Consider the following 57671-nt stretch of genomic DNA (forward strand, 5'->3'; position numbering starts at 1 on the left):
GATTATGCGGTAGTTTATGGTGAATTCATGTACAAGGCGATCGAAGAGGCGTAAGCCGATTGTGATGTGTGAAAAAGTATAGGAGGAAGACCTTTTGTGGAGAGATTCGTGAAGGGTCTTCCTTTTTAATATCCGGATTTTTACTGCGAATTTATGGCACGTATGTTATAATTTTATAATTGAAAGATCGTGGAAAGGGGATTCTTATGGCAAAGAAATTAGAAGAGGAATGCGGAACAAAAGTTTTGATGAATGTACCGGAAGTGGATCAGGTGGATCTTTCGGCGTTTTCTGAGGGAAAGGCGAAGGAGACGAGGAGATTTCATGAGAGTATTCCGGCGTATAACCGGACACCGCTGGTGCAACTGCGGGGGCTTGGCGGCAAGCTTGGTGTAAAAGGAATCTTTGTGAAGAACGAGGCGGAGCGGTTCGGGATGAAGGCGTTTAAGGGACTGGGCGGAACGTATGCGATGTTTCGGATCCTGTGCCGGGAGCTGGGGCTTGATCCAGGAAAGGTGGATTTTTCGGAATTTCAGAAAGCGGATGTGCGGGAAAAGACTGCGAAGTACACGTTTGTGACGGCGACGGATGGAAACCACGGAAAGGGCGTTTCCTGGGCTTCCGGGCTCTTTGGGGCACATGCTTACGTCTATATGCCGAAAGGCACCGTAAAGGCTCGTGAGGAGGCTGTACGGCAGGCTGGTCCGGCGGAGGTGACAGTCACAGACTGGAATTACGATGATACGGTAAAATACGCGAAGAAGATGAGTGAGGAGCACGGATGGTTTCTGATCCAGGATACTTCCTGGGACGGATATGAGGAGATCCCAGGCTGGATTATGGACGGGTATCTTACCATGGCATCGGAGGCGGCGGAGCAGACCGAGGCAGCGGGAGAGATTCCGACCCATGTGTTTTTGCAGGCAGGCGTCGGCTCCATGGCGGGGGCTGTCGCAGGATATCTTGTAAACCATTACGGGGAGAAGGCGCCGAAGATCATGATCGTGGAGCCGGACGTGGCGGATTGTATTTTCAGATCCGGGGAAGCGGGGGAACTTTGCTCGGTGGACGGAGCGCCGGAGACCATCATGGCGGGATTAAACTGCGGAACACCGTGTAAATCTATCTGGCCGGTGTTAAAATTGGTTCCTGCGGCTTACATCACCTGTAAAGACTATGCGGCTGCCCATGCCATGCGGGCATACGCAAAGCCGGCGGGGGATGACCCGGTGATCGTATCCGGCGAATCCGGGGCATCGACTATGGGAGCTGTACTGATGCTGTTGGAACGCCCGGAACTTGAGTCTGCGAGAAAGGCGCTGGGACTTGGAGCGGATTCCGTGATCCTGCTGATCAACACGGAAGGTGATACGGATCCGGTGTCCTATCGGAATATTGTGGAGTGCGGGGCGTATCCGTTGCCGTAAGTCTAACAACAGAGTGATCGAGGGTACGGTACACGTGCAATGTCAGTAACTGATCGAGTGGTGAAATCGCGAAATAATGAAGCACTCTCTTTACACATATCAAACTAGTGGGTATAATGGTATCTGGTCAATTGAAGTACAGACAGGATTGGAGTTAGATATGTTAAATCAGTTCTCGAGAACACAGCTCCTTTTAGGAGCGGAAAATATGGACCGTCTCGCGAAGGCAAAGGTGGCGATCTTTGGCATCGGCGGAGTCGGCGGATATGTGGCTGAAGCGCTGGCGAGAAGCGGAGTCGGCTCTTTTGTGCTGGTGGATGACGATAAGGTCTGCCTCACGAACATCAACCGACAGATCATCGCGACGAGAAAGACCATCGGACAGTACAAGGCGGAGGTCATGCGTGACCGGATCCTGGAAATCAACCCGGACGCCCAGGTGGAGGTCAGAAAGTGCTTTTACCTTCCGGAAAACGCCGACGAATTTGATTTCACGGAGTATTCCTATGTGGTGGATGCTGTGGACACCGTGACAGCAAAGCTTGAGATCATCATGAGAGCCATCAGCTGTGAGATTCCGGTCATCAGCAGCATGGGGGCAGGAAACAAGCTGGACCCGACACAGTTCCATGTGGCAGATATCTATAAGACCAGCATGTGTCCGCTTGCGAAGGTCATGCGCCGCGAGTTAAAGAAGCGCGGAGTGAAGAAATTAAAGGTGGTTTATTCCACAGAGCCTCCGGTAGAGCAGCAGGAAGACATGAGCATCAGCTGCCGGAAAAACTGTATCTGCCCGCCGGGCGCAAAGCATAAATGCACCGAGCGCCGCGCAATTCCTGGAAGTATCGCGTTTGTTCCGTCCGTTGCGGGACTGATCCTGGCGGGGGAGGTCGTGAAGGATCTCTGTGTGATGCCGCCGAAGAAAGCGGAGCAGCAGGAGAACGCGTAGTTTTCTTTGGGGCAGCATGAATTTAAACTGCATTTAGAAAGATGAAAAAGGATACCAAAGAGGTGTCCTTTTTTATTTACGCGAGCAACGAGCCAAAGTCCATGATTGAATGAGACCTTGGAGACTGCCGCAATAACTTGAGAAGCTCGCTAATATAACTGATAATTCATTCCCACATACGAGCTATTCATAAGGATTATTTGACAGCACACATTATAAACGTGTATAATAAAAACTTGTACATGCCAATTTAACAGACTGGCGCGTTTTAGTATTGAAGCTTGAAATGTACGCTTTGGGGGAGCGGGTGCCTGTCTGTCATGTTATATCGAAAAGGAGAAAATTTACTTATGGTAACAGCAGTTGTCGAAGCGGTGTACCGCTTCTTATGGGGAGACCTGTTTACGATTCCGCTGGGGAATGGAAATGGGATCGGGATCCCGCTTCTTGTTTTGCTTTTGATCCCGACGGGAGTCTATTTTACGATTCGGACAAGATTTCTTCCGATCCGCCTGTTTCCGGACATGATCCGGGCTTTGAACGGAAAGAAACAGGAGGAAGGCGGCCTGTCGCCGATCCAGACTTTGTTTGTATCCACAGCGACCCGCGTGGGAATGGGAAACCTCGTGGGAGTCGTTGCGGCGATCTCGGCAGGCGGCGCCGGTGCTGTGTTCTGGATGTGGCTGTCGGCGGCGCTTGGGGCCTCCACAGCGTTTGTGGAGGCGGCTTTAGCGCAGCTTTATAAGGAAAAGGACCCGCTCTACGGCGGTTACCACGGTGGTCCGGCTTACTATATCCACAGCTATGCGGAGAGGGTGAGAAAGAAGAAACTGAAATGTTCCGTGATCGCGGTCCTGTTTGCGCTGTCTGGTCTGATCTGCTGGGGCGGAATCAGCCAGGTCATCAGCAACTCTGTGGCGTCGGCGTTTGAGAATGCCTTCGGAATTTCGCCGCTCGTGACGACGGTAGTCCTCGTCGTGATCTCTGCGGTGATCGTTATGAGAAAGAACGCTACGGTCCGCGCCCTTGATGTGATCGTCCCGATTATGGCGGGCTGCTATTTTGTGATCACCCTGTTTATCATCGCGACACATTTGAGCAGCGTTCCTGGCGTGTTTGCGAGGATCTTTGCGGAAGCCTTCGGACTCCGCCAGATCGCGGCGGGCGGCTTTGGCGCGGTGCTCATGAACGGCGTGAAGCGCGGCCTGTTCTCCAATGAGGCTGGTTCCGGTTCCGCACCATGCGCGGCGGCTGCGGCGGATGAGAGCGATCCGGTAAAGGTCGGCCTCGTGCAGGCGCTTGGCGTATTTATCGACACCATCGTGATCTGCAGCTGCACGGCGATGATCATGCTGCTCGTCCCGGAAGAACTGACGACGGGGCTTGCGGGAATGGATCTTTTACAGAAAGTCATGAGCTACTATATGGGTGAGTTCGGTGTGGTATTTATCGCGGTGACGCTGGCGTTATTCAGCTTCTCAACGTTTCTCGGTATCCTGTTCTACGCTAGATCCAACGTTGCGTATCTGTTCGGAAATCGTTGGATTTATCAGACACTCTACAAGATCTTTGCTTTGATCATGCTGTTCGTCGGCGGACTGCAGGCGTACACGGTGGTGTGGGATCTCGGAGACGTGGGCGTTGGTCTTATGACGGTGTTTAACCTGATAGTGCTGTTTCCGCTGTCAGGGGAGGCACTGCGGGCGCTGAAGGAGTATGAGGAGAAAAAGACAAATAAGTAAGAAATAAAGTAACTGTTCTGCAGGTCTGCGCACTTGCCGCGTTGACTGTATGAGATACAGGGAGAAGGCGCTGAACAGTTACAAAATAAAGAAAAAAGATCTGTCAGGATACCGAAGATAGTTTCGTACGGTATGCTGGCGGATCTTTTTTATGGACTTTTCCTGGGAAAAACTAACCGCGGATTCTTGCATGGACTCCGGAAGTGAGATCCGGATGGCGCAGACCGCAGATCCGCTTTTCGGTTCCGCCGCCGATAAATACACGCTTCCAGACGTCCTGGTTTAATTCATCATCGTGGACATACACTTCGATATCGCTCATCGTCGGAAGAGGATCGCCGCCGAGCGTGAAGTTTCCGGCCGCATCCTGGAGCAGAATTCCTTCCTTCACGATATCCTTCTGCATGTAGGAAGAGACGAACTGCGCGGAGGAGAGGTGGGTGACAAGTTCTAACATCAGGTCTATTTTCAAGCTGTCCTCAGCGGACATTTTCGTCTTATTCAGTGCGTCCGTGAGCTGTGATTCATATTTTCCGAGAAAACTGCTGCACGCAGATTCCAGCTCGGAGAGATCCTGTTTTAATTCTTTTGTGATTTCCATAAATAAATCCTCCTTTGAAAAGTTGTATATTTAAGAGATCTGCTCCTGTGGTGCGGCAGCAGGATCATATTATTTTGGTTTGATAATGCATACCAATAAAATCTTCTTGTGACATCCAGTGAATGTCATGACTGTTTCAATAATAACATATATTGTTTGGAGTGACAATTAGTGAATGCCAAACAAGGAGTGTTATTATATGTACAAAAACAAGTCAATATCCGGCAGGAACAATATCTGCGGGATCAAGATCCGTGAACTTCGCAGCAGGATGAACGATGTTTCACAGAAACGACTGGCGGATATGCTTCAGCTTCTCGGTCTGGACCTTGATAAGAACGCGATCCAGAGGATTGAGAGCGGAAAGAGGTTTGTGACCGATATTGAACTGAGATACTTCGCAAAAGTCTTAAATGTCAGTTATGAGGAGCTTTTGAGTGAGGACACTCCTGAGGCAGATTAAAGATTCCTGAGTAACAGGTTCCCGCGAAGGTATCTGCCCGTGCCACATGCCGCCTTTTTGCGGAAAAGTCATCTTTGTCCTGGACCAGATAGGCAATCTCGTAAGGAAGGCTGTCATCGAAGATACGGTGGTAAGCGACACTTCCGTCCTCATGGACCAGAAGCCTTTCCAACGGAACCTTGAACAGCTCACCGAGGACCAGCATATTCGGAAGAGAGGGGAGCGATTCCCCGCGAAGCCACTTATAGATCGACTGGGGACTGTCCAGTTCCAGTGCATCCTGGAGATCGCGGACTGTCATCTTTCTTTTTAACATTTCATCCCGGATCTTTTTTCCGGTCAGCGTTTTCGATAATTCTTTCATACATCATCCTCCAAATTTCCAATCAGGGCAGACTGATGTCAGCTGTCGGCCATTAAAAAATGTTTCTGACAGCGGGTAATGTTAAGTATTCTTGTAACTGTTCAGTAGGTCTGCGCACTTGCTGCACTGACCGTAAGAAAACATAGGCTGGAAGGCAAAAATCCCCTCAGCGAAGCTGATCTGGAATGGATTTTTGCACGTAGCTATGAAGGTACTGAATAGTTACGTATTCATTAATTTTCATAGGGAAACGGACGACGGATCCTTGTCGCCGGTATATGAGACTTAGAACCTCTGTTTTGTAAGTAGCTATATCATACTATAAAATTCGCGGTTTGTCTTGAACTAAAAGGTTAAAATCACATATTTTTTGAAAAAATTTTATAAGAAAATGCTGACGGACAGAAATGCAGATCATCGGAGAATGCGAAAAGACGAGGAATGATTTTGAACTTCGGAAAAGAGGTAATAACAAAAAGGCATGTAAACTTAAGTCTGGCAAAGCCGTTTCATACACGGAAATAACCGGGAAAAACGACCTGTCAGGACGTAAGCCTACATGTCTGAAAAATTCGATTCTTTAATTAAAAAACTATTTTCCCTGCTGTGCTTTCAACGGAATGATCTCCTTACGGTACACATGGACAAGGCACACACCGCTGAAGATGATCGCGAAAGCTTCGGCGATCGGGAAGGCAAACCACACGGTGTGAAGACCACCGATCCTTGCGAAGATAAATGCCACCGGCAGAAGAACGACAAGCTGACGGAACACGGAGATCCATAAACTCAGCATTCCATGTCCAAGTGCCTGGAACAGGGAAGTACAGACGATGGAGCAGCCCGCAAACAGGAAACTGATGGAGATGATCCGGAGTGCCGGAATGCCGATGGAGAGCATCGTATCGGAGGCGCTGAAGATCATTAAAAGCTTATCCGGCATGAGCTGGAAGACAGCGAAGCCGCACAGCATGATCGTTGTAGCGTACACAGCGGCCAGCTTTATGGTTCCCATAATTCGGTCCGGTTTTCCGGCACCGTAGTTGTAGGCGATGATCGGAACGGTTCCGTTGTTTAAACCGAAGACCGGCATGAACACGAAGCTCTGGAGCTTGAAGTAGACACCGAATACAGCTGTCGCCGTGGAAGAAAAAGCGATAAGGATCTTGTTGATTCCAAAGGTCATGATACTTCCGATGGATGCCATGATGATGGACGGAACGCCCACCGCGTAAATGTGGCGGATGATCTCACCGTTGGGCTTAAAGCTCCTGAGGGAGATCGTGATCTCGTGGTTTTTCGTCTTATTTAAGTAAAAACCGAGGCCGAAGGCGATGATCTGTCCGAAAACAGTGGCGCCTGCGGCACCGGCGATCCCGAGAGCCGGTGCTCCGAAGTAACCGAAGATCAGGATCGGGTCCAGGACGATGTTGATGATGGCGCCGAGTCCCTGGGTGTACATGGAGTAAATCGTTTTTCCGGTAGACTGTAAGAGACGCTCACATGCGATCTCCATAAAGAGTCCGAAGGAAGCGATCGTGCAGACTCTCAAATAAGTAGTTCCGAGATCCACAATCTCCTCGATATCGGTCTGGAGACGGAAGAACTGTCTCGCAAAGAAGAGACCGAAGAGCGCGAATACGATGTAGCTCATAGCCGCCAGGAACAGCGCGTGGTCCGCGATCCTGTTGGCGCGATCAAAGTTCTTTTCGCCGAGATTTCTTGAGAGAGCAGCATTGACACCGACGCCGGTTCCGGTCGCCACGGCGATCATCAGGTTCTGCGCCGGGAACGCCAGGGATACGGCGGTCAGGGCATTCTCGCTTAACTGCGCGACGAACATACTGTCCACAATGTTATAGAGTGCCTGGACGAGCATCGAGATCATCATTGGTACGGACATGGAGATCAGAAGCCGGTTTAGCGGCATGACGCCCATTTTGTTTTCTGTTGCCATTTGGGTAACTCCTTTCGTAAAACATAGATAACCGTGAAGAAATTTCACGGTTACAAATAAACATACATTCTCCCTTTGTGAAGGGACACTGAATGGCATTATAAGGCAAATGAACATGTTCGTCAACCGAAACAGGGAAACATATGGCGGAGTTTCTTTGAGGGACTGTGCAGAGCGGAAGGTTTTGATGGATTGACAAAAATGAATGCCCGTCGTATCATGGAAATGATGTGAAAATTTTAAGATTTTACCGGTCCGGCAGCAGAAACTGAGAGGTGCTGCGGGGAGGCAGAAACTTATGTCAACGAATAAGGAGTATAGGAATGATCCAGAATATCAACCCGCATAAATTTGACCTGACCTACGGACAGCCGAAGGCGCAGGATGAGGACTTTGTCCTTTATATAAAGAAGAGTAAGACACTATTAAGAAAAGTGGACGAGGAAAATCACGAGATTCCGAAGTTTTCTGATTTCCCGGAGGACAAAGAGCTGCTGAAAGAAAGCGCGTATTATCTGTTCGCCATCGATGGAAATCATTATTACTATGTGACGAAGATGCCGAGATATGATGCCGATGTCTATGAACTCTGTTCGACAGCGGCGTACAGAAAGATGCATCCGATGTATCAGGCTTTCGCGGGAATCACGGCGACACAGATTCATCGCTTTAAAGAGAGCAGAAAGTACTGCGGATGCTGTGGTCATCTGATGGAGAACAGCAAGACTGAGCGTGCGTTAGTGTGCCCGGAGTGCGGACAGACGGAGTATCCGAAGATCTCTCCGGCTGTCATCGTTGCGATCTCCGACGGGGACAGACTTTTAATGTCCAGATACCGCGTGAACAACAACCCGTACCGCGGATACGCGCTGATCGCCGGTTTCGTGGAGATCGGGGAGAGCTTTGAGGAGACGATCCACCGTGAGGTCATGGAGGAGGTCGGACTGAAGGTCAAGAACATCCGCTATTATAAGAGCCAGCCATGGGCATTCTCTGACACGGAGATGATCGGATTTTTTGCGGAGTTAGACGGACCGGATAAGATCAAGCTTCAGGAGGATGAACTCTCTGAGGCGGGATGGTACCACCGCGACGAGATCCCGGATGAGACGATGATGAACAGCATCGGAAGTGAGCTTAAGATGGTGTTTAAGTATGGAAGTCTTGAGAAGTTTTATGAGGTGACTGGGTATAAGGACCAGAATTAGGGATTTGGTTTGTAAAAACGCGTGCGGAGACTGCGCCTGGAGGAGTGGTTGAGCGTACATAAGAAAAATGAGAGTAACTGTTCAGTAGGTCTGCGCACTTGCTGCGCTGACCGTAAGAAAACCTAGGCAAAAAGGCAAAAATCCATCGGCGTAGCCGATTTGGAATGGATTTTTGCATGTAACTGTGAAGGTACTGAACAGTTACAAATGAGAAACTAAAAAGAGCCGGGAGCTGGATTTTGTAATTGATCGGAATTCAGTTCCTGGCTCTTTTTTTGCGGGCGATTCGTACTTATATTGTTTGTTTGCCAATTCTGGGAAGATCGGTATTAAAAATGCCCGCGATTGTCAGATCATGCTTTGTGGAATGTCCGGGAGAATTCCATGAATTCTCTCAGGGTATCCGGCATATCCTGAGGATGGCAGCAGAAGCCGATGACGCGTTTCGGGATCGGGATATCTAACGGGATCTCAATGAGTGTACCGTTTTTCAAGTCATCCTCGACGAAATCTTTGATGACGCAGCCGATTCCGAGTCCGATCCGGGAGAATTCGATGAGGAGTTCCATGTCGGTGGTCTCCAGGATCTGGTTGATCTCGATCTGGTTGTCAGCCAGGTAGGCGTCCACATGTTTCCGGCTCATATTGGAGCGGTTTAAGAGCATGATATTTCCGGTTTTAAAAATATCGGTGTCATTGCCTTCTCTCAGATGGAGGTTTTCCAGATAGGCCGGAGTACAGACGAATGCATCGCTGATTTCCATTACCGGCTGGAAGTGGAGGCCTTTTTTGCTTTTTGGTTCCGCCACGAGTCCGATATCGATCTTTCTGGCATCCAGCATGTCGAGGGTCTGGTAGGTGGACTGGCTCTCGATGGCGATGTTTACGTGCGGGTATTTTCCGATGAATCCTTTTAAGTAGGGGAGAAGGACGTATTTGCACAGGGTGTTGCTGACACCGATCTTCAAGTTCCCGATATGGAAATCATGGATCCGCTTCAGTTCGCGTTCGCCGCGGCCGATGGAGTCGAAGGCGGTGTTCACATGCTGGAAGAGGATCGCGCCTTCTCTTGTTAGTTGGACGCCGCGGGAGTTTCGGCTGAAGAGTTTGATGCCGAGGCTTTCTTCAAGTTTGCTGATGGCTTTGCTGATGGCAGGCTGACTGATGTAGAGTTCTTTGGCGGCGCGGGAGATGTTGCCGCAGCGGGCTACTTCGTAGAAGATTTTGTATTGTGACAGGTGCTGTTCCATAAAAATACTGCCGTCCGGGTGGGACCGCAGGAGTATAACCCCCTTTCATATGTGGTATTCGTATTATTTATGTCTATTATATAGAATGGGGGTGGGGAATGTCAATATGAAATGTGCGGGGGATTGGCTAAAGGGTACGTGCTGGCCTGGGATGTGGCTGCGGGTACCCAGGCCAGCGCTGGGATTGGCTGCGCGAGGGTGGCCAGCCGAGTGTATTGGCGGGATCGCAGGCGCTGCGCTGTGCGATATGGAGATTACTTTATGCAATTGCACATATGTCCAGTTCTTTCTTTAAGATGTCGTTAACAGAATCCAGGATTCCGAGATGCGTCTCGAGATCCAGGCGGTCGACGGTCATTTCGTTCTTTTTGGTGCAACCGTCTACGCTGCCGGCGGCTACGGCGAGGCGGAGAGACTCGGTCTCTTCCTCGCGGGTCGGGAGGAGATTTTTTTCAGCGAAGAGGGAGCAGAGGGCGGCGATACCAATTCCCCACCAGTTGGAGACGCCGCTGGCGAGGGTGATGTCGGCGGATTCAGCGGTGCAGATTGTTCCACCGAAGGGAACGAAGTGTTCGATCACGTCGCGGTAGGTGCCCATGCCCATCTCGTTGCCGCCGTCGCCGATGGAGATGGTGGTGGCTCCGGATTTTTTTGCTTCGGAGAGAAAGAGGGCGGAGTCAGTGATCATGTCATCGAGGACTTCGCCGCGCATGCTGTGGTAGTGGCCGTTGGCGGCTTTACCGGGGCGTTCTAAGGAGATGAGGTGAGTTGGGGCGAAGGTTTTGATGCAATTTCGGATGAAGTCGTCGGTGTCTGTTTTAGGGAGCATCATGAGTTTGGCTTTTGGAGCGCGGTAGCAGACAACGTCGCTTACAATGGAAAAGGCGGGCTCATCGGTGATCACGAGGACGGAGGCGCCGAGAGCGGTCAGGACTGCTGCAATATCAGCGGTGCCTAAGGGGCCGTCGGTTTCACCAACAAAAGAGCCGTCGCTGAGTCGGACCGGAAAGCCGGTTAAGAGAATGACACGGCGGGCGTCCGCGAGCGTGTTTAAGGTTTCCTGGATCGGATTGTCCGGGAGTGCTTTTAAGAGCCCACGGTTTCCGAAATCCTGTTTCATAATGGTATCCAGATCTTTAAAAAATGTCATGGTATTTATCCTCCAAATATGTTTGATGAGGGGGAAAACTTTTTTCGCTGCCGTGTGTATGAAAAAGCCGATATGGATCGTTTTTCGGATTTCAGGCAACAAAAAAAGCCACTGATCCCCTGTTGGAAGATTCATGGCTCTTATTTACGGAGGGAACATCCGGGCAGGAGTCCCGATAAATAAAAGAATCTGTTTTCGTTGTCTCTAGTCTAGTGGAAATGCATAGAAAAGTCAATGGAAAACGAATATATTTTGTGATATACTATGTAACGGGCGCAAAAGTAAAACAAGCGGCACCGCAGATGACATTTGTTTTTCTTGCGCTGTCAGCAAAGGTTTCGTCTGCGTGAGCGGGCAGGTCGGTTACTATGAGCAATTTCTTATATCGGGGAACAAAAAGGGGTATATTATATGGAAAACAAAAACACGATCCTTGTGGTCGGCCAGGCAAAGCCGAGCAAAGAGGACGCGATCTACAATCTCCACGGGGAGTTCTATATCAGCCTGATCGTGGAGCGTGATACGGGAAAGATCCTGGAGCTGGACTGCAACACGATCCTTGAGGTGACGAAGCAGTTCGTGGCATCCATGTTTGTGGGGAAGAGCCTGAGGACAGACGTTCCGCTGATCGAGAAGGAGATCAGGGAGCGCTATTTTGCTTTGACGCAGAAGCCATTGATCGCGTGCATGAAGGATGCGTGCAACCGGTACCTCACGGCGATCGGGGAAAACCGCGGAAAATAATTGTACAGATGCGGAAACAAGAGAATAGAATTTTTAACATTATTAAGCCGGAGTTCTCCTCCGGTTGTTTTTTTCTCGTTTTTCAAGAGACCGATTGACAATCAAAAAAATCATGATAAAGTTAGGAAGGTCGTTTTTCTAATACCCCATACAAAACGGCAAAGAATCTGAAAACAATGGACCGATTCGGGAAAATACACCATTTGATTTATCAAATACAACAATACCGGATCGCAGCACCAAGAGTATGAAAAAGGAGTACCCCACTTATGAGTTCCTGGAATGATGTTACCAAAAAGGTACGTGAAATACGGAAAAATTTTGTTGTCCGCTGTGCGATTTCCTTCGTGGCAGTTCTGGCATCTGCCCTTCTGCAGTCTTATGTAATTCTGGCCTTTATTCGTCCGGCAGGCCTTCTGTCCAGCGGATTTACGGGACTTGCGATTTTGATCGACCGAATCGCTGAACTGTATGGATTTACCGTCTCGACATCTTTGGCGCTCGTTGTTTTAAACCTGCCTGTTGCCCTGATGTGCTGCCGCAGCATCAACGTGAAATTCACGGTGTTTTCGTTGCTGCAGGTATTTTTTGCAAGCTTTTTCTTAAAAGTCTGCCACTATACTCCGCTATTTGAGGATCTGACCCTGAATGTGATTTTCGGCGGTGTGCTTTACGGACTGTCCGTTGTCCTTTCCTTAAAAGGAAACGCATCCACAGGTGGTACCGACTTTATTGCCCTCTATGTTTCCAATAAGACCGGAAAGTCCATTTGGAACTATGTGTTCATGGGAAATGTGTGTATCCTTGTAATTTTTGGACACATGTTCGGTTGGGAGTATGCAGGATATTCCATCCTGTTCCAGTTCATCTCCACAAAGATGATCTCCACCTTCCATCACCGCTATGACCGCGTGACCTTACAGATCACCACTGAGAAAGCGGAAGAGGTCATGAAGGCGTATGTCAGCAAGTATCACCACGGTATTTCCTGCGTGGACGCCATCGGCGGCTACAGCCACAAAAAAATGTACCTGCTCCACACCGTAATTTCTTCCTATGAGATCAACGATATCGTCCAGCTGATCCAGGAAGTAGATGAAAACGTGATCATAAACGTATTCAAAACAGAAGACTTCTACGGCGGATTCTACAGAGAGTCCTTGGACTAGCTTAAAATCAAAAAATATTCCCCAGAAGACATGCCCCATTATATGGGCGGTGTTTTCTGGGGATTTTTGTTTGTGAGACTATTTCTTCCAGTCACTGATGAGAGTGGTGCATGATGTTGGTAAAAAAATTTGTTTAGAAAGATTTTATGGATTAACGGATTGTCATACATCCGAAAAACCTACCGATACCAGAAACTGTGGATGGGATTCTACTGCCTACACCTCCGTTCCAGCACTGCCACCGCCTGATACAGGATTGCGGACAGAATACAGAGGATCACGATGGACATGATCACGAGATCCAGCTTGAAGACCTGGCTGCCGTAGATGATGAGGAAGCCAAGGCCTGCCTGGGCGGAGAGAAACTCGCCGATGATGACGCCGACGAGGCAGAGACCGATGTTGACCTTCATGTTGCTGATGATAAGTGGAACAGAGCCGGGCAGCAGGACCTTTGTGAGGACATCCTTCTGTTTTCCTCCCAGCGTGTAGATCAGACGGATCTGGTCAGGATCCATGGAGAGAAAGCCGTTGTAGAGCGTTAAGATCGAGCCAAATACCGCCACAGAGACCGCCGCCGTGATGATCGTCTTCATGTTGTTGCCCAGCCATACGATGAGCAGCGGCGCGAGAGCGGACTTCGGCAGACTGTTCAATATGACAAGGTACGGTTCCAGAATCTTTGCCAGCCGCCTGCTGGACCAGAGCGCCACCGCGCCGAAGATCCCGATCCATGTCACAAGAAAAAAGCTCAAAAGCGTCTCCAAAACCGTGACTCCCGTGTGGTAAAAGATCGTCCGGTCTGCCGCCATGGAAAGAAAACAGGAGAGCACCCGGGACGGGGAACTGAAAATAAAATCGTTCAGGATCCCGATCCGGGCGCTGATCTCCCAGGAAAAAAGAAACAGGACCAGAAATAAGATCCTGCAGATGAAGATCTGCCTCCGGATCCGCCGCTCCTGCTCCAGATACCGGCACTGGGCCGGGGAGACCGCAAGATCCGCTGCCGGGATCACAGCCCGGTGCCTGCGCAGGATAAAAGAAGCGATACTATGAAATCTCATCCGGCTCACCTCCCACATTGACGGCGGTCATGTGTCCGTTTCTGGCTGCCGGTGCATTCTCATCACCGGATTCAGTTCCATTGATAATATCTGTATCTCCAGATCCGGCCCCATCGACAATTGACGTATCATCACCATTCCCGTTCCCAAGAATCTTCCACAATTCATTAAAATAAGAAGAAAACTCCGGATAATTCCGCCGCTTCAAAGGACTCATTTCATGGTTCGGAAACCGAATCACAAGCTCCCCCTTGATCGTCCCCGGTCTGTTCGTCAGCACCAGGATCCGGTCCGCTGTGCTCACCGCCTCCGAAAGATCATGGGTGATCAGGATAGCCGTTTTCTTTCTGCTGCGGATGATCGAACTGATATCATCACAGACCGAAAGCCTCGTCTGATAATCCAGAGCAGAAAACGGCTCATCAAGAAGCAGAAGATCCGGCTCCAAAGCAAGAGTCCGGATCAAAGCAGCCCGCTGCCGCATCCCCCCGGAAAGCTCCGACGGATGCGCATCGTAAAAATACTGAAGTCCATAAGAATCCAGAAGCTCCTTCACCCGGCTCAAATGCTTTGAATCACACTTCCTCCGCACCTCAAGCCCCAGTGAAACATTCGAAAGGATCGTCCGCCACTCAAACAAATGATCCCTCTGCAGCATGTACCCGATCCCCGAAGCCCCCTTCCCGACAGAAACCCCGTCCAAAAGAATCTCCCCCCGCTCAGGGGCCAAAAGCCCGGCAAGCAGAGAAAGCAACGTAGACTTCCCACACCCGGACGGCCCGACAATACAAAGAAACTCGCCGGAATTCACATGAAACGATATATCAGAAAGGGCCTTCGTCTCTCCCTCCATGGTATGGTAGGAATAATCCACCCCTCTAACTTCCAATTTCGGAGTCATGGATACCTCACTCAAACGTACTTACTATAAAATATGTAAAAACCTCTCATCCGTGAGCCAACCGTCAAAACAACAGCACAGTACACAACTATTATGCAGCACTGCTTATTCCTTTCTCGTCCCTCAGCACAGCCACATCCTCAACGCACAGCGCAGCGCCTGCGCTCCCGCCAGTACACAGCACAGACCAGCTTTCAGATCCGGGCGATTGATTTTCGGGGCATGGCTTCCTCTTGGCTCGCAGAAGAATGCGTTGGAGGAGCGTGGACACTTGTTTGAGCGCAAGCGAGTTGTGTCCACGCTTCTCCGCCCTTAGCATTCTCCTGCAAGCCTAGAGGAACCGCCCCGAAAATCCTCTGAGCCCGGATCTGAAAGCTGGTCTGTGCGTACCCCCCGCCAATTCACCTCTCCCCCAAAAAACGTAAGAAAATCGCAAGAAAACCGCCAGATAAAAGACCCAAGAAAGAAACATTTCCCTGCTATACTAAATTCCAGTGTTAAAATAATCACATTTAACATAGAAAACCTCGGAAGGAACACATGAGTATGAGCAGTGAAGAAAAAATCTCACCAGAAGAATTCGACAAAGAACTGGACTCCCTACTGGCCGGAACCACAGAAAAGAAACCCAAAAACCCAAAGAGAAAAAAGATCATAATCGCCGCCGCCATTGCCATCCTCGGAATCATCGGCATCAAACTCCTGTCCGGCGGAAAAGACATGGTCCCCGTTGTGGACACTGTGACCCCAACCCGCAAAACCATCCAAAACCGCCTCACCGTCACCGGCCCCATCTCCGGAACCGACAGCGTAGACGTCGTCTCAAACCTCCACGCTGAGATCCTCGAAATTCCCGTAAAAGAAGGCGACAAAGTCACAAAAGGCCAGCCCCTGGCAGTCCTCGACGATTCCGACGTAAAAAAAGAAGCCGACATCGCCAAAAACGACTACGACCTCGCCGTGACCACCTGCGCCGAAAAAGATAAAGAAGCAAGAAACGGCTACGCCAAAGCCATCCAGGACCTGAACACCGCCCAGGCCAACTACGACCGCACAAAAGCCCTCTTTGATGGCGGCAGCGTCCCAAAAGTTGATCTTGAGACAGCGGAAAACGGTCTCCACGACGCAGAACGGGAATGCGACTCCTACACAATAAAAAACGGATCCGCCGTCGCCGATGACTCCTACCGCCTCCAGATCGAAAAAGCAAAATTCGACTACGAAAAAGCCGTAGAGCAGTTAGATAATACGATCTTAAAAGCCCCTATCGACGGCACCGTCGTCCGCGTCAACACAAAAGTAGGCCGCTTTGCCGACAAAATGGAAAACGACGCCCCGCTCTTCGTGATCGAAAACCTCGATAACCTGGAACTCGAGATCAAAGTCAGCGAGTACACCATCGGAAAAGTCGCCGTCGGCCAGGAAGCCGAGATCTCCGCGGACATCTTAAACGGTGAGACCGTCCACGGCGAAGTCATCTCGATCTCCCCGACCGGCGAAGAAAAAGGCGGCGGTTCCAGCGAGCGCGTCATCCCCACAAAGATCCGCGTCACAGATCAGGACACAAAACTGATCGCTGGAATCACCGCCCGCGCGTCCATTGTCCTGGAAGAATCAGAGAACGCCCTGACAGTCCCAGTCTCCGCCGTGATGGAAAAAGACGGAACGAACTACGTCCAGGAGATCAGTGACGGAACCGTATCCTGGGTTCCGGTGGACATCGGTGTGGAAGGCGATGTGGAGATGGAGATCATCCCGGTGGAAGGGAGCTCCCTGGATGAAAACTCCGTCCTGATTGCGGAGCCGGGAGAGCAGTACACAGATGGAATGGCAGTCACATCATCCGGAAAACAGGGGGAATAAACAATGTTTGAAAAACTGACAAGATCCCGCTACATGACGGAAAACGTGACAGACGAGCTGATCCGCCTGGAAAACCTCGTAAAGATCTACGACACAGGCGCGATCCGGGTCATGGGACTAAAGAAAATCAACCTGACGATCCACCGGGGCGAGTTCGTTGCGATCATGGGACACTCCGGATCGGGAAAATCTACCCTGATGAACATTTTAGGCTGCCTGGACCGCCCGACACTGGGTCACTATTACCTCGACGGGATCGACACGGCGGCCCTGTCCCCGGACGAACTCTCCGCGGTGCGGAATAAAAAGATCGGCTTCGTGTTCCAATCCTTCAACCTGATCTCCAGGACATCGGCGTTAAAAAATGTGGAGCTCCCGATGACCTACGCGAGGATCCCGAAAAGAAAAAGGACGGAGCGGGCCATGGAACTGTTGGAGTGCGTGGGGCTGGAAAAACGCGCCGGACACATGCCCAATGAGATGTCCGGCGGACAGAGACAGCGCGTTGCCATTGCGAGAGCGCTGGCGAACGAGCCGCCGCTGATCCTGGCGGATGAACCGACGGGAAATCTCGATACAGCCGCGTCCATCGAGATCATGGAGATCTTCTCGGAACTCCACAAAGCGGGAGCCACAGTGATCGTTGTCACCCACGAGGAAAATATCGCCGCCTTTACGGACCGGATCATCCACTTCTCGGATGGTCAGATCATCAAAGATGAGATCAACGAAAACCCGACAAAAGGAAGTGGTAAAGTCCACATGAAAGGTCTCTACAGACACTTCCAGAAAACAGCCGGAACAGAGAGTGGGGTGGTCGGATGCTAGGCGAAAATATGATCATGGCCTTCCATGCAATCATGGCGAACAAGATGCGCTCATTCCTGACCATGCTGGGCATTATCATCGGAATCGGTTCTGTCATATCCATCGTTTCCATCGGCGATACGATGCGCGGACTGTTCGCGGACCTCTATAAGGACGCGGGGGCCACCCAGGCGGTGGTATCCATCGGATACAATGTGGAGGATGTGCGGGACAGCGATTACTTTACCCTGGATGAACTTGATAAGATCAAGGAGATCTTTGGGGATGAGATATCCTATATCGACAGTTACGCCAGCGTAAATTCAGAAGTCCTTGCAGGACGGACAAACATGAAATTTGACTTCCAGGGGATCGACTGGAATTTTAGCGATGTCCAGCCGGTGACCATGATTTCCGGACGTTATTTAAACGAAGGAGATATCCTTGGACGAAAGAAAAATGTGGTGATAGAGGAGGAGAGTGCCAGAAAACTTTTCGGAACGGAAAACGCGGTGGGAAAGACCTTCCGGACCACCGTCTACGGGGATACAGATATGTATACGGTAGTCGGTGTCTACAAAAAAGAGATGAGCGCCTTCCAGAAGCTTTTGTCCGGAGGTTCCGGCGATACGGGATCCGCGTATATCCCGTATACACTGCTCACGTGGCCGAATGACCAGTTCTATTACTGCCGCCTGTACGCGAAAGAGGGAACGGACATGGTAAATTTCATGTCAAGGCTGACGGTGTATCTCGGGAAAATCAAGAATAGAAACGCGGAAGATTTCTATACGAATACGGTGGCGGATGAGATGGGATCCATCGACAGCCTCATGGGCGGACTTTCCATGGCCGTGGGCGGGATCGCAGCGATCTCTCTCCTGGTGGGCGGCATCGGGATCATGAACATCATGCTGGTGTCCGTCACGGAAAGGACCCGCGAGATCGGTATCAGAAAGGCGCTTGGAGCAAGGACCCGGGATGTCCTGATTCAGTTCCTGACAGAGTCCGCGATCCTGTCAGCTCTGGGCGGAATCATCGGTGTTCTTCTCGCTGTGAGTCTCGTGACGGCAGGCGGGGCGGCGCTTGGACTCCCTGTTGTGATCAAACCTGGGATCATCCTTCTTGCGGTATCCTTTTCGGCCGTAGTCGGCATCTTCTTTGGGATTTACCCGGCGTCGAAAGCCGCAAAGGCGGATCCGATCGATGCTCTGAGATATGAATAAAGAGGAACTGCCGATCAATGGGACATATGCAAGAAACGTATTATTGGAACGGATGCTATATGGACCGGCAAAAAATCCCCGCAGGATGCGGAAAAACGATCCTGCGGGGATTTTTAAAATTTATGCCAGTGACTATTCTACAAGCGCACCATTCACGTCAACGGTGTATCCGTCCGGAGTCTCACAGTTTACCATGAGAGTGCCCTTGAAGCCATCGCCTTCCTCGTGGAAGTAGTACCACTTGCCGCTTATCTCGTGCCAGCCGGTGAAGAGAGCGCCGGTCTTAAGGTCCATGTAGTACCAGTTGCCGTCATCCTTTACCCATCCGGTCTGCATGATATTGTCATGACCGAAATAGTACCAGGTTCCATCGATCTCCAGCCAGTAATCGGTAGCTTCGAGACCTTCCGCAAAGTGATATTTGTAGGTACCGTCAGAGAGCTTCTCCCAGGCACCGCCTGCCGGGGACTTTAAACCGCGGCGGCGTCCGCCGTTTGTGCTGCGTTTGTATGTGCCGGATACAACAGTTCCATCTATTGTATCAGCAGCCTGAGCTGTGATCATGGTTCCGAGAGCCAGTGTTGCAGCGAGAGCTGCGATGCAAAATTTTTTCATAAACGTACCTCCTGGGATTTCGTCTTTTGGTACAAAAATGCACATAAAATATATGTAGATTTGTCCTTTTCATATAGATATATCCTAATATGGAAACTGGAAAGAGTCAATGGGATTTAAAGGAAATTTTCGGAGCCCTATATATGCGCAGAAAGGTATTGTCATTTTTTTTTTAGTGTGATAAAATGAGTGGCACAGTTTTTGATTCGTTTTTGCTTTATATGGAGGCAGATATGAAATATAAGTGTCTGATCTTTGATCTGGATGGAACGCTGGTAAACTCGATCCATGCGCTGACATACTGTACGAACCTTTCACTGGAGAAGTTTGGGCTCGGTCCTTTGACAGAGGAACAGATGATGACCATCGTCGGCGATGGATATAAAATGCAGATGAAACGTTCCCTCGCGGCCTGCGGGGATACGGATGAGGCGCACTACGAGGCGATCCTCCCTGTATATATGGAGATATTCGGAAAATACTGTAACTATGAGATGCATCCTTACGATGGAATCGTGGAGCTCACATCGAAGGCGAAAGAGCTGGGTTTAAAGATTGCTGTTGTATCCAACAAGCCTGATGCCCAGGCGAAGAAGACCGTAGAATATGTATTCGGCGCGGGATATTTTGACACGGTGATCGGGGAGCAGGAGGGCGTTCCGAAGAAGCCGGATCCGTCGGGAGCATTGAAGGCGGCGAAGATCTGTGGCGCGGATCCGTCAGAGTGCCTGTATTTTGGAGATACGAATACGGACATGAAGACTGGAAAGAACGCGAAGATGACGACGGTGGGAGTTCTCTGGGGATTCAGGGGCCGTGAGGAGCTTGCGGCATTCCAGCCGGAATTTCTGCTTGAGAAACCGCTTGATATCTTAATGGAGATTGAAAAGTAGCTGTTTGGCAGACCTGTGCAGATGCGGCATGACTTATCAATGTGCCATAAAAAGGTGACATCAGCCCGCGCGTTAGATACCGGAGGAAATGGATTGAAGTATTTTAGAAAAACAAGACGAAAACGGATAGAAGCATGGCTCACCGCAGCGATGTTTCTTTTTGGTACCCTGACAGGCTGTGGTTCTGTTAGTGACACACACGGAGATGTGGGAACTCCGAATGATGGAAAGCTGAAAGTTGTAACGACCCTGTTCCCGTACTACGATTTCACGAGACAGATCGCGGGGGATGCCGTAGATCTTTCCATGGTGATCCCGGCGGGACAGGACAGCCATTCCTTTGAGCCGACACCGGCAGATATCCGCCTGATCCAGAACGCGGACCTTCTGATCTGCAACGGTGGTGCCATGGAGCAGTGGGTGAGCCAGGTTGTGGCATCCCTGGATTCGGAGAGCTTAAAGGTCATCACGATGATGGACTATGTGGATACCGTGGAGGAAGAGATCGTGGAAGGCATGGAGGACGCAGGTGAGGAACATCACCACAGCCATGCGTCGGCAGACGATACCCATGATGACCACGACCATGATGAGGCGGTCCATGCTGATGACGATGATCATGATCACGATCACGATGCGGAAGATCATGACCACACGGATGATGAACACGATCACGATGCGGAAGATCATGACCACACGGATGATGAACACGATCATGATGCGGAAGATCACACACACACGCACGATGATGACGACGCGGATTACGAGATCGAATATGACGAGCACATCTGGACTTCCCCGGTGAATGCCATGAAGATCACCCAGGTGATCACGGACACGCTTCAGGAGATGGACCCGGCAGACGCGGACATCTTTGCGGCAAATGCAGAGGATTATCTCGGGAAACTTGAGAATCTCGACCAGGAATTCCGCGATGTGGTAAACGGCGCGGACTTAGACCTCATTGTCATGGCGGACAAGTTTCCGCTCCGCTATTTTGCGGACACTTACGGACTCCGGTACAGGGCTGCGTTTTCCGGCTGCGCCTCCGACACTGAGCCAAGCGCAAAGACCATCGCATACCTGATCGACAAGGTGCGGGAGGAACAGATCCCGGCGGTCTATTACCTGGAACTCTCCAGCCACCGGGTGGCGGAGATCATCAGCGAGGAGACCGGTGCGAAGCCGCTGTTATTTCACTCCTGTCATAACGTGACGAGAAGAGAGTTTGATAACGGCGTCACCTATCTGGAACTGATGGAACAGAATGTTGTCAATTTACGGGAAGGACTTTATCGATGAACCAGCCATTATTAAAATGTGAACATGTGGACTTTGGATATGAAAATTATGACGTGGTGAAGGACGTGTCCATGGAGATCAATCCTGGGGACTACCTCTGCATCGTCGGCGAGAACGGATCCGGAAAGAGCACCCTGATGAAAGGACTCCTGGGACTTATAAAGCCCACCGGCGGTGTCCTGACGCTGGCGGACGAGTTGAGACGGTCCGGAATCGGATATCTCCCGCAGCAGACCCCGGCCCAGAAGGATTTCCCTGCGACGGTACAGGAGGTCGTGATCTCCGGCTGCCTTGGAAAGCGTGGAAACCGACCGTTTTACTCGATGGAAGAGCGGAAGCTTGCGGCAGTCAATATGGAAAAGCTCGGAATCACGGATCTCAAAAAGAGCTGCTACCGGGATCTCTCCGGCGGACAGAAACAGCGTACCCTGATCGCGAGGGCCCTCTGCGCTACGGATAAGCTCCTGATCCTGGACGAGCCGATCACGGGACTTGACCCGGCATCCACCCAGGATTTCTATGCGGTGATCCGCCATCTAAACAGGGACGAGAAGGTGGCTGTCCTCATGGTCTCCCACGATATCGGAAATATCGTGACCCAGGCCAACAAGATCTTACAGTTGAAACAGACGGTCCAGTTTTACGGGACCGTGGATGAGTATAAGAAATCGGAATTCGGAAGAGAATTCCTCGGAGGTGAGAACTAAATGGGACTTTTACAGGAAATGTTTTCCTATCCGTTTCTCGTGCGGGCGATGATCGGCGGTATCTGTATCTCGCTCTGCGCATCGCTCCTGGGAGTCAGCCTTGTGCTGAAACGGTATTCAATGATCGGTGACGGACTGTCCCATGTTTCCTTTGGGGCACTCTCTATCGCGGTGGCCTTTAACTGGGCGCCTCTCGCGGTATCGATCCCGGTGGTGGCAGCGGCGGCGGTCCTGCTTCTTCGGATCACGGGAAACGGAAAGATCAAGAGTGACGCGGCGATCGCGATGATTTCCGCAGGATCTCTCGCCATCGGTATCATCGTCACATCCCTGACGACGGGAATGACGACGGATGTCAGCAGCTATATGTTCGGAAGTATTTTAGCAATGAGCCGCGAGGACATGTGCTTAAGCGTAGTCCTGTCCCTGGTGGTCCTCGGCATGTTTGTGATCTGCTACAACAAGGTCTTTGCCGTGACCTTCGATGAGAGCTTCGCGAAGGCGACGGGTGTGCGGGTCTCCGCCTATAACCTTCTGATCGCGGTCCTGACTGCCATTACGATCGTTCTCGGTATGAGAATGATGGGTGCCATGCTGATCTCGAGCCTTGTGATCTTCCCGGCACTGACATCCATGCGGGTATTTAAGAGTTTCCTCGGCGTTGTGGTATCCTCGGGCGTTGTGTCTGTGGTGTGCTTCTTTATCGGGCTCATTCTTTCCTATGTATATTCAATTCCGGCGGGAGCCAGCGTTGTTGTGGTGAACCTGGCGATGTTCGGGGTGTTCAGTGTCGTTCAGATGGTGAAGCAGTCGAGATAGGGGAGAAACAGCAGGATGCCAGCAGATACGTAATCGCAAGCGCTCAATGAGGCTGGATTTTGCCAGATCCTGAAGACTGTACAAGAAAACAATATTATATGAGAAAATTTCTCGTATTTCTGCCGCTTTCCAGACATCCGCTGGAAGCGGCAGTACTTGACTTTGTTAGAAAATGTGTTAAAGTTAGTAATTGGTAATGAAAAATGAAAGTGCGGCAGTGGATCTGGTCTGTATACAGTATAAAATTAAGGCGGACAGATAAAAATACAGGAATGCCGCGCGGATGGCAAGAAAGAGGTGTCATTATGACAAAAATTGATATTATCTCCGGTTTCCTCGGAGCCGGAAAAACAACATTTATAAAGAAGCTTCTGAAAGAAGCAATTGCGGGCGAGAAAGTAGTCCTGATCGAGAATGAATTTGGTGAGATCGGTATCGACGGCGGCTTCTTAAAGGATTCCGGCATCGAGATCCGTGAGATGAACTCCGGATGCATCTGCTGTTCCTTAGTCGGTGATTTCGGACGTTCCTTAAATGAAGTCCTTACAAAGTATACACCGGACCGTGTAATTATCGAGCCGTCAGGTGTCGGCAAGCTTTCCGACGTCATGAAGGCAGTCTGCGACGTTGCGGGCGAGATCGACGTTGTATTAAATGGTTCCGTGACAGTCGTTGATGCTCAGAAGTGCAAGATGTATATGAAGAACTTTGGTGAGTTCTTCAATAACCAGATCGAGAGCGCAGGAACGATCGTGTTAAGCCGTACCGATGTCGCTGACGCAGACAAGGTCGCTCAGTGTGTAGAGATGATCCGCGAGAAGAACCCGAAGGCAGCTATCGTTACAACTCCGATCGACAAGCTCACAGGCGAGCAGCTTCTTGAGATCATTGAGCAGCCGACAGATGATATGGCTGAGAAGCTCCTTGAGGAGGTAAAAGAGGGCCATCACCATCATCATGACGATGACGACGAGGAGTGCTGCTGTGGCCACCACCATCACCACCACGATGACGATGATGACGACGAAGATGAGCATGAGCACCATCATCACCACCATGACGATGACGAAGAGTGCGGATGCGGCCATCACCATCACCACGATGATGACGATGATGAGCACGAGCATCACCATCATCATGACGGCGAGTGTGGATGCGGCCACCACCATCACCACCACGATCATGACGCCGACGAGGTATTCACAAGCTGGGGTCTTGAGACAAACCGTACCATCACAAAGGAGAAACTCGAGTCCCTGTTACAGGAACTCGCACATTCCGAGAAGTACGGCCAGGTTCTCCGCGCAAAGGGAATGCTGCCGGATGCGGACGGAACATGGTACTACTTCGATCTTGTACCGGAAGAGACCGAGATCCGCACAGGCGCTCCGATCTACACAGGAAAAGTGTGCGTGATCGGTTCCAACCTGAAGGAAGACGAGTTAAAGGCTGCGTTTGAGGCTTAATGAACGTATTCTGCCAGGGTCAGGCTGCCAGATCTGCAGAACCTGTTCAGTGGCAGTTCCTGTCTGCGCAAGACGTGGGCAGGAACCATTTTATATAATTAGGAGAATAAGACAGTGAAACAGCAGGAAAAAATGCCGGTATTTGTCATCAACGGCTTTCTGGAAGCGGGAAAGACCCAGTTCATCACAAATACTTTACAGCAGGACTATTTCCAGGCCGACGGTACGACCGTTCTGATCCTCTGCGAGGAAGGCGATACGGAGTACGATAAGGAAATCTTAAAGAAAACAAGAACAAAGATCGTTACCGTGGAAGATATCTCCGAGATGGACGAGGATTTCTACGGACGGATCGAGGCATTATATGACCCGGCCCGGGTGCTCATCGAGTGGAACGGAATGTGGCCGCAGGATCAGCTGCAGCTCCCGGATACCTGGGAACTCTTCCAGCAGATCACGATCATCGACGGCTCCACCTTCGAGCTCTATTTAAGCAACATGAAGCCGCTCTTAGCGCTCCTTGTAAAGCGCTCCGAGCTTGTGATCATGAACCGCTGCGATGAAGTCAGCGATGAGAACATCACCCGCTACCGCCGCGGCTTAAAGGCTTTAAACCCGCAGGCAGAGCTGATCTTCGAGGACGCGGAAGGCGAGATCGAGCAGGAGGTTCTGGAAGAGGATCTTCCGTACGACATGAAGGCAGATGTGATCAAGATCGATCCGAAGGATTACGGCATCTGGTACATCGACGCCATGGATAAGCAGGACCGCTACGAGGGAAAAGTTGTGGAGTTCACCGGTATGGTATTAAAATCCCCGGAATTCCCGAAGAACTATTTCGTTCCGGGCCGAATGGCGATGACATGCTGCGAGGCAGATATGACATTTTTAGGATTTATCTGCAAGGCGCGTGAGGCGAGAAACCTTGAGACAAAGCAGTGGGTCAAGGTCCGTGCGAAGATCGCATACGAGTTCTGGCCGGACTACGACGGTGTCGGTCCGGTTCTCTACGCCGAGAGCGTGGAACCGGCGCAGGAGATCAAGGATATTGTGCAGTTCTAAATGAAGATTTCAGCTGAAAAACAGAAAATGCAGAATAATACCGGGTACGCTGGATGGAAAAACTGTCCAGCGTATTTTGATTTTCTCGAATTCCGAAGAAGCTGCCGTTGGCAGGCTCTGCGGGTTCCCATGTATTCAGAAGGGACTGCCAGTGAAAGCTTTAGCGGATATAAACAAAAGAAACGGACTTCATGAGCCATATGAGATATGACTTTTGAAGTCCGTTTTTAATTCCAGGTCTAATTCATCGGTGCCACCGGAACCGGCCGTTCGCGGTCGAAGACCTGGGTCACATCGAAGAGGTCGCTTAAGTGGTCTTTTTCCGGATTCGTCTCCGGCAGGTCGTAGTACATGCGGTAGCCGTCCAGGTTCCGGCGTCCCTGGCGGAGATAGTCAGATCCAAACTGTACCCAGTACTGGCTGGAGTCTACATTGCAGAAGTAGCGGAAGCCCAGCTCATGGAGATATGTGTATTTTTCATTTTCCATTGTGTACGGATGCCAGTCGCCAACATCTGATCCGAATGGGTAGAGCAGGATATCCGTCTTTCCGATCAGGGATTCCACCCTGGAGGCCCACTTATCGGAGTCTGTCTTCACATCCTCAAAGGAGCGTTTCCCGAAATTGATATGTCCCCAGCTGTGGGAGGCGAGCTCCCAGCCGTTGTCCCTGAGACACTGTGCCACCTGGCGGACCGTCTCTTTATCGGCTTCATAATTTGGGTTAGAACTCTCATAGGACGGATCCGTCCGGTATCCCAGAACGCCCTGATATCCGGTAAACGCCAGGACCGCCCGGGCACCCCGGTAGGAAAAATCAGGGTGTTCCGTGATAAAGTCCTCAAGGAGCGGCACGAGATCATAAGAGCCCACCGACACGGAGCCGTCATCCATCACCATCTCGCAGGTCGGCTTTCCGTTCTCGCCCACGATCATCCGGCTTGCGAAACCGTCACCGTCCATATACTCGTAATAGCAGAGGTCATCCTGGGACATGACAAAAGGAATCTTTCCAGGCGGCAGCATAATATCCCCCGCCACCATCTTCGTATTGCCGTTTTCGTCCGTTACCTCGTGGGCAATATCGTGGAGCTTTACGAGAACATATCCTTTCTCGTACATGGAATCCAGGATCTTTAAAAATTCGCTCTTCGTGGTCATCACCTGGTTGTAGCCCTTGGAATCTGCGTCCCCGTCGAAGGCTTTGGAGTTATCCATGATCAGGGAGTGGAAGAACACATGGGTGATCTTGTTTACATCCGCCCGGACGAGTGTGGATTTTGTCTCCTCGCAGGAGGCGAGAAGCTCCTTCACATCGGAATTCTCCGCGTAATCCGGGTTGGAGTTTAAGATCTCGATGGCAGCATCGTAGTCGTAGGTGACGAATTTTGCGTGAGCGCTGTTTAAAATCCCATCCAGGGCAGTATCGCCTGTATTGTAAGCGGCAGCCGGTACGGCGGCTTCCTGTGACTCCGGAGAAGCGTCTTCTCCGGATCCGCTCTCCGCAAGTGAAACGGTCGTTTTATCGTCTCCGGACGGATCGGATTCCGCCGAAGATTCAGAAGTGTTGTTTTTCAACTGTGTGGATAAGCGGCCTCCTTTTTTAAAGAGGAGCAGTCCGCCGATTCCCAGGAGAAGAACTCCGAGAACGATCAGCAGTATCGTAATATGAACTGTCCGCCGCCGTTTCCGCAGCTTTTCGCGGCTTGAAATATATGCGCGGCGCCTTTCAAAATCATTATTGTATTCCAAAATATCACCTCGTAATTTAATTCGTAACCGCCGTCCTTTGTCAGACAGAACAACGGATAAAATTCTGTATTTATTACTTCTATCATAGCACAACCCCATGTCCGACGCTACGAGAAATAGAAAAATTAAGCATTTTGTAAGCAGTGACATAAAGGGGGATGTCCGGGCCATATTTTATAAGGAGAAAAACTGGCTGAGAACATGAAAAGCGTGCCGCAGGGCGGAATAAAATGGCGTCCGGGCGGAGAAATTTTATGGAACAGCAGGCAGGTCGGGAGTAGAAATATGAGAGTGGGAAAAAGAAGCATTTGTGGGATCATGGCCGGAATCCTGTTCATGATGGAACCGGTGAGCGGATATGGGATGATGAGGGAAGGGACGTGGAAAAAGGATATAAGAAATCAGATCATGGAAATACAGCAGATGCAGCCGGAGCTGACACCGTACACCGGCCCGGAGATCACGGCTCCGTCCGCAATCCTCATGGAGGCATCCACGGGGACCGTGATCTGCGAGAAAAACGCGGATGAGCCGAGAAATCCCGCCAGTGTCACAAAGATCATGACGCTGATCCTGATCTTCGACGCCCTGCAGTCAGGGAAGATCCGTCTGACAGACGAGGTGGTGACAAGCGCCCACGCGAAATCCATGGGCGGATCCCAGGTGTTCCTGGAGGAGGGCGAGATCCAGACAGTGGAAACTCTGATTAAGTGCATCGTCATCGCCTCCGGCAACGACGCGTCGGTGGCAATGGCTGAGTTTATCGGAGGCGATGAGGGGACTTTTGTGAAGATGATGAATGAGCGGGCGAAAGGCCTGGGGATGGAGCACACGAAGTTCATTGACTGCTGTGGACTCACGGATTCCCCGGAACATGTGACTACGGCGAGGGACATCGCGCTGATGTCCAGGGAACTTATCACAAAATACCCGCAGATCACAAACTACACGACGATCTGGATGGAGAATATCACCCATGTGACGAAGCAGGGGACAAAGGAGTTCGGTCTCTCAAACACAAATAAGCTCTTAAAGATGGCGACGAATTTCGAGGTGACGGGGCTGAAAACAGGTTCCACCAGTATCGCAAAATACTGTCTCTCCGCCACAGCAAAAAAGGACGGCGTGGAGCTTATCGCCGCGATCATGGCGGCACCGGACTATAAGGCAAGATTTAAGGATGCTGTGACGCTTTTAAATTATGGGTTTGGAAACTGCAGGCTCTATAAGGATGAGACGCCGCCGGAGCTTCCGAAACTCTCCGTGACAGGCGGAAAAGAGCCGGAGGTGGAACTTTCCTACGGCGAAACCTTTACATATCTGGGACTCCACGGCGAGGACTTTTCCGGTGTGGAGCGGGAACTGACGCTGGAAGAGAGCGCAAAGGCCCCGGTAAAGGCGGGAGACCAGCTTGGAACGCTGCACTACCGGTTTAATGGGGAGGAGATCGGAAACATCCCTGTCATTGCGGACCGGGATGTGGATCCCGCTGGATTTTCTGACTATGTGAAGTGGATGATGGGATGGTGGAGAATGAGAGGAGAGGAAGTATAAAAATATCGGAGAGATCTGAATTTAAATGATTAGTAACCTCAGTACTTTCATAGTTACAAGCAAAAATCACTCGAGATCGGCTGTGCCGATGGGATTTTTGCCTTCCAGCTTATGTTTTCTTACGGTCAGCGCAGCAAGTGCGCAGACCTGCTGAACAGTTACAATGATTAAAAAAATTCAGATCTCTCCGATTAAAAGGTTATTTCTCTGCGGCTGCCTTCGCAAACCCCGTATTCACAAGATCCTCATAAGGAACCCGCGTGTCAAGCTCACCGGCTTCCTCCAGAATGTTCTCGAGAAGCTCAAAGCTTTCCTTCTCAAAGACCGTATTTTCTTTCCAGGTATCCTGCTCTTTGTAGCGGTCCACGATGATCGCGATCTTTTCGGTGTCGGTCTCCTTAAACTGCGGACTTATCGTCTCGGCGATCTCCTCGGCGGAGTGGGTGTTCACATAGTCGAGGCCTTTCTGAATCGCATTTGTGAATTTCTGGATGATCTCCGGATGCTTTTCAATATAGCTTTTTTTTGCACTGTAGGCCGTGTAAGGGACGTAGCCGGAGTCTTTTCCGAGGGACGCGACTACATAGCCGTTTCCTTCCTGTTCCAGGGCTGTGGCGAAGGGTTCGAACTCGACGGTGTAGTCGGAATCATTGCTGGTGAACGCCGCCGCGGTGAGACCGAAGCTGATGCTCTGGTCGATGGAGAGATCCTTTGTGGGATCGATGCCGTTCTTCTTTAAGATATACTCAAAGACCATCTGGGGCATGCCACCGGCACGGCCGCCTAAAACTTTCTTCCCAATGAGGTTTTCCCACTTGAAATCAGCTTCCGGTGTCCGTCCAACGAGGAAGTTCCCAGCCCGCTGGGTGAGCTGGGCGAAGTTTACGGCATAGTCATCATCGCCCTGGATATAAGTATAGATACTCGCCTCAGATCCCATGAACCCGATGTCCGCATCCCCGGATACCAGGGCTGTCATGACCTTGTCAGCCCCTGCACCGTTTACCAGTGTCAGGTCGATTCCCTCCTCCTCAAAATACCCCAGCTCGATGGCGGCATACTGGGGGGCGTAGAAGATGGAGTGGGCAACCTCATTTAAAGTCACGGGAGTTAAGGAGGATTCCGCGTTCTTTTTACACCCGGTGAGCAGAGCCGCCGCCGTAAACACAAAAAGAACCGGTGCCAGAAATTTTCTCATAATACCAAAAGACCTCTCTTTGCGATCGTTCTATATGTTCAGTGTATGAGAAATGCCGGAAAGGGTGCAAAAGATCATGATTCCTGCGGTGCCTTGACGCAGCATAAAGCAATAGGAAAAACCTATAGCAAACCTTGAGTACATCCAATTAGACAGATTTTCCAACATATGGTACTATTACCTTGCAACCAGATAGGATGGTTGGTAAATGAAAATAAGAAATTTTTCGGGAATGAAATGCGATGTCCCGATCCGGAATAAGAGGAGGAAAATCACTATGGCAAAGAAAACAAGAGCGGAGAGAAACTTCAAATTTGAGACATTACAGCTTCATGTAGGACAGGAGCAGCCGGATCCGGTGACAGACGCGAGAGCGGTTCCGATCTACCAGACCTCTTCCTATGTATTCAGAAACTGCGAGCATGCGGCAGCACGTTTCGGACTCACAGACGCAGGAAATATCTACGGCAGGCTGACAAACCCGACCGAGGATGTATTTGAGAAGAGGATCGCAGCATTGGAGGGCGGCGTTGCGGCACTGGCAGTTGCCTCCGGCGCGGCAGCAGCAACCTATGTATTCCAGAACCTTGCTCATGCAGGTGACCACATCGTTGCGGCAAAGAACATCTACGGCGGAACATACAACCTTTTAGCACACACACTTCCGGAGTACGGCGTGACAGCAACCTTCGTTGATCCGTTCAACTACGAGGAGGTAGAGAATGCGATCCAGGAGAACACAAAAGCGATCCATGTTGAGACACTTGGAAACCCGAACTCCGATGTCGTTGATATCGAGAAGCTGGCTTCCATCGCCCACGCACATAAGATCCCGCTGGTTGTCGACAACACATTCGCAACTCCGTACCTTGTAAGACCGATCGAGTACGGCGCAGATATCGTATTCCATTCCGCGACAAAATTCATCGGCGGCCACGGAACCACCATCGGCGGTGTGATCATCGACAGCGGCAACTTTGACTGGGAAGCAAGCGGAAAGTTCCCGTCCTTAGTTGAGCCGAACCCGAGCTACCACGGTGTAAGCTTCGTAAAGGCAGCAGGAAGAGCAGCATTCGTTACAAAGATCCGTGCGATCTTACTTCGTGATACAGGAGCAACGATCTCCCCGTTTCACGCATTCATCTTCTTGCAGGGACTCGAGACACTGTCTCTCCGTGTAGAGCGCCATGTACAGAACGCCTTGAAGGTCGTTGAGTACTTAAACAACCATCCGCTTGTAGAAAAAGTAAACCATCCGTCCGTATCCGATGATCCGGAACAGCAGAGACTCTACAGGAAATACTTCCCGAACGGCGGCGGCTCCATCTTCACCTTCGAGATCAAAGGCGGCGCAGAGGCAGCGAAGAAGTTTATCGATAACCTCGAACTCTTCTCCTTACTTGCAAATGTTGCTGACGTGAAGTCTCTCGTGATCCATCCGGCTTCCACAACTCACTCCCAGTTAAATGACGAGGAGTTAGCGGACCAGGGCATCAAACAGAATACGATCCGTCTCTCCATCGGTACAGAGAACATCGACGACATCATCGAGGATCTGGACGAGGCGTTTAAGACATTACAGGAATAATCCCCCAACAGTTCAGCCGTGCGTCGAGCTGTGCTGGAAAAAATCCCCCTCAATTAACGAACGAATACAGGACAGCGGTCACTGCGTAGCAATATGTGTGACCGCTGTTCTATTGTTGGACGGAAGTGGAATATATGTGGATGCCATGCTGCCGTCCCCAATATATAAATCTGTAACGGTCTGTGCCGTTGAACAGGCACAGAAAAAACTTCGTAAGAAACTGCCTTAAGACAATTTTTTGCGAAGCTTTTTTGTTTCGATATATAAAATACAATATAAAAAAGTCACAAAGCCGCAGATTTTATGACTGACACGGACCCTTCACACTGTTTAAGATCTCCTCAGCCGCCAGTCTGTGCTTTTCCTCCAGCTCATGCTTCTGATCCAGGATCGTCTGGATCGTGATTCCGTCTAAGTAGTCCATGATGACGCGGTTTAGGCCTTCCCAGACCGGGAGCGTGTCGCAGGCGGAGCAGCGCTCGCAGGGGTTTGGAGTGTGCTCGAGGCAGGAGACCGGGGCGAGGCTGCCTTCAGTGGTCTGTAAGATCGCACCGACGGTACACTCCGACGGGGATTTTGCGAGTTTGTATCCGCCCTGGTAGCCGCGGGTGGTGGAGAGCATTCCGGTCTTGTTTAAGAGTGGAACGATCTGCTCTAAATATTTTTTTGAGAGACCCTGGCGGGCGGCGATGTCCTTTAAGGAGATAAAGCCATCGTCGGCATGTTCAGCCAGGTCGATGACCATGCGCAGTGCATAACGACCTTTTGTAGATATTTTCATGATTCTTTCACCAATTTCAACAGTGATCTGACAAGATGTGAGATGTTCAGATCATTGGACTTCCTAAAAAATGTTATAACTGTGCCGATAAGGAACAATTTTGTGATATTATTCTGCAGAAATGCGCTCAGAGGGCATCTGCAGATGAAACAAACAAAGATTCCGCTCATCATGCGGAATCTGGAACTGCTCTGATTATACTACAAAAAAGGTAGGTATTCAACCGACGTTTTGCTTTTTCTCATGGTTGCCAGAAAAAAATACATGTGATAAAATAGAAGCAATCGTGGATCGAATCAGAAAGGAACCATAAATATTATGAAAAAGCTGGAAGAGTATGTAATAAGCATCCCGGATTTCCCGGAGCCGGGGATTATTTTCCGTGATATCACTTCAATTTTACAGGATCCGGATGGATTAAAGCTGGCGATCGATTCTCTCCTTGAGATGGTAAAAGACGTAGATTTCGATGTGGTCGTTGGAGCGGAGTCCAGAGGATTTATTTTTGGAACACCGGTTGCTTACGCGATGGGAAAATCCTTTGTTCCGGCGAGAAAACCGGGAAAGCTTCCGAGAGAGACCGTTTCTATGGAGTACGCCTTGGAGTACGGCACAGGAACCATCGAGCTCCACAGGGATTCCATCAAGCCGGGCCAGAAGGTCGTGATCATCGATGACCTGATCGCGACAGGCGGAACCGTGGAAGCGATCGCAAAGCTTGTGGAAGAGCTTGGCGGAGAGGTCGTTAAGATCTGTTTTGTGATGGAGCTTGCGGGATTAAAGGGAAGAGATAAACTGCAGAAATATGATGTGGATTCTGCGATCATTTACGAGGGGAAATAAGCTCGTCAGACAGGTTTGAGAGAACATGGCAGCAATGCCGGGAAAGTAAAAAGGTAATGCCGCCAGGAAACGCTAAAAAAGCGGTCTGGCGGCATTTTTACGTCACTGGGCATCCGGAAGAAACTGCCTGTGGCGATGATACAAGGCGGAAAGTGAGAACCAGAAGGTACCGACGAAATGTTTCACGGCTTCTGGAATGCCTGTTACCGTAAATAGAAAAGAGGATAAAAATGAGAGAGATCGTATTTAAAATGGAACGTCCGGGCCTTGTGGAGGTCGGACAGGAGGTAGATGTCAGCGAGTCCATCACGCCGGTCAATGTGAACTACATGATCGAGCCGGCAGTGGCGATGTCGGGATTGTTCCGGTTTACGGAGAGACTGAAGAGCAAAAAGGGCATCGTGAAGGATATTATCCAGAATGACCGCGGGTATTATGTGACGGTGGAATTCGACGAGTGATCATGTAGAGGCCGGACTCTGTTTTCTGTGAAAAAACAGCAGAAACAGGAGATACATGGTGGATAAAAGAAGTATCTGCACTGCAGTCCGGAAAAAATCCGGGAGTCCTGCCGGAAGCGGAAGCGTTTCCGGAAAGAGCCGGAAGAGCCACAGGGCGCAAAGCAGGCAGAAAACAGGCTTTCCGATCAATATCCATGCGTTCCAGTCACATGGGACGATCCTTCGGAGCGCCAGAATATGGAGCAGGGCTAAAAGCATCTCACTCGCAAGCATCCCCCAGAGGCATGCGCGGATCCCAAACTCCGGGATCCCGAACCACACGAAGGCGATGCGGATGAGAAGTGAGACCAGGTGATGGAAAAACGTGAGTTTCGTTTTTCCGAGCCCATTTAAAATGCTGCCGGATGAGGTGGCGAGATAGAGAAACGGGCAGAGCCAGGCGAGGATCTGAATGAAGGATCCGGCGTCCTGGCTTTTAAATATCTGTAAGCCCAGCGCATCTCCGAAGACTGTGAAGACCCCGATGCAAAAAATTCCGAGATAAAGGCTGTATCGGAAGGACATGGAGATCCCGGCGGCAATTCCGGAGTCGTTTCCGGCGGACTGGTGCCTCGCAGTGGCGGGCAGCAGGACCACAGCCAGGGAGTTTACCAGGGCCGATGGAAAGAGGACAAAAGGCATCGCCATGCCTGTGAGAGTTCCATATGTACTGACGGCCTGGGAACGGGTGAGTCCGTAGACGGTCAGGCGCTCCGGGATCATGATCGTCTCCGCGCTTTGCAAAAGGTTCAGGATGAGACGGTTTGCCATGAGTGGGGCAGCGAGGGCCAGGAGGGCGGACATGGGAGAGAACAGATTGCCAGAGAGATCCGGAATTCGTTCGGAATTCCTGAAAAGCGGATTTTTTATGGAACTTTGGCCAATCCTGCAGGATCTGCCTGTATTTTCGTGAAACTCATGAAATAAAAGAAAAAATATCAGCACAAACAACGCCGATCCGGCTTCCCCGGCAACCAGCCCGAATACGGCAAGTGACACTGTGACCGGAATCCGTTTTTCGATGCAGACAGACACCAGCAGAAATACCGTAAAGATCCGGATCGTCTGCTCAAAAAGCTGGGCGGCCGCAGGGACGGAGACTTTTTCTTTTCCGTAATAGTACCCGCATATGCAGGCATGGACAGAGGTACACGGAATCGCGAAGGCCATGACGGAGAGCAGCGGGGCACACCGCGGTTCCATGAGGACATGTTCCGCAAGAGGGCCCGAGAAGTGCCGGATCACAAAGGCGGCGGCCAGAGACATGGCGAAGGATAAAGAAAAGCCAGAGAGCAGCGTCCGCTTTGCATGGTCCGGGTCCGCTGCGGTAAAGCGGGAGATGGCGGTCTGGATCGACCCGGCGCAGAGGGAGAAAAAGATTCCGTAGACTGGGAAGATCATCTGGTAGATTCCGAGTCCCTCCGCACCGATCGTCCGGGAGAGAAAGATCCGGTAGAAAAAGCCGAGGACCCGGGAAAGAAGTCCGGCGGCGGTGAGGAGAAGGGTTCCGGTGATCAGTGGGTGAGTTTTATGGGATAAAGGCATGGGCAGCTCCGTTGAGGCAGAAGGATTCTGTTATATATATGTGGAAATAAGAGATGGATATGACGGCTGAAACCGCTGAAAATACGGGGATTTCCTAAATACTTAGCGAGTTACTGTGTATTTCTGAAAAAACATAAGATTACCGGTTGAAATTCCCAACCGGTTTCGTATATAATGTAGGATATCTGTGGCCTGTCCGCGCCTTTTTGGGAGCTGACTTTCGGGTCATGGCATAAAATAAATGGTAACAGTTCAGCCTTGCGGCGGTATAACAGCAAGACTGGATGATCAAGCTTTACAGAAAGGCGGAACAATGAAGAAAGTAATCTATCTCGACAATGCGGCTACGACAAAGGTACGTCCGGAAGTCGTGGAAGCCATGCTGCCGTTTTATACAGAATATTACGGAAACCCTTCCGCGGTATATGAGTTTTCCACCCCGTGCAAGGAAGCCCTCGCAAAAGCAAGAGAGACTGTAGCAAACGCTCTCGGCGCAAAGGACAATGAGATCTACTTTACAAACGGCGGTTCCGAGTCCGACAACTGGGCTTTGATCGCAACTGCGGAGGCATATGCATCCAAGGGAAAACACATCATCACAACAAAGATCGAACACCACGCGATCCTTCACACCTGTGAATATCTTGAAAAGCGCGGCTACGAGATCACATACCTCCCGGTGGATGAGTACGGCACCGTCTCCATCGACGAGTTAAAGAAGGCGATCCGCCCGGATACGATCCTGATCTCTGTAATGTTCGCAAACAACGAGATCGGAACGATCCAGCCGATTAAAGAGATCGGTGAGATCGCCCATGAAAACGGAATTATCTTCCACACCGACGCAGTTCAGGCATTCTGCCACGAGCCGATCAATGTGGATGAGTACCATATCGACATGTTAAGCGCCAGCGGACACAAGTTCCACGGACCGAAGGGAGTCGGCTTCCTCTACATCAGAAAAGGCTTAAAGCTCCGCTCCTTCATCCATGGCGGTGCCCAGGAGAGAAAACGCCGTGCCGGAACTGAGAATGTGCCGGGAATCGTCGGTCTCGGAAAAGCTGTCGAGATCGGAATGGCAGAACTTGAGAATAATAAGAAGAAAGAGACAGAACTCCGCGATTACCTGATTGGACGTGTTATGGACGAGATTCCGTACACACGCTTAAACGGTCACCGCACAAACCGTCTCTCCAACAACGCGAACTTCGCGTTCCAGTTCATCGAGGGTGAGTCCTTACTCATCATGCTGGACATGGACGGAATCTGCGGATCCAGCGGATCTGCATGCACATCCGGTTCCCTGGATCCGTCCCATGTGCTCTTAGCTATCGGACTTCCGCACGAGATCGCGCACGGATCCTTACGCCTTACCTTAAGCGAGGAGACAACGAAGGAAGAGATCGACCATACTGTAGACTGCCTTAAGAAGATCGTGGAGAAGCTTCGCGCAATGTCCCCACTCTATGAGGATTTCATTAAGAAGAACAGAAAGTAAGAGGAAAAAATAATGTATTCAGAGAAAGTAATGGACCATTTCCAGCACCCGAGAAACATGGGAGAAATTGAGGACGCCAGCGGCGTAGGTACTGTCGGAAACGCAAAATGCGGCGATATCATGAGAATCTATCTCGATATCGATGACGAGAGTCACATCATCCGTGACTGCAAGTTCAAGACCTTCGGCTGCGGCGCTGCAGTTGCTACAAGCAGCATGGCGACAGAGATGGTAATGGGAAAGACGATCGAGGAAGCGATGGAAGTAACCAATAAGGCAGTTATGGAAGCACTTGACGGACTTCCGCCGGTAAAGGTTCACTGCTCCCTGCTTGCAGAGGAAGCGATCCATGCAGCACTCTGGGATTATGCAGAAAAGCACCATATCGAGATCAAAGGCTTACAGAAGCCAGTGTCCGATATCAGTGAGCATGAAGAGGACGAGGAATATTAATGAAGAAAAAAGTCGTGGTAGGAATGTCCGGAGGCGTGGATTCATCGGTTGCCGCCTGCCTTTTGAAGGAACAGGGATACGACGTGATCGGGGTCACCATGCAGATCTGGCAGGAAGAGGATTCCTGTACGGTTGAGGAAAACGGCGGATGCTGCGGACTCAGTGCGGTGGAGGATGCGAGACGTGTCGCGTGGACACTTGGAATTCCCTACTATGTTATGAACTTCCGGAAAGAATTCCAGAAGAATGTCATTGATTATTTTGTTGCGGAGTATCTGCACGGACGGACACCGAATCCGTGCATTGCCTGCAACCGCTATGTAAAATGGGAGGCGCTTTTGGAGCGCAGCCTGGAGATCGGTGCCGATTATATTGCGACCGGTCACTATGCCCGGATCAGCCAGCTGCCGAACGGACGTTACACGATCCGCAATTCCGTGACGGCGGCGAAGGACCAGACCTACGCGCTCTACAACCTGACCCAGTTCCAGCTCTCCAAGACGTTGATGCCCATCGGTGATTACGCGAAGGATGAGGTGCGAAAGATCGCCGAGGACCGTGGTCTCACTGTGGCAAAGAAGAAGGACAGCATGGAGATCTGCTTTGTGCCGGATAACGATTATGCCGGATTTATCGAGCGCGAGGCGTCCGATGTTCCGGGATGCGGAAACTTTGTGGACAAAAACGGCGTGATCCTCGGAAAACATAAGGGAATCACCCACTACACCGTCGGACAGAGAAAGGGCTTGAATCTTGCGATGGGACATCCGGTGTTTGTCACAGGGATCCGTCCGGAGACCAACGAGGTCGTCATCGGTGAGGGGAATGATGTGTTTTCCGATCATCTGATCTGCAGGGATGTGAACTGGATGGCGATCGACGGACTTCACGGCGAGGAGAGAGAAGTTCTCGCGAAAATCCGCTACAGCCACAAGGGATCCTCTTGTACCATCAGGGAACTTCCGGATGGAACAGTGGAGTGTCAGTTTAAAGAACCGCAGCGTGCCATCACGCCGGGACAGGCAGTTGTATTCTATGAAAATGGATGTGTAGTCGGAGGGGGAACGATCCTATGAGCAGGATGAAAAAGGAAAACGGACTCCTCCGATTCCTTATTTCTGCGGTCTTTTTCGCGCTGGTGCTTACCGGATGCAATGGGACGAGGAAATATGAGGCGGTGGATCTGAGCAGTGAGACGGCGTCTGAAATGTCCGAGAATGGTGCAGACCCGGCGGCAGAAAGCACGGATACAGAACCTTCCGGATCCGGAGATGCGGACGTGCAGGCGCTCGGAGAAACTGCCGGGGAACCGTTAAGCGCAGATACAGAGAGTGGTGATGCGGCTTCTGAGAGTTCAGAAATGGCGGAAGAGGCTTCAGAATCAGAAGAACTGTCCTCTGGGATGTCCGAGGCGGAGAGCGTCGAGGCCGCGAGAGAGGCGGCTGCGGCGGCTTACACGGCGGCTGCAAGCGATGATGCTGAGATTGCGCCGGAGATTCCGTTTAACGGTCACACCGTTGCCATCGACGCGGGACATCAGGCGAAGGCGAACACCTCAAAAGAGCCTATCGGCCCATCCTCCACGACCATGAAGGCAAAGATGCCGGAAGGCGCGGTGGGAACATCCAGCGGAGTCCCGGAGTACGAGGTGACGCTGACAGTGGCGAAAAAGCTGGAAAAAGAGCTTATAAACCGCGGCTATCATGTCGTCATGATCCGCACGAGCCATGATGTGAATATGAGCAGCGCGGAGCGGTCTGTGGCGGCAAACAAGAGCGGAGCGGATATCCTGATCCGTCTTCATGCCGGTACTATGGATAACTCCAGCGTCTACGGCGCCCTGTCCACCTGCATGACGTCCCAGAATCCTTATAACGCCAGTCTTCACGACAAGAGCTATAATCTTTCCAAGAAGATCGTTGACACCGTCTGCGGCACCACAGGCACGAAAAACCGCGGCGTCCAGGAGACGGACAGCTCCTCCGATATCAACTGGTGCGAGATTCCGGTCTGTGTGTTTGAAATGGGATTTTTAAGCAATCCGGATGAGGATACCTGGCTGCAGGATGACGGTTACCAGGGGAAAATCGCGAGCGGGATCGCCGGAGCAGTGGATGCTTATTTTGCGGAGGGGAATTAGTGGATTGATGCCTGCTGGCTTCTTGTTTTCATGTGCATGAAAACAAGAAGCATTTGGCGTTCGCCTAATATCAGTTCTCATTTAAAAATGTTTATGCAGGCAAGCTTGCAAAGCATTTTGAGATGAAAACCGACGCACGAGCAAGCTGGTGAAAATTATTTTGTAATTTCTCTATACAAATCTGAAAAAATATGTATAATAATATGTAGTCTGCCTTTTTTAAAGAGACAGACATCCTGGAGACGTAGCGAAGCGGCCGTAACGCGGCGCACTCGAAATGCGTTTATCGGTTCATCCCGGTACGAGGGTTCGAATCCCTCCGTCTCCGCTCCGGAACCCTTGGTTTTCAAGGGTTCTTTTGTTTTTGCGGCACAGGGAAGGCTGTCAGGAAACTGGCGACTTTTATCCTGGACGAAATTTTGCCACAAAGTCTTAGAGGTGTGACAACGAAAATGTAAGAAGTTCTTAATAAAAAAAGAGGGAAATTGTAGTATACTTGTGAAGACTTAAAGAAAACTGTTTGTAACCGTTCAGCATCCTCATAGTCACAACGGTTTCTTGTGCAGCTTTGAAGATGGAAAATATTTAAGGAATAAAACACGGACAGAGAAGAAAGGCGGAATCAGAATGTTTCAGAAAAAATTTCGATATATGGCAGCAGTCCTTGCGGCAATAATGATCACACAGGGCAGTTTTACCGCGTTTGCGGATGAGATCGGACCAGGTTATGATGAGCAGAATAAGGCATCCACGGATACCAGTGTAACGGATCCTGCAAATGCATGGAAAAAGGTAAATGGTGTTTATGTGGATAATAATGGAAAAACAATAGAGGGAGCGCTTCTCCGCGGCATCAGTGTTGCAAAATGGCAGGGAGATATCGACTGGGCGAAGGTTGCGGCAGATGATATATCATTCGCCTTTATTAAGATGATGTCTTACGGATATGAGGGTGGTTACACCATGGATCCGAATTATGAGAAAAATATGAAGGGAGCTTCGGACAATGGAGTTCAGACAGCTCCGTATGTCTATCTTCAGACAAAAACTGTGGAGGAAGCGAAGGCGGCTGCGAAATATGCAGTAGAAAAAGTATCCGGATACAATGTAAAGTACCCGATCGCTGTGGATGTAGAGTCAAAATATATCCTGGAGCTTTCGGTTCAGGAGCTCACAGATGTGGTAAACGCATTCTGTGATACGATCGCTGCGGCAGGCTACACACCGATCGTATACAGCGACTACAGCAAATTTACGACCGAGATGGACACAAAGCAGATCCACTATGATATCTGGCTTGCGAGATACGGCGCGGACGGTACATATGAGGGTCGCACAATCTGGCAGTGTACGGATAAGGGGCGTGTAAACGGAATCAACGGAAATGTATGCCTGGAATTCGCTTACAAGGATTATGCTCCGGTCACTAAGGGAACCGCGGTGGATGCCGGTGAGTGGAAGAATGAGAGAGGCAAATGGTACTTCTACCGTGATGGCGGAAGAATGAGCGGCTGGATCAATCCGGATGGATACTGGTATTATCTGGATCCGTCTGAGTTAGGTGCTATGGTGACAGGCACGACGATGACGATCGATGGCGTCGGCTATACGTTTGATGCGAATGGTGTGATGCAGTAAAACCGGAGCTTCCGGGGAACGGGCGGCAGATCAGCACATTTTGGATGCTTTGTGGCCGGGAAAATGGTATGCTTTCTGCGGAAATGCGCAGTGAGCGGATAAAGGTTTCAGGATAGAATAAAGGATAAAAAAGAAGAACGGGGACGCGGTCTCTTGATGAGATCTGCGTTCCTGTTCTTCTTTTTGTAGATATACATTTAAAGTAACTGTTCAGTAGGTCTGCGCACTTGCTGCGCTGACCGTAAGAAAACATAGGCTGGAAGGCAAAAATCCCATCAGCGAAGCTGATCTGGAATGGATTTTTGCACGTAACTATGAAGGTACTGAATAGTTACCATTTAAAAATAATTCCTGTTAATGGATTCTACAGGTGACTTTAGCGTGTGGGAAAACTGGTACTTACGATGATTGGTGGAAAACGCTGTTTTTATTCCTCCCATGGAAGATCCACGATCGTCGGCTCGTGATGAACAGCCGGAAGAAATTTCTCCATGATATCGGACGTTTTGAGCTTCATGCTTGTGGTGTTGATACACGGATGGCAGCCGAAATACTCGTCCTTTAAGACGTCAGAATCGATCAGAAGCTTTACATGGTTCTCAGGGTCATTCATGAGTCCCATGATGCTGACAGATCCGGGAGTCAGACCAAGAAATTCCTTCATATGGTCATCATCCGCAAAAGAAAGTCTCGCGGAACCGATCTGTTTGGAGAGAACCTTCGTTTTGAATTTCTTATGTCCAGGCATCAGGAGAAGGTAGAATTTCGTCTTCTGGGCGTTGCAGAGGAAGAGGTTCTTGCAGATATGGATCCCAAGGACTTCGTCGGCACCGTTGCATGCGTCGATGGTGAATGCGGCCTCATGGTCAAAGCGCATGTAGGGAATATTTAAGGAGTCCAGGAGATCGTAGGTGCGGATTTCGGTCTCGATTCGTCCAGTGACGTCCTTCGGGCGTCCGGATTCGGCAACAGGGGTATTGGATTCATTATTCATGATTTGTTTTTCGGCAGTGTCTGGAGTGTCCAGATGCTGCGTCCTTTCTTGAAAATGTGAGGAACAGTTACAACTGGTTTTACTGATGCTTTGCATTCTAAGCCGGCAAAATCTGCATGTATCATGCGGTATTTTCAGCTCAGAAAATGCCCAACTGTGTATAACGGCCGGAATTGTCCCAGATAAAAAGTTTCAGTGGAATATTCCGGGAAAAAACGCTATACTTTATGTGTTATTATAATCATCCGCATTCCGGGAATCAAGCGGAATGTTTCAGATAAGAATGGAGAAATATTTATTATGGAATACAGGGAAAAGAAGTTTAAAGGTGCCGGGGAGAATGGAAAGAAGAGCTGGAAGAAAGAGAACGCTGGCAGAAACGGGAATAATGGAAGAAATGTGAACGGGAAGACCGAAAGAAATAGCGGAAGAAAAGAAACGCAGAATTTCGTCAGCGGTACAGAGAAAAGAAACGGAAGAAACTACGGAAATCAGGATAAAAGTGTAGAAAAAAAGCTGGGATATATTGATGAAAAATTAGAAAAAAAGTATGGCGGAGCATGGAATCCTACAGGGGAGAAAAACGTGAACGCTGGTGACAAAAAGAAGGCGGCATCCGCAGCCAAACGCCAGGATGACCGCAAAACAGCACATGTTCGAGGAAAAAATGCATCTGTCCAGGCAGAAGCAAAAACAGAGCGGAAAAAATCCCTCTGTCCACATTTCAAGACCTGTGGCGGCTGTCAGTATCTGGATATGCCATATGAGAAGCAGTTAGAGCACAAAAAGAAAGAGGTTTCTGATCTTCTCCGCCCGTTCTGCAGGGTTGAGGAGATCATCGGCATGGACGACCCGTTCCATTACCGGAACAAGGTCCATGCAGTCATGGCCCGCGACAGGAAAGGCCGTATCATCTCCGGCGTATACAAAGAGGGAACCCACACGGTTCTCCCGGTGGAGACATGCCTGATCGAGAACAAAAAGGCGGATGAGATCATCGGAACGATCCGTGAACTTCTTCCATCCTTCAAAATGAAGGTATTCGATGAGGATACCGGATACGGCTTCCTGCGCCATGTCCTGGTGCGCACCGCCCATGCCACAGGGGAGATCATGGTAGTCCTGATCACCGCGTCCCCGGTGTTCCCGTCGAAGAACAACTTCGTGAAGGCGCTCCGAAAGGTTCACCCGGAGATCACGACCGTGGTGCAGAACGTAAATGGCCGCGACACCAGCATGGTCCTCGGGGAAAAGGAACATGTGCTTTACGGACCTGGATTTATTGTCGATGTCCTCTGTGGCAAGAAATTCCGGATCTCCTCAAAATCCTTCTACCAGATCAACCCGGTTCAGACGGAGAAGCTCTACAACCTGGCGATCGAGGCAGCAGGACTCACCGGAAAAGAGACCGTTGTTGACGCCTACTGCGGAATCGGAACCATCGGAATCGTCGTAGCGTCTGCCGCGAAGGAAGTCATTGGCGTCGAGTTAAACAAGGATGCCGTCCGGGATGCCGTAACAAACGCGAAGGCAAACGGCGAGAAAAACATCCGCTTCTACAACAACGATGCCGGAAAATTCATGGTCCAGATGGCTTCCCAGAATGCCCACGCCGACGTAGTCTTCATGGACCCGCCGAGAAGCGGAAGCACAGAAGAATTTATGGATGCTGTAGCGATCTTGAATCCGGACCGCGTGGTCTATGTGTCCTGCAATCCAGAGACGCTGGCGAGAGATCTGGCGTATTTTAAGAAGAAAGGGTATAGGACGGAGAAGGCATGGGCTGTGGACCAGTTCCCGGCCACCAGCCATGTGGAGACTATTGTGTTGATACAAAAGAAAAACTCGTAGAAATCCTTTATTTTAGGCACTTTGCGAAACATTTTACCTTTACTTCAGAGGGCAAAAATTCACGCAATAAACACCTAAAAAACTATTTTGATGTTTCGGTGGTAATAGATATCGGGTGTGGGAACACAAACGAAAAATAAAGGTTTTTTGAAATATATTTATCTATGTAGTGTCCACCTTACCACAAAAATGTAGGCGACATTCATTTGTATAAGGGCAGATAAGCGTATCATTAGAAATAGTGGTACGCTTATTTTTTACCCCTATTACACATTTGAGTACCCTACCCATTCTTCTATATAATGAAGTCAAGAACGGAGGTGCTGACAATGAGAGAAACAAAATACCACGCATATCTGGATAGTGAGGAAAGAACAATCCTTTTACATAGCCTTGTGGAATTGAAAAATCAACTTATTCAGCAAGGCAGATATACAGACTGTGTTGACGAGCTGATTGTCAAAGTCATAAACGCCCCTGTGAAGAAACTAAAAGTATTGGTGTAGGAGGTTGTGATGTATGACAAAGATTTTGCCGAGCTTGTGAAAATTGCAGCGGAGAAATTAAAAGAGGATACCGTCTATAAAATGCTCACACGCAGCGAGGATTATCAAAAAGAAAGTGACGAAAGGGATAAGGCGGAACGAAACTATGAACAACTTGATTTGACAATGGAACAGAGAAAGGTCTGTGATGTTTTTTTAGATTACCGAGATAGGCAGAGCTTGGAATACTCTGATTATTCCTATTTGGCAGGCTTATATGATGCGTTCCGTATTATGGCGGTCATTTTCCCCGATAGGTGGGATATGGAGCAGATACAGAAAGCCTTATCCTTAATTGAAAACTGAATATAGAAATGGATACATAGCCGATTGGTGTAACAGCCAGTCGGCTTTTTTGCGTTCACCGCAACATTCAGAGCGAAGTACATAGCCGCCTTTGACAAAGCGGCTAAATAAAAGCGAAAGGAGGACGCTATATGTCAAATTGCAAAGTGATCGCTCTGACCAATCAGAAAGGCGGTGTGGGTAAGACCACCACAGCCGTCAATCTGGGTGTGTGTTTATTGAAGCAGGGGAAGAAAGTCCTGCTTGTGGATGCAGACGCACAGGCGAATCTTACAATGTCGCTTGGCTATCCACGACCAGATGATTTGCCCATATCCCTTGCGACGATTATGCAGGACATCATCGACGATAAACTTTTTGATGTTCAGAAAGGTATCCTGCATCACAGCGAGGGTGTTGATCTGTTACCCTCAAATATTGAGTTATCAGGTCTGGAAGTAAGGCTTATCAATGCAATCAGCCGTGAGCGTGTTCTGACGACCTGTATTAACGAGGTCAAAAAGAATTACGACTATGTGCTTATTGATTGTATGCCGAGCTTGGGTATGCTGACAATCAACGCATTGGCGGCGGCTGACAGCGTAGTTATTCCGACACAGCCGCATTATCTTTCTGCAAAAGGTCTGGAGTTATTGCTTCGCTCTGTGTCAAAAGTCAGGCGGCAGATCAATCCCCATCTTCGGATTGACGGTATCTTAATGACGATGGTAATGCCACGCACGAACATTTCTAAGGAAGTGACCGCATTGGTAAGGAGTGCATACGGTCAGAATATCAAAGTTTTTGATGCTCAGATACCACATTCTATCCGTGCAGTAGAAGCTACCGCAGAGGGAGAAAGCATTTTCGCCTACGACAAAGGCGGTAAGGTTGCCGCAGCTTATGAGCAGTTTGGAAAGGAGGTGGCAGATATTGGCGAGAAGCAGAAAAAGCAGCATCGAGCTGACCGCATACGATGACCTTTTTCAGACAGACGAAAGCCGTGCAGAAGCGGCATTAAGTAAGATAAGGGATATTCCCATTTCTGAAATTGATGAGTTTCCAGACCATCCCTTTAAGGTTTTAATGGATGAGGATATGGAACAGCTTGTTGACAGCATTAAAAGAAACGGTGTAATGACACCTGCGACTGTCCGTTTGAAGGAGGACGGCAGATATGAGCTGATTAGCGGTCACAGGAGAAAAAAGGCTTGTGAGCTTGCGGGGCTTGATACGCTGAAATGTGAGGTCAAGGAGTTTTCCCGTGATGAAGCCATTATTGTAATGGTGGAGAGCAACCTGCAAAGAACGACCATTTTACCGAGTGAAAAGGCGTTTGCCTATAAGATGCGGTTGGAAGCGATGAACAGACAAGGACAGCGGAGTGATTTAACTTCGTCCCCATTGGGGACAAAGTTGAGGTCTGATGCCGAGCTTGCCGAAAAAGTTGGTGAAAGTCGTAATCAGATACAACGCTATATCCGCTTAACCGAGCTTGTACCCGAAATTCTGCAAATGGTGGATGAGCGTCAGATTGCGTTCCGTCCTGCGGTGGAAATTTCTTATCTTTCCGAGGAACAGCAGTACACCCTGCTTGAAGCGATGGAATATAATGACGCCACGCCCTCACTTGCACAGGCTATCAAAATGAAAAAGTATAGGCAGGAGGGAAAGCTGACAGACGGGGTGATTAGTTCCATTATGGAAGAAGAAAAACCGAACCAGAGAGAAAAGCCTGCTTTCCGTGATGAAAGGATAACCAAGCTCATTCCCAAATCTGTACCCAAAGGGAAAGAATCCGATTTTGTGGTCAAGGCGTTGGAGTTTTATAACCGCCATCTGCAAAGAAGCAAGGCACAGGAACGATAGCCACACATCAAGGGACAGGTCTGTCTGCTTGGGTGGATAGCCTTTTTTTCGCTTTCCCCCTCTCCACACCTCTCCCCCTTAATACTGCCAGTTACTATCCGAGAAAAGAAAAATAATAAGCTGCCAGAGGGCGGCTTTTTTCGGTTAGTAGGCAACATCTATTTTCAATATCAACAGGAGGTAAATGATGAAATTCAAAAAAATATTCCAAAAGGCTGCGGCTGTTGTGATGGCTGCGGTTACGGTATTCTCCGTACTGCCTGCCACCACAGCCTTTGCAGCCGTAGGAGATGTTGGTACGATTTCCTTTTCACACACTTATGACGGGAACGGAAATGCAATGAGGTACAACTCAAGTGCCAACATCAACGGTTATATCGCAGGCGGTACGGGTAACTATAAATACCGTATGTTTGTGGATGGCGATACAGCATTTTGTTTACAGCCGGGTGTACCGCTAAAAACGGGCAACACCTTGAAAGAAGCATCTTCCGAAGCGTGGAACGCCCTTTCGGGAAGCCAGAAAAAAGCAGTTGGACTTGCCCTGCTCTATGGGTATCAGGGAAACCGAGGGAATCTGTCTGGATCAGACGATGAGAAATGGCTTGCGACCCAGACTCTTGTATGGGAGTTTGTTACGGGATGCCGTGAAGCCACAGGTTCCTACCGCCAGACGAGCAGCACCGTGTACAGCCTGCATTTCGGCTCAAATTATCCTAACAGCGGAGCAAAGAAAGTCTATGATCAGATTGTTTCGCTGATGAGTAAACACAATACTATTCCGAGCTTTATGTCAGGCGGGAAAGACGATATTACAAAGGAACTTGTCTATAAAGACGGGAAATATAGTCTAACGCTGACCGATAAAAACGGTGTGCTGTCCGAGTATTCCTTTGCAAGTTCCAGCGATGCGGTCAGCGTAGCGAAATCTGGCAACAAGCTCACGATAACATCTGGAAAAGCCTTTGACGGTTCTGTAAGGATTACAGCTACCCGAAGCGGAGTGCCTGTGGTTAGTCAGAGTGCCAAACTGATTGCTTATGGTGATCCGAACTTGCAGGATGTTATTACAGGTGTAGAAAATGCTTCTCCTGTATCTGCCTATCTCAATGTGGAAACACCGACAGGCACGATTGCTCTGAAAAAGACTTCTGAGGACGGCGTTGTAGCAGGCATTTCGTTTACCATCAAGGGCGAGGGTATCAATAAGACGGTAACGACCGATGAAAACGGAAATATCACAGTAGAAGGTCTGTTCCCTGCCACTTATACCATTACAGAACAGACCATTGACCGTTATGAACCACAGCAGACCCAGACGGTAACACTCATCGGCGGCAAGACAACCACAGTCAACTTCAACAACACCTTAAAGCGTGGCAGCCTTGAGGTAGTCAAGACTTCCGAGGACAATCTGGTGGAGGGCGTGAAATTCCATTTGTACGGCACATCCCTTAGCGGACTTGCAGTCGATGAGTATGCTGTCACCGATAAAAAAGGTGTAGCCAAGTTTGAGGATGTCCTGATCAGCGGCGACACCCCGTATGTACTTGAGGAAGTGGATACAGCAATCCGCTATGTTGTTCCTGCATCCCAGACCGCACCGATTGAATGGAATAAGGTTACAAACCGCAGTTTCCAGAACATTTTAAAGAAATTCAATGTGACGGTAACTAAGACCGATGCAGAAACAGGAACACCACAGGGGGACGCTTCTTTAGCGGGTGCGGTTTATGGTATTTACAAGGGCGAAGAACTGATTGACACCTATACGACCGATGAAAACGGTCAGTTTACAACCAAGTATTATGTATGCGGTGATGACTGGACAATCCGAGAAATCAGTCCGTCCGAGGGGTATCTTCTTGACCCGACCATTCATAAAGTCGGTGCAGAGCCAGAACTTTATGAGGTGGAATATAATTCTGCAAAAAATGATGTGAATGAGCAGGTTATCAAGGGAAATATCGCTATTATCAAGCATACCGATGACGGCGAAACAGGCATCGAAACGCCAGAAGAAGGTGCTGTCTTTGAGGTATTCCTTAAATCGGCAGGCAGCTTTGATCAGGCAAAAGAAAGCGAGCGTGACAAGCTCATCTGTGATGAGAACGGTTTTGCCCAGACAAAAGATATGCCTTATGGCATTTATACGGTAAAACAGACTTCTGGATGGGAAGGGCGTGAGCTGATGAAGCCGTTTGATGTGTTTATCAGTTCCGACGGTCAGACCTACCGCTATCTGATCAACAATGCCAACTTTGAAAGCTATATCAAGGTTGTGAAGAAAGATGCGGAAACAGGGAAAACCATCCCGTATGCAGGGGCAGGCTTCCAGATTTACGACCCGAACGGCAACCTTGTGACAATGACTTTCACTTATCCAGAAGTGACAACCATTGATACTTTCTATACGACCGCAGATGGCGAGTTGGTCACACCAGAAGCTTTGGAATACGGAAAAGGCTATTCCCTTGTGGAAGTACAAGCACCATACGGCTATGTGCTTGACTCCGAGCCTGTGTATTTTGATGTGGTGCAGGAAAATTCGGAGGAAGAAAGCGGAATTACCGTGATTGAGGTAGTACGATCCAATCTGGCACAAAAAGGTACGATTACCGTAGAAAAATCTGGAGAGATTTTCTCAAGCGTATCGGAAAACAACGGAATGTATCAGCCAAACTTTGCCGTAGGAAATCTGGAGGGTGCGGTTTATGAGATTACCGCAGCCGAGGATATTGTAACCTTAGAGGGAACAGTCCGAGCAAAAAAAGGGGAGCTGGTAGATACCCTGACCACAGGTGCAGACGGTACGGCAAAATCAAAGGAATTATATCTTGGAAAATATGAAGTGAAGGAAGTGACAGCTCCGAATGGTATGGTGCTGAATGATGAAATTCACTCCGTTGAGCTTGTCTATGCAGGACAGGAAATTTCAGTAACAGAAACCGAAACGAGCTTTTACAACGAGCGTCAGCGTGTGGAAATCGACCTTGTAAAGAGCCTTGAAACCGATGAGCATTTTGGTGTGGGCAATAACGGGGAAATCTTTGATGTTGCCTTTGGGCTGTATGCAGAAAAAGAATTGACTGCCGCAGACGGTACGGTCATCCCTGCTGACGGACTGATTGAGATTATTACGCTTGATGAGAATGGAAACGGCAAGGTTAAGACCGACCTTCCGATGGGCAATTATTATGTGAAAGAGATTGCAGCAAACGAAGCGTATCTTACAAGTGATACGAAATACCCTGTAAACTTTGAATATGCAGGACAGGATACCGCCATCGTCCACCTTGCAGTCAATGACGGCGAACCCATTGAAAACAAGCTGATTTATGGTTCTGTAAGCGGAAAGAAAACCGATGAGGACGGCAAGGGATTAGGTGGTGCTGTCATTGGCATCTTTAAGACCGGCACAGAAGAATTTACAAAAGAACATGCGATTTTAACTACCACATCAAAGGATGACGGTAGTTTTCCTTTTGCCAAAGTGCCGTATGGTTCTTGGATTATCCGAGAGGTAGAAAGTCCGAAAGGCTTTGTACTGTCCGAGGAAGAAATTCCTGTTACGATCGGCAAGGTGGATGAAGTTGTGGAAATCGAGCTTGTGAATGAATTTATCACAGGCAATATTGAGCTTACCAAAGTCGATAAGGATTATCCTGACAATAAGCTGACAGGTGCAGTTTTTGAAGTCTTTGCCGATACCAACAAAAATGGCGAGTACGACAAGGAAGATGAGCTGCTTGGCGAAATGTCTGAGCTTGGCGGCGGCATCTACCAGATGAGCGAGCTTCGATACGGAAAATATTTTGTCCGTGAAAAGACAGCACCAGAGGGCTTTGTCCTTGATGAAAATGTCTACACCGTATCCATTGAGGAAAATGGCAAGACCTATGTGGTGGAAAATGAAGCAGGCAAAGGCTTTGTCAATGCCCCGCAGTCAGGCAGTCTTAAAATTGTCAAAACATCTTCCGATGGCAAGGTGGAAGGCTTCTCTTTCCGAGTGACAGGTGCAAATGGATATGACCAGACTTTTAAGACCGACAAAAACGGAGAAATCGTGATTGAAAACCTGCGTATCGGAGAATACACCATTTCTGAGGTCAGCGATAAGGCATCGGCAAACTATATCCTGCCTGCCGAAAAACAGATTACGGTCAAAGTGGGATCAACTACGGTTGTCCAGATGCACAATGAACTGCGTGACACCCCGAAAACAGGGGATGACTTTAATCCGTTCCTCTGGGGAGGACTGGCGGCAGTCTCCCTCATTGGTGCAGGGACGCTCTTGATTGCAGGGCTGAAAAAGAAGAAGGAGGACTAAGGAATGGAAGCAAAGACGGTGATCGCCATTGTGCTTGTGATGTTCATTGTAGGCGGAGCAATCTGGCTGAACATCCGTAACCGAAAAAAGAAGTAAAGTGTCTGGGGGCAGCCTTTTCGGGCTGTCCCCTTTCCATATACGGAGGTATATATGCAGAAATTGAGAACCATTGAGGATAAGGTGCGAGCCATTCTGAAAAAGGACGAGGAATCCAGAAATGACGATATGGTGCTGTATCTGAAAGTATGTAACAGCTATTTTAAGGACGCAGGGGCGATGCCCTTTGCGGAAGTGATGTCGCAGTACCGTTATCTGGGACTGCCGAGCTTTGAGAGTGTAGGAAGGACACGCCGAAAGCTGCAGGCAGAACATCCAGAGCTTTTAGGCAGCATCCGTATCCAGAAACTCCGTGCCAAGCAGGAACAGGATTACAGGCGTTATGCCAAAGAATGAGAGGCGCTTATGAACGAAGAAAAACGAATGAATGGCGGCTATGAAATTATTGAGAGCTGTCAAATCGGGCGTACAGAGCTTGTTATCGGGCATAACTCCAAAGCCCCGAACCCTTATGTGTGTTGGTACTGTAAGGACGGATCAGATTATTTCTGGGGGTATTATTGCAATCAGCTTTCCGAAGCAAGGGATAAGCTGAATGAGCGCTATCAGAACGAGTGCAGGATGCCCTATAACCAACCAGAAAAGAAACAGAGGAATCACAATGACCGAGAACGCTAAGAAAAAATATGATTGTGCGACCTGCCCTTATCCCCGCTATAAGGAAGGGACGGTTATTTTCTGCGATGTATGTATGCAGAAGATTTTAGACAGGAAGAAAGAAAAACAGCGACAGGAGGAACGCTGATATGGAGATACGACCATTAACCCCGACAGAACAGAAATACACTTATGCCCAAAGTATGCAGATTGAGGGGCAGACAGGTACAATCGGACATCTGCGTGGCGATTCTGCAACAACAGGCTATGGTTTTTATACCACTTGGTTTGATACCAGACCCCAATGGAAATCGGACGAATTTAAGGCAAACCTTGATACCGTCGTCAATGCTTTGCGGGAGGATAAAGGACTTTTGCACAACCGTTATGATATGGGTGCCTTTGCAAGGAAATATCCTGAAAGTGCGATGAAAGGGAATTATTGTACGGAATATGGTTTTCGTGTGGACACAGGAAAGCACGCTTTTCTATTTCGGTGCAATCCCACCAAAGGCGATTATAACTTTTACTGTTATTGCTATGTGAAAGAATGGCTGAATCAGCACATGGAAAAGGCTGAGCAGGGCATCCGTTTTATAGATACGCAGTATAAAGAACTGTTCCGTATCCCAGACGGTGGGAAGATTATGGTAACGACCGCTTGGGGCGAAAAACGGGAATACACCTGCCGTTTTATTGACGAATACCATACGGAGGTCGGTAACAACCTGTATCATATCGGTGAGTTTGCCGAGTTTTTGCACAAAAACGGTGCAGCCTGTGAGCCGATCAGTAAAGAGCCGCAGGCAACAAAAGCACCGAAACACAAAGACTATGAACGATAGGAGGAATAGGACAATGGCAGTCAACCAGAAAGCGGTAAAGGTTTTGAATAAAGTCTTTGAAGCAGGCTTTGCAGATGAAAAGGCAATCGCTTCTATGACAATGGACGATATTCTTTCCATGCAGGGCATTACGGTGGCAGATATTACCCTGATCAATGACCTGCAAAAGAGTATCAAATCGAACAAAGTCATTTCCTTTCTTGGTGGTGGTATGAATGAGTGAAAAAAGAATGATCCATTTCAAAAATGAAGAAAACGGGATTGAAGTTTCTATTCCAGACGGAGGTATGCTTCGGCTGTTTTCTGAAAACGGGGATGCACAATGTGTCCTTTGCCGCTATGTAGATGAAAACCACACAGAGATTGACGGTGTGCTGTATGACACCAAAGACTTTATCAGACGAATGAAACACAATAAAATCAGTTACGCCCCTGCCTGATCGCAGGGGCAGATAACAAGGAGGTGTAAAGAAAATGGCTGCAAAGTATCAGCTAATCACGGAGCTGTATCGGCGAACAGGCGTGTCGGTTGCGAAAAGTCCGCAGGCGTGGCAGAGTTTTCTGTCCTCTGCCTGCCGCAACTATAAGTGCCGCTTTGACGAACAGCTCTTAATCTATGCTCAACGCCCCGATGCCGTAGCTGTGGCAGAACTTGGCACTTGGAATAAGCTCTTTAAGCGTTGGGTAAACAAAGACAGCAAAGGGATTGCCGTGTTCGACCCGAAAGGTCGCAGGAACACGCTGAAATACTATTTTGATATATCCGATACCCACGAGGGTTATTATGGCAGCCGTCCTGTTCCGATCTGGCAGATGGATGAGCGATATGAGCAGGCAGTAAAGGAAAGGCTTTCTGACCGTTTCGGAGAGCTTGAAGAAACAGACTTGGCGGAAACACTTTTTAAGACTGCTGAGAACGCTGTGGAGGACAATCTTCCCGATTACCTGTCACAGCTCAAAGGCGTAACCCAAGACAGTTTTTTAGAAGAACTGGACGAATACAACATTGAAGTGCTGTATAAGCGGCTTGCGGTCAACAGCGTGGCATTTATGCTGATGAGCCGCTGCGGTCTGGATGTGAAGGAATATTTTGACCGAGAAGATTTTGCCGACATTGTGAATTTCAATACGCCCCATACGATAAATGCAATCGGGATTGCCACAAGCGATATATCGGAAATGGCACTTCGGGAAATTTCCGCAGCTATCCGAAATGTGCAAATGGAAGCAAGAGAAGAAAACCGTACCTTTGCACCAAAGTCCCAATCCCGTTATGATGTAGGCAGAAAACAGCTCGAAAGGAGTGAAAATAATGAGCGAAATCACATACACAAGGCAGGGGGATTATCTTATTCCAGACCTAACATTACCGACAGAGCCAGAGCTTCCGCTTGGCAGATACGCTATGATGCACAGGGAGTATCTGGAGCAGCACAAGAGAGTGACTTACCTCAACCTGCTGACAGCGGGGATGCTGAATCAGCATCTTTACGAGGTGGAACAGACGGCACTCAAACGGTTGGAGCTTCTGACGAAGCAGCTCTCAATGGAGCAGGGCGTGACGGAGGAACTGAAGGAAAAAGCCCCGATGCAGTGGGTAGGATTGATGAACAACATCCGCAGCCAAGCGGAGGAAGTCATCTTGACGGAACTGATTTACAGCTAAGCATTGCCAATGAGGAAGAAGTAAGTGCCAATCTTCCAACGGTTGAACAGCAGATAGAAAGGATCGCACAGGCAGAGGATGAAAAGTCCTCTGCTTTTGTCATTTCACAGGAAGATATTGACTCTGTTCTGCAAATGGGCAGTAGTTATGATAAGAGCAAATACCGTATCTATCGTCAGTTTCAGAAAAATAGTGACAGCAAAACAAACATTGAATTTCTCAAAAAGGAATATGGTACAGGCGGAGGAACACACATTTTTCCAGACGGGACACAGGGCGGAAGATGGGCAGACAGTAAAGGGATCGCCATTGAAAAACAGGGTTCTTATACTGATCCAGACCTGCGATTATCTTGGTCGAAGGTGGAAAAACGCCTGCGTGAGCTTATCAAGAATGACCGCTATTTAAACCCAAAAGAGAAAGACCATTATGCGGACTATCTGGAACAGGTATCTGCACCGCAGTATGAAATCGACACCCAGAGAAAACTTGTAAGACAACGGTTTATACAGTCCAAGCAGGAATTTTCCCCTGCTGACAAACGGGACAGCCTTGCCCTGCGTCTGTCTGATTTTATCCGTGATTTGGACGGTTATGAAAAAGAACTTTTGTCGCAGGTAAATCGTACCGACCTTGCCAATATAAATGACAGGCAGATGGAGGAACAGTTTTCCGATCCTGCGACGGTACAACAGCTTCTTGATTTTCTGGCTTTGGTACAAGGTAAAACGAGCGACACTTACAGCCGCAGTAATGCGTGGTATTTTTCCAAAGAACTGACGGAGCTGCATCCCATGCATTATCTTTGTCACGAGGGCGATGTGGTGTATCTGGGGGCAGACAAATATGAAGTGCAGTCGGTGACTGAGGACAGCGTAACCTTGCAGAATGTGCAGTTCCCGATTTTGATGCAGGCGTACAGTCATACGGATCTAAGCGAACTTCTGAAAGAAAACCCTGCCAACGACCATCTCAAAGTCGTAGTGACCGACAGGCAGAGAGCAGAAACACTTACCGAAAAAAAGCCTGACAGCTTAGAATTTTCTATCGGCTTTTCCGAGCATCCCTGCTTTTATGACAAGAAGCTGAATGACCGATTTACCAATCTTAGCTTTGCTCTTGGAAACAGGTTACTTGGTATTTTAGATGAAAAGCAGCACCGAGAACGGGAGGACGAGAGCAAAGCGGTCGGTTGGTATCACAAGACCGATTTTGATATTTCCGCAGTTATTGATGGCGAGGATATGCACTATGACGGGCGTTTTGACATTGGGGATGGAGAGGGCGATTTGATTGCCCATATCAAAAATCATTATGATTATTGCCTGTCGCCGAACTGTCCGTTTATCCCAGAGTGGAAAAAGCAGGGCGAGGATGCGTATCGGGAAAAGATGGAAAGTCTGCGGTGGGGGCGTGAGGTGTTCATTCCCTATTTGGAACAGCACGCAGAACTAACCCCAGAGGACGAACAGCTCCTTTCCGAAATCCTGTCTTTTGAGAATGAATGGTTTGTATCCTCCGAGCAGGCATTATTGGAACAGGCAAAGGAAACGATTGACGCATTCTGCCGCAGGGAATACGAACAGGAGGAGGGTGCGGATTATACCGATCTGTCCTCTGTTAAAATCGCATTTACGACGACCGAGGATGAAATGCACGAGATACAGGCAGTCGTCAACCTTACCGAGTACCGTATGGAAACCTATATAGATGATGTGCTTGTGGATTGTGTATCGTATGGCAGTCTGGCGTCTTTGGTGCAGGACGGACTTGGGTATCTTGATTTTGACAGTCTTGTATCGGTTACGGAGGAACAGCTTGAGCCTTTTTACAAAGAGGAAGCACCAACTCCCGCAGAAATACAAGACAACCAAGAGCTGATAGGAAAAGAAGTGGTGATTGATAACCGCCGTTATGTGATTGAGCGTATCAGCGAAATCAGCGGTGATGTGTCAATGCGGGATGTAACTTTCCAAAATCAAGCAGGTATTCCGATAAACCGTGTGGAGAAAATCGGTTATATTCGCAGCCTTTTGGAACAGGAAGTATTACCACCCGAAAAAGAAAATGTAGATGTTCCCGTTCCGTCTGATGACCGTCGAAACTTCCGTATTACGGATGATGCTTTAGGAGTAGGCGGTGCAAAGGAGAAATTCAGAAACAACATCGCAGCGATCCAGACACTTCACGAGCTTGAGATTGAAAACCGCCTTGCAACGCCAGAGGAACAGGAAATTCTCTCAAAGTATGTCGGATGGGGCGGTCTGTCACAGGCATTTGATGAAAATAATGCGGCGTGGGCAGATGAGTTTATAGAGCTTTATGAGAACCTCTCCCCAGAGGAATATCGTGCGGCAAAGGAATCGACACTTACAGCCTTTTATACTCCGCCCGTGGTAATCAAGGCGATGTATGAGGTGCTTGACCGTCTGGGCTATGAGAAAGGAAATATGTTAGAACCGTCCTGTGGCACAGGAAACTTCTTTGGTCTGCTCCCTGAAAAGATGGCAGGCTCAAAGCTCTATGGCGTGGAGCTTGATGATCTGACTGGCAGGATTGCAAAGCAGCTTTACCAGAAAGCCACCATCGCCGTACAGGGGTTTGAAGATACCAAACTGCCAGACGACCATTTTGATGTGGTGCTTGGTAATGTACCTTTTGGAGATTTTCGGGTCAACGACAGCCGTTACGAACAGCAGAAATTCCTTATCCATGACTATTTCTTTGCAAAAGCCCTTGATAAAGTAAAAGCAGGCGGCGTTGTAATGTTTCTTACCTCAAAAGGCACAATGGATAAGGCAAGTCCCGAAGTACGAAAATATATCGCCCAAAGAGCCGAGCTTTTAGGGGCGATACGGCTTCCAGACAACACCTTCAAAGCCAATGCGGGAACGGAAGTTACAAGTGACATTCTGATCTTAAAAAAGCGTGACCGAGTTATGGAGATAGAGCCAGAGTGGGTACACCTTGACACGGACGAGAATGGTATCACAATGAATCGCTATTTTGTAGAGCATCCAGAGATGGTGCTTGGGACAATGCAGATGGAAAGCAACCGTTTCGGTATGGATACTGCCTGTAAAGCAGACAAGGAACATTCCCTTTCCGAGCTTTTATCGGAAGCGGTGCAGCGTATCAATGGGGAAATCACAGTACAGGAAAATCAGATTGATGAAATCTCCGATGAACAGGCAGAGAGTATTCCTGCCGACCCTTTGGTACGGAACTTTTCTTATACTTTAGTGGATGGCAAGGTTTACTTCCGAGAAAATGATGTGATGACCCCTGCCAAAGTATCTATGACTGCCGAAAATCGTATCAAGGGATTGGTGGA

General features: G+C 49.3%; 50 protein-coding genes, 1 tRNA gene and 1 pseudogene (1 of these 52 running past the window's edge). 39 read left to right on the top strand and 13 right to left on the bottom strand.

Annotation, left to right across the window (positions count from 1 at the left end; genetic code table 11):
- Window positions 1-206 precede the first annotated feature (206 nt).
- The 3 genes from DXA87_RS11230 to DXA87_RS11240 all read left to right on the top strand — a co-directional run bounded on the left by DXA87_RS11230 (window position 207) and on the right by DXA87_RS11240 (window position 4118).
- Window positions 207-1427 carry a diaminopropionate ammonia-lyase gene (locus DXA87_RS11230; protein WP_117504425.1) on the top strand — a complete coding sequence of 407 codons (1221 nt, stop codon included), beginning with the start codon at window positions 207-209 and terminating at the stop codon, window positions 1425-1427.
- A gap of 160 nt (window positions 1428-1587) precedes the next feature.
- Complete coding sequence (locus tag DXA87_RS11235; protein ID WP_015553535.1) at window positions 1588-2376, top strand: tRNA threonylcarbamoyladenosine dehydratase; 789 nt, start codon at window positions 1588-1590, stop codon at window positions 2374-2376.
- Window positions 2377-2726: 350 nt separating this feature from the next.
- Window positions 2727-4118, top strand: coding sequence for an alanine/glycine:cation symporter family protein (locus DXA87_RS11240; protein WP_117470707.1), 1392 nt, complete (start codon window positions 2727-2729; stop codon window positions 4116-4118).
- A 172-nt stretch (window positions 4119-4290) separates the two neighbouring features.
- Here the strand turns inward: DXA87_RS11240 and DXA87_RS11245 are convergent, their stop codons facing one another.
- Window positions 4291-4719 (bottom strand): hypothetical protein, encoded by a 429-nt coding sequence (locus tag DXA87_RS11245; RefSeq protein WP_015553525.1) that lies wholly within the window; start codon window positions 4717-4719, stop codon window positions 4291-4293.
- Window positions 4720-4918: 199 nt separating this feature from the next.
- Here DXA87_RS11245 and DXA87_RS11250 point away from each other — a divergent pair, with 199 nt between their 5' ends.
- The gene (locus DXA87_RS11250; protein WP_015553524.1) at window positions 4919-5182 is read left to right on the top strand and encodes a helix-turn-helix transcriptional regulator; all 264 of its coding nucleotides are present in this window, start codon (window positions 4919-4921) and stop codon (window positions 5180-5182) included.
- On the opposite strand, the gene DXA87_RS11255 is transcribed toward DXA87_RS11250, so the two are convergent.
- Both DXA87_RS11255 and DXA87_RS11260 read right to left on the bottom strand, forming a co-directional pair.
- Entirely contained in the window at window positions 5136-5546 is a 411-nt protein-coding gene (locus DXA87_RS11255; protein ID WP_117470705.1) for a helix-turn-helix transcriptional regulator, read from the bottom strand. The genes DXA87_RS11250 and DXA87_RS11255 overlap by 47 nt on opposite strands.
- Before the next feature lie 592 nt (window positions 5547-6138).
- Window positions 6139-7503 carry an MATE family efflux transporter gene (locus DXA87_RS11260; RefSeq protein ID WP_117504428.1) on the bottom strand — a complete coding sequence of 455 codons (1365 nt, stop codon included), beginning with the start codon at window positions 7501-7503 and terminating at the stop codon, window positions 6139-6141.
- Window positions 7504-7826: 323 nt separating this feature from the next.
- On the opposite strand from DXA87_RS11260, the gene nudC reads away from it, so the two are divergent.
- Window positions 7827-8711 carry an NAD(+) diphosphatase gene (nudC, locus tag DXA87_RS11265; protein ID WP_117472116.1) on the top strand — a complete coding sequence of 295 codons (885 nt, stop codon included), beginning with the start codon at window positions 7827-7829 and terminating at the stop codon, window positions 8709-8711.
- Window positions 8712-9064: 353 nt separating this feature from the next.
- Here the strand turns inward: nudC and DXA87_RS11270 are convergent, their stop codons facing one another.
- Window positions 9065-9961 (bottom strand): LysR family transcriptional regulator, encoded by an 897-nt coding sequence (locus DXA87_RS11270; protein ID WP_015553520.1) that lies wholly within the window; start codon window positions 9959-9961, stop codon window positions 9065-9067.
- Between the two features lie 259 nt (window positions 9962-10220).
- The gene (locus tag DXA87_RS11275) at window positions 10221-11111 is read right to left on the bottom strand and encodes a DUF4392 domain-containing protein (RefSeq protein WP_117504430.1); all 891 of its coding nucleotides are present in this window, start codon (window positions 11109-11111) and stop codon (window positions 10221-10223) included.
- Between the two features lie 411 nt (window positions 11112-11522).
- Here DXA87_RS11275 and DXA87_RS11280 point away from each other — a divergent pair, with 411 nt between their 5' ends.
- On the top strand, window positions 11523-11855 hold the full coding sequence (locus DXA87_RS11280) for a DUF3870 domain-containing protein (protein ID WP_015553518.1): 333 nt from the start codon (window positions 11523-11525) through the stop codon (window positions 11853-11855).
- Window positions 11856-12124: 269 nt separating this feature from the next.
- Window positions 12125-13024, top strand: coding sequence for a YitT family protein (locus DXA87_RS11285; RefSeq protein ID WP_117472122.1), 900 nt, complete (start codon window positions 12125-12127; stop codon window positions 13022-13024).
- 209 nt (window positions 13025-13233) lie between these two features.
- Here DXA87_RS11285 and DXA87_RS11290 read toward each other — a convergent pair whose 3' ends face one another.
- Both DXA87_RS11290 and DXA87_RS11295 read right to left on the bottom strand, forming a co-directional pair.
- Window positions 13234-14088, bottom strand: coding sequence for an ABC transporter permease (locus tag DXA87_RS11290; protein WP_015553516.1), 855 nt, complete (start codon window positions 14086-14088; stop codon window positions 13234-13236).
- A gap of 142 nt (window positions 14089-14230) precedes the next feature.
- Window positions 14231-14989: pseudogene (locus DXA87_RS11295) on the bottom strand (ATP-binding cassette domain-containing protein); the annotation flags it as partial.
- Window positions 14990-15535: 546 nt separating this feature from the next.
- Here DXA87_RS11295 and DXA87_RS11305 point away from each other — a divergent pair.
- The 3 genes from DXA87_RS11305 to DXA87_RS11315 are packed head-to-tail and all read left to right on the top strand — an operon-like array spanning window position 15536 to window position 18885.
- Complete coding sequence (locus DXA87_RS11305; RefSeq protein ID WP_242998043.1) at window positions 15536-16852, top strand: efflux RND transporter periplasmic adaptor subunit; 1317 nt, start codon at window positions 15536-15538, stop codon at window positions 16850-16852.
- 3 nt (window positions 16853-16855) lie between these two features.
- Complete coding sequence (locus DXA87_RS11310) at window positions 16856-17680, top strand: ABC transporter ATP-binding protein (protein WP_117470698.1); 825 nt, start codon at window positions 16856-16858, stop codon at window positions 17678-17680.
- On the top strand, window positions 17674-18885 hold the full coding sequence (locus DXA87_RS11315) for an ABC transporter permease (protein ID WP_117504438.1): 1212 nt from the start codon (window positions 17674-17676) through the stop codon (window positions 18883-18885). Before DXA87_RS11310 ends, DXA87_RS11315 begins: the two co-directional genes overlap by 7 nt.
- 132 nt (window positions 18886-19017) lie before the next feature.
- Here DXA87_RS11315 and DXA87_RS11320 read toward each other — a convergent pair whose 3' ends face one another.
- The gene (locus DXA87_RS11320) at window positions 19018-19500 is read right to left on the bottom strand and encodes a hypothetical protein (protein WP_158553073.1); all 483 of its coding nucleotides are present in this window, start codon (window positions 19498-19500) and stop codon (window positions 19018-19020) included.
- A gap of 233 nt (window positions 19501-19733) precedes the next feature.
- Here DXA87_RS11320 and DXA87_RS11325 point away from each other — a divergent pair, with 233 nt between their 5' ends.
- The 6 genes from DXA87_RS11325 (at window position 19734) to DXA87_RS11350 (ending at window position 25749) form a co-directional block, all read left to right on the top strand.
- A complete protein-coding gene (locus DXA87_RS11325; RefSeq protein ID WP_117504442.1) occupies window positions 19734-20393 on the top strand; it encodes an HAD family hydrolase in 660 nt (219 codons plus the stop codon).
- Window positions 20394-20414: 21 nt separating this feature from the next.
- A complete protein-coding gene (locus DXA87_RS11330; protein ID WP_117504444.1) occupies window positions 20415-21695 on the top strand; it encodes a metal ABC transporter substrate-binding protein in 1281 nt (426 codons plus the stop codon).
- Window positions 21692-22402 (top strand): ABC transporter ATP-binding protein, encoded by a 711-nt coding sequence (locus DXA87_RS11335; protein WP_117470694.1) that lies wholly within the window; start codon window positions 21692-21694, stop codon window positions 22400-22402. Before DXA87_RS11330 ends, DXA87_RS11335 begins: the two co-directional genes overlap by 4 nt.
- Entirely contained in the window at window positions 22403-23221 is an 819-nt protein-coding gene (locus tag DXA87_RS11340) for a metal ABC transporter permease (protein ID WP_117484230.1), read from the top strand.
- A 305-nt stretch (window positions 23222-23526) separates the two neighbouring features.
- Window positions 23527-24687, top strand: a complete 1161-nt coding sequence (locus tag DXA87_RS11345; RefSeq protein ID WP_117504446.1) for a CobW family GTP-binding protein — start codon at window positions 23527-23529, stop codon at window positions 24685-24687.
- 114 nt (window positions 24688-24801) lie between these two features.
- Entirely contained in the window at window positions 24802-25749 is a 948-nt protein-coding gene (locus DXA87_RS11350) for a GTP-binding protein (RefSeq protein ID WP_343220242.1), read from the top strand.
- A 239-nt stretch (window positions 25750-25988) separates the two neighbouring features.
- On the opposite strand, the gene DXA87_RS11360 is transcribed toward DXA87_RS11350, so the two are convergent.
- Complete coding sequence (locus DXA87_RS11360; protein WP_117504450.1) at window positions 25989-27500, bottom strand: polysaccharide deacetylase; 1512 nt, start codon at window positions 27498-27500, stop codon at window positions 25989-25991.
- 408 nt (window positions 27501-27908) lie between these two features.
- Here DXA87_RS11360 and DXA87_RS11365 point away from each other — a divergent pair, with 408 nt between their 5' ends.
- Complete coding sequence (locus DXA87_RS11365) at window positions 27909-29054, top strand: D-alanyl-D-alanine carboxypeptidase family protein (RefSeq protein ID WP_242998047.1); 1146 nt, start codon at window positions 27909-27911, stop codon at window positions 29052-29054.
- Between the two features lie 199 nt (window positions 29055-29253).
- Here the strand turns inward: DXA87_RS11365 and DXA87_RS11370 are convergent, their stop codons facing one another.
- Complete coding sequence (locus DXA87_RS11370; protein ID WP_117504454.1) at window positions 29254-30252, bottom strand: ABC transporter substrate-binding protein; 999 nt, start codon at window positions 30250-30252, stop codon at window positions 29254-29256.
- Window positions 30253-30529: 277 nt separating this feature from the next.
- Here DXA87_RS11370 and DXA87_RS11375 point away from each other — a divergent pair, with 277 nt between their 5' ends.
- A complete protein-coding gene (locus DXA87_RS11375; protein WP_117504456.1) occupies window positions 30530-31840 on the top strand; it encodes an O-acetylhomoserine aminocarboxypropyltransferase/cysteine synthase family protein in 1311 nt (436 codons plus the stop codon).
- Window positions 31841-32141: 301 nt separating this feature from the next.
- Here DXA87_RS11375 and DXA87_RS11380 read toward each other — a convergent pair whose 3' ends face one another.
- The gene (locus DXA87_RS11380) at window positions 32142-32621 is read right to left on the bottom strand and encodes an Rrf2 family transcriptional regulator (RefSeq protein WP_021904784.1); all 480 of its coding nucleotides are present in this window, start codon (window positions 32619-32621) and stop codon (window positions 32142-32144) included.
- Window positions 32622-32939: 318 nt separating this feature from the next.
- Between DXA87_RS11380 and DXA87_RS11385 the strand changes: the two genes are divergently transcribed.
- Together DXA87_RS11385 and DXA87_RS11390 are read left to right on the top strand one after the other, a co-directional pair.
- Window positions 32940-33464, top strand: a complete 525-nt coding sequence (locus DXA87_RS11385) for an adenine phosphoribosyltransferase (protein ID WP_117504458.1) — start codon at window positions 32940-32942, stop codon at window positions 33462-33464.
- A gap of 230 nt (window positions 33465-33694) precedes the next feature.
- Window positions 33695-33925, top strand: coding sequence for a hypothetical protein (locus DXA87_RS11390; protein ID WP_015553497.1), 231 nt, complete (start codon window positions 33695-33697; stop codon window positions 33923-33925).
- Here DXA87_RS11390 and DXA87_RS11395 read toward each other — a convergent pair whose 3' ends face one another.
- Window positions 33926-35509: an oligosaccharide flippase family protein gene (locus tag DXA87_RS11395; RefSeq protein ID WP_117504459.1), complete on the bottom strand. Its 1584-nt coding sequence runs from the start codon at window positions 35507-35509 to the stop codon at window positions 33926-33928.
- 313 nt (window positions 35510-35822) lie between these two features.
- Between DXA87_RS11395 and nifS the strand changes: the two genes are divergently transcribed.
- The 6 genes from nifS (at window position 35823) to DXA87_RS11425 (ending at window position 41238) form a co-directional block, all read left to right on the top strand.
- Window positions 35823-37007 carry a cysteine desulfurase NifS gene (gene nifS, locus DXA87_RS11400; protein ID WP_117504460.1) on the top strand — a complete coding sequence of 395 codons (1185 nt, stop codon included), beginning with the start codon at window positions 35823-35825 and terminating at the stop codon, window positions 37005-37007.
- A gap of 12 nt (window positions 37008-37019) precedes the next feature.
- On the top strand, window positions 37020-37460 hold the full coding sequence (gene nifU / locus DXA87_RS11405; RefSeq protein ID WP_015553494.1) for a Fe-S cluster assembly scaffold protein NifU: 441 nt from the start codon (window positions 37020-37022) through the stop codon (window positions 37458-37460).
- Window positions 37460-38536, top strand: coding sequence for a tRNA 2-thiouridine(34) synthase MnmA (gene mnmA, locus DXA87_RS11410; protein WP_117504477.1), 1077 nt, complete (start codon window positions 37460-37462; stop codon window positions 38534-38536). The genes nifU and mnmA overlap by 1 nt, the downstream gene beginning before the upstream one ends.
- Window positions 38533-39600: an N-acetylmuramoyl-L-alanine amidase gene (locus tag DXA87_RS11415; RefSeq protein WP_242998044.1), complete on the top strand. Its 1068-nt coding sequence runs from the start codon at window positions 38533-38535 to the stop codon at window positions 39598-39600. Before mnmA ends, DXA87_RS11415 begins: the two co-directional genes overlap by 4 nt.
- A gap of 238 nt (window positions 39601-39838) precedes the next feature.
- Window positions 39839-39928: transfer RNA gene (locus DXA87_RS11420), tRNA-Ser, on the top strand.
- Window positions 39929-40227: 299 nt separating this feature from the next.
- On the top strand, window positions 40228-41238 hold the full coding sequence (locus tag DXA87_RS11425) for a GH25 family lysozyme (protein ID WP_117504462.1): 1011 nt from the start codon (window positions 40228-40230) through the stop codon (window positions 41236-41238).
- Window positions 41239-41665: 427 nt separating this feature from the next.
- On the opposite strand, the gene DXA87_RS11430 is transcribed toward DXA87_RS11425, so the two are convergent.
- A complete protein-coding gene (locus DXA87_RS11430; RefSeq protein ID WP_117504463.1) occupies window positions 41666-42232 on the bottom strand; it encodes a prolyl-tRNA synthetase associated domain-containing protein in 567 nt (188 codons plus the stop codon).
- A 300-nt stretch (window positions 42233-42532) separates the two neighbouring features.
- On the opposite strand from DXA87_RS11430, the gene rlmD reads away from it, so the two are divergent.
- The 13 genes from rlmD to DXA87_RS11490 all read left to right on the top strand — a co-directional run.
- Complete coding sequence (rlmD, locus tag DXA87_RS11435) at window positions 42533-44083, top strand: 23S rRNA (uracil(1939)-C(5))-methyltransferase RlmD (RefSeq protein ID WP_117504464.1); 1551 nt, start codon at window positions 42533-42535, stop codon at window positions 44081-44083.
- 329 nt (window positions 44084-44412) lie between these two features.
- Window positions 44413-44589 carry a hypothetical protein gene (locus DXA87_RS18175; RefSeq protein ID WP_009320322.1) on the top strand — a complete coding sequence of 59 codons (177 nt, stop codon included), beginning with the start codon at window positions 44413-44415 and terminating at the stop codon, window positions 44587-44589.
- 9 nt (window positions 44590-44598) lie between these two features.
- Window positions 44599-44934: a hypothetical protein gene (locus DXA87_RS11445; protein WP_117504465.1), complete on the top strand. Its 336-nt coding sequence runs from the start codon at window positions 44599-44601 to the stop codon at window positions 44932-44934.
- A gap of 131 nt (window positions 44935-45065) precedes the next feature.
- Complete coding sequence (locus DXA87_RS11450; protein WP_117504466.1) at window positions 45066-45893, top strand: AAA family ATPase; 828 nt, start codon at window positions 45066-45068, stop codon at window positions 45891-45893.
- The gene (locus DXA87_RS11455) at window positions 45847-46782 is read left to right on the top strand and encodes a ParB/RepB/Spo0J family partition protein (RefSeq protein WP_117504467.1); all 936 of its coding nucleotides are present in this window, start codon (window positions 45847-45849) and stop codon (window positions 46780-46782) included. Before DXA87_RS11450 ends, DXA87_RS11455 begins: the two co-directional genes overlap by 47 nt.
- A 187-nt stretch (window positions 46783-46969) precedes the next feature.
- Complete coding sequence (locus DXA87_RS11460; protein WP_117504468.1) at window positions 46970-51112, top strand: SpaA isopeptide-forming pilin-related protein; 4143 nt, start codon at window positions 46970-46972, stop codon at window positions 51110-51112.
- A gap of 150 nt (window positions 51113-51262) precedes the next feature.
- Window positions 51263-51565, top strand: a complete 303-nt coding sequence (locus DXA87_RS11465; protein WP_117504469.1) for a hypothetical protein — start codon at window positions 51263-51265, stop codon at window positions 51563-51565.
- Window positions 51566-51574: 9 nt separating this feature from the next.
- Complete coding sequence (locus DXA87_RS11470) at window positions 51575-51847, top strand: hypothetical protein (protein ID WP_004848348.1); 273 nt, start codon at window positions 51575-51577, stop codon at window positions 51845-51847.
- A 128-nt stretch (window positions 51848-51975) separates the two neighbouring features.
- Window positions 51976-52671, top strand: coding sequence for a hypothetical protein (locus tag DXA87_RS11475; RefSeq protein WP_117504471.1), 696 nt, complete (start codon window positions 51976-51978; stop codon window positions 52669-52671).
- Window positions 52672-52684: 13 nt separating this feature from the next.
- Window positions 52685-52894, top strand: a complete 210-nt coding sequence (locus tag DXA87_RS11480; protein WP_009320319.1) for a hypothetical protein — start codon at window positions 52685-52687, stop codon at window positions 52892-52894.
- Window positions 52887-53111, top strand: coding sequence for a hypothetical protein (locus DXA87_RS11485; protein ID WP_117504473.1), 225 nt, complete (start codon window positions 52887-52889; stop codon window positions 53109-53111). Before DXA87_RS11480 ends, DXA87_RS11485 begins: the two co-directional genes overlap by 8 nt.
- Before the next feature lie 872 nt (window positions 53112-53983).
- The gene (locus DXA87_RS18415) at window positions 53984-54337 is read left to right on the top strand and encodes a TnpV protein (protein ID WP_242998046.1); all 354 of its coding nucleotides are present in this window, start codon (window positions 53984-53986) and stop codon (window positions 54335-54337) included.
- A gap of 908 nt (window positions 54338-55245) precedes the next feature.
- On the top strand, window positions 55246-57671 hold part of the coding region annotated (locus DXA87_RS11490; RefSeq protein ID WP_242998049.1) for an LPD25 domain-containing protein (this coding region is incomplete at its 3' end). Its footprint extends 2631 nt past the window's final position; 2426 of 5057 annotated nt are visible.

It is taken from the genome of Desulfotomaculum sp. OF05-3, from assembly GCF_003435535.1.
Taxonomy (GTDB): domain Bacteria; phylum Bacillota; class Clostridia; order Lachnospirales; family Lachnospiraceae; genus Pilosibacter; species Pilosibacter fragilis.

What these genes read in the sequence shown, in the direction of transcription:
- DXA87_RS11230 (WP_117504425.1), top strand. Translation starts at nt 207, where the DNA reads ATGGCAAAGAAATTAGAAGAGGAATGCGGAACAAAAGTTTTGATGAAT.
- DXA87_RS11235 (WP_015553535.1), top strand. Translation starts at nt 1,588, where the DNA reads ATGTTAAATCAGTTCTCGAGAACACAGCTCCTTTTAGGAGCGGAAAAT.
- DXA87_RS11240 (WP_117470707.1), top strand. Translation starts at nt 2,727, where the DNA reads ATGGTAACAGCAGTTGTCGAAGCGGTGTACCGCTTCTTATGGGGAGAC.
- DXA87_RS11245 (WP_015553525.1), bottom strand. Translation starts at nt 4,719, where the DNA reads ATGGAAATCACAAAAGAATTAAAACAGGATCTCTCCGAGCTGGAATCT.
- DXA87_RS11250 (WP_015553524.1), top strand. Translation starts at nt 4,919, where the DNA reads ATGTACAAAAACAAGTCAATATCCGGCAGGAACAATATCTGCGGGATC.
- DXA87_RS11255 (WP_117470705.1), bottom strand. Translation starts at nt 5,546, where the DNA reads ATGAAAGAATTATCGAAAACGCTGACCGGAAAAAAGATCCGGGATGAA.
- DXA87_RS11260 (WP_117504428.1), bottom strand. Translation starts at nt 7,503, where the DNA reads ATGGCAACAGAAAACAAAATGGGCGTCATGCCGCTAAACCGGCTTCTG.
- nudC (WP_117472116.1), top strand. Translation starts at nt 7,827, where the DNA reads ATGATCCAGAATATCAACCCGCATAAATTTGACCTGACCTACGGACAG.
- DXA87_RS11270 (WP_015553520.1), bottom strand. Translation starts at nt 9,961, where the DNA reads ATGGAACAGCACCTGTCACAATACAAAATCTTCTACGAAGTAGCCCGC.
- DXA87_RS11275 (WP_117504430.1), bottom strand. Translation starts at nt 11,111, where the DNA reads ATGACATTTTTTAAAGATCTGGATACCATTATGAAACAGGATTTCGGA.
- DXA87_RS11280 (WP_015553518.1), top strand. Translation starts at nt 11,523, where the DNA reads ATGGAAAACAAAAACACGATCCTTGTGGTCGGCCAGGCAAAGCCGAGC.
- DXA87_RS11285 (WP_117472122.1), top strand. Translation starts at nt 12,125, where the DNA reads ATGAGTTCCTGGAATGATGTTACCAAAAAGGTACGTGAAATACGGAAA.
- DXA87_RS11290 (WP_015553516.1), bottom strand. Translation starts at nt 14,088, where the DNA reads ATGAGATTTCATAGTATCGCTTCTTTTATCCTGCGCAGGCACCGGGCT.
- DXA87_RS11305 (WP_242998043.1), top strand. Translation starts at nt 15,536, where the DNA reads ATGAGCAGTGAAGAAAAAATCTCACCAGAAGAATTCGACAAAGAACTG.
- DXA87_RS11310 (WP_117470698.1), top strand. Translation starts at nt 16,856, where the DNA reads ATGTTTGAAAAACTGACAAGATCCCGCTACATGACGGAAAACGTGACA.
- DXA87_RS11315 (WP_117504438.1), top strand. Translation starts at nt 17,674, where the DNA reads ATGCTAGGCGAAAATATGATCATGGCCTTCCATGCAATCATGGCGAAC.
- DXA87_RS11320 (WP_158553073.1), bottom strand. Translation starts at nt 19,500, where the DNA reads ATGAAAAAATTTTGCATCGCAGCTCTCGCTGCAACACTGGCTCTCGGA.
- DXA87_RS11325 (WP_117504442.1), top strand. Translation starts at nt 19,734, where the DNA reads ATGAAATATAAGTGTCTGATCTTTGATCTGGATGGAACGCTGGTAAAC.
- DXA87_RS11330 (WP_117504444.1), top strand. Translation starts at nt 20,415, where the DNA reads ATGCGGCATGACTTATCAATGTGCCATAAAAAGGTGACATCAGCCCGC.
- DXA87_RS11335 (WP_117470694.1), top strand. Translation starts at nt 21,692, where the DNA reads ATGAACCAGCCATTATTAAAATGTGAACATGTGGACTTTGGATATGAA.
- DXA87_RS11340 (WP_117484230.1), top strand. Translation starts at nt 22,403, where the DNA reads ATGGGACTTTTACAGGAAATGTTTTCCTATCCGTTTCTCGTGCGGGCG.
- DXA87_RS11345 (WP_117504446.1), top strand. Translation starts at nt 23,527, where the DNA reads ATGACAAAAATTGATATTATCTCCGGTTTCCTCGGAGCCGGAAAAACA.
- DXA87_RS11365 (WP_242998047.1), top strand. Translation starts at nt 27,909, where the DNA reads ATGGAAATACAGCAGATGCAGCCGGAGCTGACACCGTACACCGGCCCG.
- DXA87_RS11370 (WP_117504454.1), bottom strand. Translation starts at nt 30,252, where the DNA reads ATGAGAAAATTTCTGGCACCGGTTCTTTTTGTGTTTACGGCGGCGGCT.
- DXA87_RS11375 (WP_117504456.1), top strand. Translation starts at nt 30,530, where the DNA reads ATGGCAAAGAAAACAAGAGCGGAGAGAAACTTCAAATTTGAGACATTA.
- DXA87_RS11380 (WP_021904784.1), bottom strand. Translation starts at nt 32,621, where the DNA reads ATGAAAATATCTACAAAAGGTCGTTATGCACTGCGCATGGTCATCGAC.
- DXA87_RS11385 (WP_117504458.1), top strand. Translation starts at nt 32,940, where the DNA reads ATGAAAAAGCTGGAAGAGTATGTAATAAGCATCCCGGATTTCCCGGAG.
- DXA87_RS11390 (WP_015553497.1), top strand. Translation starts at nt 33,695, where the DNA reads ATGAGAGAGATCGTATTTAAAATGGAACGTCCGGGCCTTGTGGAGGTC.
- DXA87_RS11395 (WP_117504459.1), bottom strand. Translation starts at nt 35,509, where the DNA reads ATGCCTTTATCCCATAAAACTCACCCACTGATCACCGGAACCCTTCTC.
- nifS (WP_117504460.1), top strand. Translation starts at nt 35,823, where the DNA reads ATGAAGAAAGTAATCTATCTCGACAATGCGGCTACGACAAAGGTACGT.
- nifU (WP_015553494.1), top strand. Translation starts at nt 37,020, where the DNA reads ATGTATTCAGAGAAAGTAATGGACCATTTCCAGCACCCGAGAAACATG.
- mnmA (WP_117504477.1), top strand. Translation starts at nt 37,460, where the DNA reads ATGAAGAAAAAAGTCGTGGTAGGAATGTCCGGAGGCGTGGATTCATCG.
- DXA87_RS11415 (WP_242998044.1), top strand. Translation starts at nt 38,533, where the DNA reads ATGAGCAGGATGAAAAAGGAAAACGGACTCCTCCGATTCCTTATTTCT.
- DXA87_RS11425 (WP_117504462.1), top strand. Translation starts at nt 40,228, where the DNA reads ATGTTTCAGAAAAAATTTCGATATATGGCAGCAGTCCTTGCGGCAATA.
- DXA87_RS11430 (WP_117504463.1), bottom strand. Translation starts at nt 42,232, where the DNA reads ATGAATAATGAATCCAATACCCCTGTTGCCGAATCCGGACGCCCGAAG.
- rlmD (WP_117504464.1), top strand. Translation starts at nt 42,533, where the DNA reads ATGGAATACAGGGAAAAGAAGTTTAAAGGTGCCGGGGAGAATGGAAAG.
- DXA87_RS18175 (WP_009320322.1), top strand. Translation starts at nt 44,413, where the DNA reads ATGAGAGAAACAAAATACCACGCATATCTGGATAGTGAGGAAAGAACA.
- DXA87_RS11445 (WP_117504465.1), top strand. Translation starts at nt 44,599, where the DNA reads ATGTATGACAAAGATTTTGCCGAGCTTGTGAAAATTGCAGCGGAGAAA.
- DXA87_RS11450 (WP_117504466.1), top strand. Translation starts at nt 45,066, where the DNA reads ATGTCAAATTGCAAAGTGATCGCTCTGACCAATCAGAAAGGCGGTGTG.
- DXA87_RS11460 (WP_117504468.1), top strand. Translation starts at nt 46,970, where the DNA reads ATGAAATTCAAAAAAATATTCCAAAAGGCTGCGGCTGTTGTGATGGCT.
- DXA87_RS11465 (WP_117504469.1), top strand. Translation starts at nt 51,263, where the DNA reads ATGCAGAAATTGAGAACCATTGAGGATAAGGTGCGAGCCATTCTGAAA.
- DXA87_RS11470 (WP_004848348.1), top strand. Translation starts at nt 51,575, where the DNA reads ATGAACGAAGAAAAACGAATGAATGGCGGCTATGAAATTATTGAGAGC.
- DXA87_RS11475 (WP_117504471.1), top strand. Translation starts at nt 51,976, where the DNA reads ATGGAGATACGACCATTAACCCCGACAGAACAGAAATACACTTATGCC.
- DXA87_RS11480 (WP_009320319.1), top strand. Translation starts at nt 52,685, where the DNA reads ATGGCAGTCAACCAGAAAGCGGTAAAGGTTTTGAATAAAGTCTTTGAA.
- DXA87_RS11485 (WP_117504473.1), top strand. Translation starts at nt 52,887, where the DNA reads ATGAGTGAAAAAAGAATGATCCATTTCAAAAATGAAGAAAACGGGATT.
- DXA87_RS18415 (WP_242998046.1), top strand. Translation starts at nt 53,984, where the DNA reads ATGAGCGAAATCACATACACAAGGCAGGGGGATTATCTTATTCCAGAC.